This is a genomic window from Nocardioides islandensis (genome assembly GCF_015352455.1).
Classification (GTDB): domain Bacteria; phylum Actinomycetota; class Actinomycetes; order Propionibacteriales; family Nocardioidaceae; genus Nocardioides; species Nocardioides islandensis.
The window spans coordinates 1-57,671 of record NZ_JADKPN010000005.1 but is presented as its reverse complement, the minus strand read 5'-3'; the positions used below and the strand labels follow the sequence as shown (position 1 = coordinate 57,671).

The following is a 57,671-nucleotide window of genomic DNA, read 5'->3' as shown; positions in this document are numbered from 1 at the left end:
AGGTCGAGTACCGGCAGCTGCGCCTCGAGCGCGTCGTGCTCGTCGGCGTCTGGACCGACGGCTCCATCGAGGACGCCGAGAACTCCATGGCCGAGCTGGCCCTGCTGGCCGAGACCGCGGGCTCGGAGGTGCTGGAGGCGATCTACCAGCGACGTAACAAGCCCGACCCCGCGACGTACATCGGCCGCGGCAAGGTCGACGGCCTCAAGGAGATGGTGCAGGCCTCCGGCTGCGACACCGTCATCTGCGACGGCGAGCTCAAGCCCAGCCAGCTGAGGAACCTCGAGGACCGCCTCAAGGTCAAGGTCGTCGACCGGACCGCGCTGATCCTCGACATCTTCGCCCAGCACGCGAAGTCCCGGGAGGGCCAGGCGCAGGTCGAGCTCGCCCAGCTCAACTACATGAAGCAGCGCCTGCGCGGCTGGGGTGGCAACCTCTCCCGCCAGGCCGGCGGTCGCGTCGGCGCGGCCGGCGGCGGCATCGGCGGTCGCGGCCCCGGTGAGACCAAGATCGAGACCGACCGGCGCCGCATCAACACCAAGGTCGCCAAGCTGCGTCGCGAGCTCGCCCACATGAAGGGCACGCGCGACACCAAGCGCCAGGAGCGCAAGCGCCACGAGATCCCGTCGGTCGCGATCGCCGGCTACACCAACGCCGGCAAGTCCTCGCTGCTCAACCGGCTCACCGGTGCGGGGGTGCTGGTCGAGGACTCGCTGTTCGCGACGCTCGACCCGACCACCCGCCGTACGGCGACCGCGGACGGTCGCGTGTACACCATGAGCGACACGGTCGGTTTCGTCCGCCACCTTCCCCACCAGCTGGTCGAGGCGTTCCGCTCGACGCTGGAGGAGGTCGCCGACTCCGACCTCATCCTGCACGTCGTCGACGGCTCGCACCCCGATCCCGAGGGCCAGATCGCCGCGGTCCGCGAGGTGCTCGCGGAGATCGGGGCGGACACGGTGCCGGAGATCATCGTCATCAACAAGGCCGACGTGGCCGACCCGATGGTGATCGCCCGGCTGCGCCAGCGCGAGCCGCACTCGGTGGTCGTGTCCGCCAAGACCGGCGAGGGCATCGAGGACGCGCTCAAGGTCGTCGAGGGCGAGCTGCCGAAGCTGGGCGTCGAGATCGCCGCGCTCGTGCCGTACGCCCGGGGCGACCTGCTCGACCGGCTGCACCGCGAGGGCGAGATCGACACCCTCGAGCACACCGGCGACGGCACGGTCGTCCGCGGTCGCGCCACCGAGGCGCTGGCGGGCGAGCTGGCGGCGTACCCCGTGTAGGACCGCCCGCGGGGGTGGTCGACACCCCCGGGGATCCGGGGTTGGGTGGAGGCATCGTCTCTTCTCGGGAGGACCCTGATGCGTGCACGCCTGATCGCCCCGCTCGCCGTCGCGGCCCTGGTCGCGACCCCGGCCCTGCTGGTGCCCGCCAGCGGAGCCGACTCCGCGCCGCCGTCGCCGTCACCCGCAGCGGCGACGACCGGACGCACCGCGACCGCCATCGGGTACGGCGGCGGCGTCACGTCCGTCGACCCGGCCGCGACGCGGGCCGGCCTGCGGGTGCTGCGGATGGGCGGCAACGCGGTGGACGCGGCGATCGCGACGGCGGCCGTGCTGGGTGTCACCGAGCCGTACAGCTCGGGCATCGGCGGCGGCGGGTACTTCGTGTTCTACAACGCGAAGAAGGGCAAGGTGCAGACGCTCGACGGCCGCGAGACCGCGCCGGCGGGCATGAAGCCGGACGCCTTCATCGACCCGTCGACCGGGAAGCCCTACAACTTCACGCCCGAGCTGGTCACCAGCGGCGTCTCCGTCGGCGTGCCCGGGACGCCCGCGACGTGGGACAAGGCGCTGACGCGCTGGGGCACCTGGCCGCTCGCCGAGGTGCTGAAGCCCGCGATCAAGCTGGCCGACCGGGGCTTCGTCGTCGACCGCACCTTCAACCTCCAGACCAGCGAGAACGCCGCGCGCTTCTCGGCGTTCCCCTCGACCAGCGAGATCTACCTGCCGGGCGGGGCGCCGCCGGCGGTCGGCTCGGTGCTGAAGAACCCCGACCTCGCCGACACCTACCGGCTGCTGTCCGACAAGGGCATGCGGGCGTTCTACGGTGGCAAGCTAGCGGCCAACATCGCGCGCACGGTCCAGCACCCTCCGAAGACCTCGACGACCACGCTGCCCGTACCTCCCGGCTCGATGAAGGTCTCGGACCTCGCGGCGTACCGCACCAGGAACCGCCAGCCCACCAAGGTCGGCTACCGCGGGTACGACGTGTACGGCATGGCACCGTCCTCCAGCGGCGGTTCGACCGTCGGCGAGGCACTGAACATCATGGAGCGCTACGACCTGGCGTCGATGACCCCGGCTGCCGCTCTGCACCACTACCTCGAGGCGTCGGCGCTCGCGTTCGCCGACCGGGGCGCTTACGTCGGCGACCCGAGGTACGTGAAGGTCCCGTTGACCTCGCTCCTCGACGACACCTTCGCCGCCGAGCGGGCCTGCCAGATCAGCGAGACCACCGCGCTGAAGAAGCCGGTCGCGGCGGGCAACCCCGCGTCGTACGACGGGAGCTGCGCCACCCCGGCGTCGACATCCCGGCGCGACGCCCCCGACACCGAGAACATCAACACCACCAACCTCACCACGGCCGACCGGTGGGGCAACGTCGTCGAGTACACGCTGACGATCGAGCAGACCGGCGGCTCCGGCATGGTCGTGCCCGGCCGCGGGTTCATCCTGAACAACGAGCTGACGGACTTCTCCGCGGTCTACTCGCCGACCGACCCCAACCGGATCCAGGCCGGCAAGCGCCCGCGTTCCTCGATCTCGCCGACGATCGTGCTGAAGGACGGCGATCCCTGGCTGGCCCTCGGCTCTCCGGGCGGCTCGACGATCATCACCACGGTCCTGCAGACGCTGTTCAACCGCATCGACCGCGGGATGACCATCGAGCAGGCCGTCGCCGCCCCGCGGGCCTCGCAGCGCAACACCGCCTCGGTGACCGCCGAGCAGTCGTTCATCGACGCGTACGGCGGGCTGCTGACGCCGTACGGCCACAGCTTCACGGCCGCAGGCGCGCCGGGTACGACGGCCGCCGAGATCGGCGCCGCGACCGCGATCGAGCTGGGTCCGGACGGGCTGTTCACCGTCATCGCGGAGCCCACGAGGCGTGGTGGCGGCTCGGCCGGCGTGGTGCTGCCGAAGTAGCCCTACGCTCGGGGCGTGTACACGGAGGCTCGCCTGGCGAGCGGGCTGACGCTGGAGTACCTCGACGTCGGCGATCCCGACGGTGTCCCGGTCGTCTACCAGCCGGGATCGCCCAGCACCGCCGGCTGCGGTGCCCTGCTGGACGAGGCCGCTCGCCGGCACGGCGTGCGCCTCGTCGCCGTGAGCCGGCCGGGGTACGGCGCGTCGACGCTCACGCCGCCGAGCCTGGCGAGCGTGGGCCACCAGGTCGTCGAGCTCGCCGACGAGCTGGGCTGGTCGACGTTCGGGACCTACGGCTCGTCCGGCGGCGGCCCGTACGCCCTGGCGACGGCGGAAGCAGCACCCGACCGCGTGACGCGCGTGGTGGTCGCCGCGGGACCCGGCCCGCGCGACGGCGACCCGCAGGACCTCGAGGTGGTCACCGCCGAGGTACGTGAGTTCGCCGAGCACCTGCTGCCCCTCGACCCCGACGCCTTCCGCGAGGCGATGGCCGCCGACGTACCTCCCAACGAGCGCTACTTCGAGACCCGACCGGCCGAGGCGGCCGTCTTCTTCGCGGACCTTCGCCGCGCGCTGGAGCCGTACGACGGCTTCGCCCGCGACAACGTCGCCTGGTCCGGCCCCTGGGACATCGACGTGGCCACGATCACCACGCCCGTCGACCTGTTCTACGGCGACGCCGACCGGATGGTGCCGCTGGAGAACGGCGAGCGTCTCGCCGCCCTCCTGCCGAACGCGTCGTTCGACGCGCTCCCCGGGTCCGGCCACGGCGACATCACGTTCGGCCTCACCGACCGGATCCTGGCGCTCCTCGCGGACGCCGCGCGCTTGTAACGCGGTGTTAGGGGGACTTCCCACGCGTGAGAACGCGTGGGAAGACGGTCTAACACCGCGTTACATGTCGCTCAGCGCAGCACGTAGGTGACCAGCACGCGGTCGTCGTCGCCGCCCTGGTCGTCGCAGTCCTCGCCCTGGTCGTCGCCGTCGTCGGCGTTGTCGACACCGTCGTCGTCGGTGTCCTCGTCGCCGTCCTCGACGCCGTCACCGTCGGTGTCGTCGTCGGTGGGGTCGGTGGTCGTGGTGCAGTCGTCGACCTCGTCCTCGTCGTCGAGGCCGTCGTCGTCGGAGTCGGTCTCCTGCGGGTCGGTGCCGTGCTTGAACTCACCGAGGTTGCGCAGGCCGTCGTGGTCGGCGTCGCCGCGGGCGTTGGCCTTGTGCGGGTTCAGGCTGTGGCGCAGCTCCCAGCGGTTGGGCATCCCGTCGTGGTCGGCGTCGCCGGACGAGGCGTCGGCCGGGCCGGCGAGCGAGAGCACGCCGCCGGCGGCCAGCGTGGCGATCACGGCGGAGAGACGGCGCGAGGTGGTCAGGAAGGTCATGGATCGCTCCAAGAGGTGGTGGGGGGACTGACACCACGACGGTAGGGCCGGCAGGGTCGGGTGCGCAGTTGTACCAACGGACAGGTGCGGCCCTCCGGGTCAGCGGGCTGCGGCGACGCTCTCGTCCGTGCCCGCCAGCCTCTGCGCGATCCAGATGGGGACGATCGAGGCCACGATGAGGGCCGCGGCCACGACGTTGACGACGGGCGCCTGCTGGGCCCGGAACATGTTGTTCAGGATCCACAGCGGCAGCGTCTCTTCTCGCGGCCCGGCGGTGAACGTGGTCACGATGATCTCGTCGAACGACAGCGCGAACGACAGCAGCCCGCCGGCGAGGAGCGCGGAGCGCAGCATCGGGAACGTGATCCGCCGGAAGGTCGTGAAGGTGCCGGCGCCGAGGTCCATCGACGCCTCCTCGAGGTTGCTGCCCAGTCGGCGCAGCCGTGCCTGGACGTTGTTGAAGACCGTGACGATGCAGAAGGTGGCGTGGGCGACGACCAGCGTGAGGAAGCCGAGGTCGATGCCCAGCAGCGTCTTGAAGGCGTTCTGGAACGCGATGCCCGTGACGATGCCGGGAAGGGCGATCGGTAGGATCACCAGGAGGGACACGAAGTTGCGGCCGAAGAACCGGAACCGCTGCAGCGCCAGCGCGGCCATGGTGCCGAGCACCAGCGAGATGACCGTGGCCAGGGTGGCGACGCGCAGGCTGACCCAGAGTGCGTCGCGGGCGCCGGGCGAGCTGAACGCGCGGTCCCACCAGTCGAGGGTCAGGCCGGTCGGCGGCCACGCGAACGAGCCGCTGGTGTTGAACGAGTTGAGCACGACGATGCCCAGCGGCAGGTAGATCACGACGAGCGCGAGGATCGTGCAGGTCAACAGCGTCAGGCGCAGGCCGCGGGACAGGGTCACAGGCTCTCCAGGGCTCCCGTGCGGCGGACCGCGCTGAGGTAGACGAGCACCAGGACGACCGGGATGGTCGCCACCGCGGCGGCGAAGGGCAGGTTGTTGGCGGCGCCGACGTTGTCGTAGACCACGTTGCCGAGCATCTGGTTGGTCCCTCCGACCAGCTTCACCGCGATGAAGTCGCCCAAGGTGAGCGAGAACGTGAAGATCGAGCCGGCCACGAAGGCCGGGAAGACCATCGGCAGCACGACGGTCCGCAGCGTGCGTACGCCGGTCGCGCCGAGGTCCGCCGACGCCTCGAGGAGGGAGTTCGGGAGCCGTTCCAGGCCGGCGTACACGGGCAGGATCATGTAGGGGAGCCAGAGGTACGACAGCGTGATGATGGTGGCCGCGAGACCGTAGCCGGGGGTGTCCAGGCCGAAGGGCTGCGCGATCCACGCGATCAGCCCGTTGGAGGCGAGCAGTCCGCGCCAGGCGTAGGTCTTGACCAGGTACGACGCCCACAGCGGCATCAGGACCGCGATGACGAGGGCGCGCTGCACCGCGGGTGAGGCGACCTTGGCCATGTAGAGCGCGATCGGGAAGGCCACCGCCGCGTCCACCAGCGTCACCAGCACGGCGATGCCGACCGTGCGGAGGGTGATCGTCTTGTAGACGTCGATGCTGACCAGGTCCCGGAAGTTGTCGAGCGTCCAGACGCGCTCGATCTCTCCGGTGAAGTCGTTCTGTCCCCACAGCGAGGTCACGAACATGGCCGCGAGCGCGGCCAGGTAGGCGACCCCGAGCCAGGCCATCGGCGGGATGAGGAGCAGGCTCAGGCGGAGCCCGGGGTGCCGGTGCAGCACCCCGGGCTCACGGGTGGAGGTGGTGCTCAGCCCTTCACCTCGGTCCAGGCCTGGGTCCAGTCGCCGTAGTCGGTGCACTGGACGTCGGTGCGTCCGTCGAGGCAGTCGGAGATCGGCGTGGTCCAGTACCAGATCTTCTCGACGTACGCGGCGTCGGCGGCGTGGTAGGTGTCGCAGAAGCTCTTGTCCGAGGTGAAGCCGCACGCCTTGGCGTTGGCGGGAGCCTCCCCGTAGTACTCGGTCAGCGCCGCCTGCGTCTTCGGGCTGACGATGTGGTCGAGCCAGGCGTAGGCGCAGTTCGAGTGCGGCGAGTCGGCCGCCACCATCCACGTGTCGATCCAGCCCGTCGAGCCCTCGTCGGGCAGGATCGCCTCGACCGGCACGTCGGCGGCCGTCAGGGCGTTGGCGTTGGACTGCCAGGTCGTCCCGATGACGGAGTCGCCGTTGGTGAACGACTGGATGTGGGCGAGGTAGTCCGACCAGTACTCCCCGACCTCGGCCTTCTGCGTCTTCAGCACCTCGACCGCCTTGGCGAGCTGGTCCGCGTCGAGCGCGTAGGGGTTCTTGATGCCGAGGTCCGGCTGGGTGTTCATCAGGTAGAGCGCAGCATCGGCGATGTAGATCGGCGAGTCGTAGGCCGTGATCTTGCCGGCGTACGGCGAGTCGGGCTCGAACACCGAGGCCCAGCTCGTCGGCGCCGGGTCCACCTTGTCGGTGCGCCACATCAGCAGGTTGGCGCCCCATCCGTGCGGGATGCCGTACATCTGGCCGTCCACGGAGTTCCAGAGGCGGTCCTTGAGGAAGGGCTGCACGTCGGCGTAGTTCGGCACCAGGTCGGTGTTGACCGGCGCGACGTCGCCCGAGGCGATGAGTCGCAACGTCGCGTCCCCCGAGGCCGAGACGACGTCCCAGTCGCCGCTCTTCATCAGGCTGACCGCCTCGTCGGAGGTCTTGAAGTACTTGACGTTGGCCTGGCAGCCGGTGTCCTTCTCGTAGTCGGTGACCCAGTCGGCCGCGGGATCGGCGGTGCCGTCCTCGGCGTAGTAGGGCCACGCGAGGATGTTCACCTCGCCCTCCATGTCGCCGAGCGACTCCTTCATCGGGATGTCGGGCGGGGTGAACCCGCCCTGTTCCTCACCCGCCGACCCGCTGGCGTCGCTGCCGCCGTCGCTGCCGCAGGCAGCCAGGCCGAGGGCCAGGGCCAGACCCAGCGCGGCGGTTCCGGCAAGGGTGCGCTTCCTTCTCATGTTTCCTCCTGGTGGGATCCCGAGCCGGTGGTGCGCTTAGCAGTCGGTGTGAGGTCGATGAGGTGCTCGTCCTCCCAGGTGAGCGACACCTGGTCGCCCTGGTCGATGGCCTGGTCCGAGGCCCCGTGCAGGTTCTGCCGGAGCACCGTGAGGGTGCCGCCGCCGTCGAGGGCGACGACGTAGTGGTTGACCGAGCCGAGGTACACGACGGCCTCGACCGTGCCACGCACGCGGCCGTCGCTGCCGATGTGGATCTTCTCCGGGCGGATGGAGAACATCCCGTCCCGGCCCACGACGGACCGGGCGGCGTCGCCGGTCAGCAGGTTCGACGTCCCGACGAACCCGGCCACGAACGACGAGGCCGGCGACTCGTAGAGCTCCGCCGGTGCCGCGACCTGCTCGACGCGCCCGTTGTTGAAGACCGCAATGCGGTCGCTCATCGTGAGCGCCTCCTCCTGGTCGTGGGTCACGAACACGAACGTGATGCCCACCTCCCGCTGGAGGTCCTTGAGCTCGATCTGCATCTCGCGCCGCAGCTTGAGGTCCAGCGCGCCCAGCGGCTCGTCGAGGAGCAGCACCTTGGGACGGTTCACCAGCGCCCGGGCCAGCGCGACGCGCTGCCGCTGCCCGCCGGACAGCTGACCGGGCTTGCGGGCGCCGTACCCGCCGAGCTGGACGCTCACCAGCGCCGCCTCGGCGCGTTCGCGGCGCTCCTTGCGCGGCACCTTCTTGACGGCCAGGCCGTACTCCACGTTGCCGAGCACGTCGAGGTGCGGGAAGAGCGCGTAGTCCTGGAAGACGGTGTTCACGTTGCGCGCGAACGGCGCCTGGGTGGTGACGTCCTTGCCGTCGAGGTAGACCGTGCCCGAGGTCGGCGCCTCGAAGCCGGCGATCATCCGCAGGACCGTCGTCTTGCCCGATCCGGACGGGCCGAGCATCGAGAAGAACTCCCCGTCGCGGATCTCGAGGTCGAGGTCGTCCACGGCCGTGACCGCGCCGAACCGCTTGGTGACGGATGTCAACCGGACGGCAGCGGTCATGCCGGGAACCTAGGGCGTCGGAATCCGTTGCTACAAGCACGTTCTCGTCACGGATCGGTCGTGTCGGGGCGCCTGTGCAGTCGGCCCGACGGCTGTCCGTCCTCGGACGTAGGGTGGCGCGGTGCCCGACCACGTCCCCGCCTCCACGGTGAGGCCAGTGGTTCGTGAGGTGCTGGCCACGGCCGTCGAGGCCCTCGGCGGCGAGGAGCGGCCGGGCCAGGTGGCGATGGCCGAGGCGGTCACCGAGGCGTTCGAGTCCGGGCAGCACCTGCTCGTCCAGGCCGGCACCGGCACCGGCAAGTCCCTGGGGTACCTCGTCCCCGCCCTGCTCCACGGCCGCCGCGTGGTCGTCGCGACGGCGACCCTCGCGCTCCAGCACCAGCTCGTCGAGCGCGACATCCCCCGGCTGGTCGAGGCGATCGGCGCCGGCGCCCACAAGGACGAGGTCGACACCTCGTACGCCGTCCTCAAGGGCCGCTCGAACTACGTCTGCCTGCACCGCATCCGCGAGGGCGTGCCCGACGACCAGGGCGCCCTGGTCGAGGTGCCGAAGGGCTCGATGGCCAAGAAGGTCCTCGACCTGCGGGCCTGGGCCGAGCAGGAGGCCGAGACCGGGGGCTCGGGCGAGCGCGACCACGCGCCCCGGCACACCGACCGCGAGTGGCGGCAGGTCTCGGTCAACCACCGGGAGTGCCTGGGCGCGGCCCGCTGCCCGTTCGGGCAGGAGTGCTTCGTGGAGACCGCGCGCGAGCTGGCGCACCGCTCCCACCTGATCGTCACCAACCACTCGCTGCTGGCGATCGACGCGGTCGAGGGCGTGCCGATGATCCCCGACTACGACGCCGTGGTCGTCGACGAGGCGCACGAGCTGGTCGCCCGGGTCACCCAGGCGGCCACCGACGAGCTGGCGGTCTCCGACGTCGAGCGGGCGTCCCGGCGGTCGCGGCGCCACGTCGGCGAGTCGACCGCGGCCGACGACCTGGCCGACGCGGGCGACGCGCTGCAGCTGGCGATGGACGAGTCGAGCCCGGGCCGGTTCGACGAGATCCCCGAGCAGGTGAAGGACGCCCTCGTGCTGGTGCGCGACGCGGCGCGGGCCGTCCTCTCGGCGTACCCCCGCGAGCAGGAGGGCCCCTCGGACGGCGAGGTCGACGCCGGCCGCACGCAGGCGCGTGGCATGGTGCAGGAGGTGTTCGTGACCGCCGAGCGGATGGCGGCCGACTCCGACGCCGACGTGCTGTGGCTCAGCGAGGGCGGCGACCGCATCCCGCCCCGGCTGTGCGTGGCGCCGCTGCAGGTGTGGAGCCAGATGCGCGACAAGCTGCTGTCGGAGAAGACGGCGGTGTTCACCTCCGCGACCCTGATGCTGGGCGGCGACTTCTCCTCGATGGCCGTCTCCATCGGCCTCAAGCCGGCCGAGCGGGTCGTCGAGGAGGGCGAGGTGAGTCCCGAGCACCCGCCGGACGCGCTGCCGTGGCGCGGGCTCGACGTCGGGTCGCCGTTCGACTACGGCCGCCAGGCGATCCTCTACGTCGCCCGCCACCTGCCCACGCCCGGTCGCGACGGGCTCGGCAAGGCCCAGCTGGACGAGATCGTCGAGCTGGTCGACGCGGCCCAGGGCCGCACGCTGGGGCTGTTCAGCTCACGCCGGGCCGCCGAGACCGCCGCGGAGGAGGTGCGCACCCGCCTGCCGCACCTGACGACGCTGGCCCAGGGCGACGCCCAGCTGCCCGAGCTCGCGCGTCAGTTCGTCGAGGACCCGCACACCTGCCTGTTCGGCACGCTCAGCCTCTGGCAGGGGCTGGACGTGCCGGGGGAGACCTGCCAGCTCGTGCTCATCGACCGCATCCCGTTCCCGCGGCCCGACGACCCGCTGATGTCGGCGCGCCAGCGGGCGGCCGACCAGGCGGGTGGCAACGGCTTCATGCAGGTGGCCGCCACCCATGCCGCGCTGCTACTCGCGCAGGGGGCCGGTCGGCTGGTCCGGACGACGTCCGACCGTGGCGTGGTCGCCGTCCTCGACCCACGGCTCGTCACCGCGAGGTACGGCGGCTTCCTCAAGGCCAGCCTGCCGCCGATGTGGACGACGACCGATCCCGACGTGGTGCGCCAGGCGCTGAAGCGACTGGCGGGAGCGGTCGGATGAGGTGATCTTGAAGCCGGCCCAGATGACCAGCCAGCCGATCAGCACGTCGGCGACCCAGTGGTTGCCGGTGCCGATGACGACGAGCCCGGTGATGAACGCGTGCGCCCAGCCGCCCAGGCGCATCCAGCGGCCCTTGCGGTTGTCCGGCGCGTGCCGCTGGAGCACCAGCGCCACCCAGAGCGCCCACCCGGCGTGCAGGGACGGGAACGCGGCCAGCTGGTTGGTCAGCCCGCCGAGGCCCTTGGGCGCCGAGGCGTCACCGCCCCACCAGCCGTCGCCCGAGGTGAGGGCCAGCACGTCGGCGTACCCGCCGAACAGCCGCGGCGGCGCGGTCGGCAGCAGGAGGTAGGCGACCAGGGCGATGATCGTGCTGATCACCAGCGCCAGGCGGGCGGGACCGTAGATGGCCGGGCCGCGGCGGTAGAGCCACAGCAGGACGATCGCGGTGACGAGGTAGTGGGCGGTGGCGTACCAGAACGACCCGAACAGGCTCAGCCCGCGGGACACGGTGAAGAGCTGGTTGATCGCGCCCTCCCACGACAGGTGGAGGGTGCTCTCGATGTCGAGGAGCTCGGCCGCGCGCTTCTGTGCCGGCCGGAGCGCGTCGCTGGCGAACATCCGAGAGCCGCTGTAGACGACGTACAGGCTGAGGATCAGGACCATCTCGACCAGGGCCGCGCGCCAGCCCCGGGTGGCCGCTGGCGCGGCTACCTCCTGGACCTTGCTACCCCTGCTCCCCATGGCTATGAGCCTGCCCCGTTCATCCAACTTCTGCACATCAGTTGTTTCCCTGGCCCCTCCCTGAGGGTCCAGCCCTGAGGAGACCTGGCGTGGCCGTGGGATACCCGGTGGACCTCGTTTCGGCACGAGACTCATCGGGCAAGGGGAACCACATGCCCTCCACGCCCCTCATGACCGCAACGCTGGCGATCCTCCTGGTTGTTCCGCAACCCTTCGATCCGACCTTTGCCGAATCCTCACAGGTGCCACCGACATGCCGGGGACTGGTCGTGACCATCGCGGGGACGAGCGGCGCCGACACCCTCGTCGGCACGGCCGGGGACGACGTGATCGCGGCCGGACGGGGTGACGACCGGGTCCGTGGGCTCGGAGGGAACGACGTGGTGTGCGGTGGCCCCGGTACGGACCACCTCGTCGGTGGGCCGGGCGACGACCGGCTCGACGGCGGACTCAACGGGCTCCAGCAGCCGTACCCCGACAACCCGCCGGACAACGTCGGCGACACCCTCGTCGGCGGTCCCGGCGACGACGTGCTCGACCCCGGGTACGACGACGTGACCGACGCCGACGGCGGCTTCCTCCCCGACACCGTCTCCTACGCCCACGCGCCCGCCGGCGTTCGAGTGGACCTGACGGCGGGGACGGCCACCGGTGGCGGCGGCGACGACACGCTCGTCCTCGAGGGGAGCGTGGACCTCGAGGGGTCGGCGTACGACGACGTGCTCGTCAGCGGGGACTTCGCCGACGACCTCTACGGAGGTGCGGGCGACGACGTGCTGCGTGGGGGCCGGGGCCGCGACTACCTCCAGGCCGACCCGAGCGACCTCTCGACGCCGGACGAGACGCCGTACGACGACCGGGTCTACGGCGGGCCGGGCGGCGACGGCATCTACCTGGGCAACGGAGCCGACCTCGGTCGTGGCGGCAGCGGTGACGACAACCTCGTCCACGGCTCCGGGCGCGCCGACCTGCTGGCCGGGTCGGGCGAGGACTACGTGGAGACCCTGCTGGAGTTCACCGACGGCAGCCGCGTGGACGGCGGTCCGGGTGTGGACCTGGCCTACGCCTGGGCCGTGGCGGCCGGCGGACGGCGGCTCCTCGACGTCGCGGGACGCATCGCGCTGGGGTCGGGAGAGCTGACGATGACCAGTCGCGGTACGACGCACACGGCCGTGCTCGCAGGCCTGGAGCGGCTGCGCATCCCCGACGGGCGCTGGACCGTGCTGGGCACGGCCGCCGACGAGATCTTCTACGGAGGGGACCTGCGCCGTGACGCGGTCGTCGTCCGCGCACGCGGGGGAGACGACAAGGTCAGCGGCAGCGAGGGCGACGACGTGCTCGACGGCGGATCCGGACGTGACCTGCTCTACGACAGTGGAGGCGACGACGCGGAGACCGACTTCGAGGTCGTTCGCTAGACCTTGCGCAGCACGGCGGTGACGATGCCCAGGATGCTGGCGTGAGTGCCGTCGATGGGGTCGTACGCCGGGTTGTGGGGGAGCAGCCAGACCTGGCCGTTCTTGCGCTGGAAGGTCTTGACCGTGGCCTCGCCGTCGATGAGCGCGGCCACGATGTCGCCGTTCTCGGCGGTCTGCTCCTGGCGGATCACGACGTAGTCGCCGTCGCAGATGGCGGCCTCGACCATCGAGTCGCCGGCCACCTCGAGCATGAAGAGGGTGCCCTCGCCGACCAGCTGCTTGGGCAGCGGGAAGACGTCCTCGATGCGCTCCTCGGCCAGGATCGGCCCGCCGGCGGCGATCCGGCCGAGCACCGGGACGTAGGTCGCGGGGGTCACCGTGTCGCCGATGTCGGTCTCGTCGTACTGGGTCTCGTCGGCCGCCCCGATCGAGCGCCGCGCCGCCATCACCTCGGGCAGGAACACCTCGAGGGCGCGCGGACGGTTGGGGTCGCGCTTGAGGAAGCCCTTCTCCTCGAGGACCCGCAGCTGGTGCGCGACGCTGGAGGAGCTGGTCAGCCCGACCGCCTCGCCGATCTCCCGCATGCTCGGCGGGTAGCCGCGCTTCTCGATGGCCTCCTTGATGTGCGCCAGCACCTTCTGCTGACGCGGCGTCAGGCCGGTCGCGTCCGGCGGTCCGTCGGGGAGCTCACGGACCTTGCCGGGCTGCGAGCCGGAGCGGGACGAGTCGGTGGCCATGGCGGTCACGGTAGTGCCGCCAGCGGCTCTCGTTCAAACATTTGTTCGAACGGCGTGTCGGTCACGACGGGCAGACGGCCCGCTGCGGGATGGCGCCGAACGCCTCCTGCCACTCGTCCCGGGTGAGGTCGCGGCCGGCGATGTGGCACGCCAGCTGCTCCGCGCGGGCCAGCGACGGGTCGAAGCGGTAGATCTGCCCGAACTCCGATCCGATCAGGAGCGTGCCGTCGGACAGGTACGCCGGGTACATCGCGCCGCCGGTGGTGGAGACCTTCACCCGCGCGAGCAGATGTCCGTCCCGGCCGCTCCAGAACACCACAGCGGAGTCGTACGCACCGCTCAGCAACGTGTGCCCGTCCGGGGACCAGGACAGGGCAGCGACGAGGTCGTCGTGCTCCGTGCGAGCCGGCCCCACCGGCCGCCCGGTCGTGGCGTCGAGGACCTGCACCCACCTACCTCCCGCGATGGCGATCCTGCTGCCGTCGGGGGACCACGAGGCGAGCGTGACCGGTGCGCCGGCTCCGCCCGTGCGGATGGTGGTGCCCCGACCGAGGTCGACGAACGCCCACCCGGTGCGGGTGTTGTTCTCTCCCGGGCGTAGGTCGTTCGTCCGGGTCAGGACGAACGCCTGCTTCCCGTCCGGTGACATCGTCAGGCAGCAGGACCGCTGCGCGAGCGTGAGCTGGTCACCGCGAGGTCGCAGGGTGACCGGGTCCAGCACGACGAGGCGGTCGTCTCCGAACGTGACCGCCAGCGTCGAGCCGTCGGCCGACAACGCGGACCCGGAGAGGCCCGGCTCCGGGGGCGCCCACGTGGCGATCACGCGACCCGTCGGGTCCAGCGCGCGGACGACGTCGTCGGCGCCGGCGTAGTAGTAGCGGCCGCCGTCGGCGCTCCACTGGCCGTTCCGGAAGTCGTCGCCCGCACCGAAGGTCAACGTCGTGCCGTCCGACGCGACCCCGGTCCTGCGGTCGAAGAGCTGCAGGGAGGAGTACTGGGCGTCGAGCGCGACGTACCGGCCGTCGGGGCTGAACCGCACCTCCGCGCCGGAGCTCGCAGGAGCCTGCCGCTCCCGCTCGACGAGGGTGTGTCTGCCGGTGAGGTCCCAGGTCCTGATCACCGGACCGTCGGCTAGCAGCAGGCTGGCACCGTCCGCGCCGAGCGCGACGTCGGTCAGGTCGCCCGTGGTCGCCCGCCGGACCACGACGCCCGAGGGCACGTCGACGAGGAAGACGTCCGGCATCCTTGTCGCCAGCAGTCGCCGGCCGTCGTCGGAGAACTGGACGAACCGCTTGCGCAGGGTGAGGAGGGTGCGTCCGGTCGCGGCGTCCACGAGGTACCCGCCGATCGGGGCCTTGTGCCCGCCGTTGACGGTCGCGTCGAAGCCGAGGGTCCGACCGTCGGGCGTCACGCCGAGGCCGTGGAAGCTGACCAGGTCGTCGCGGCGCCAGAGGCGCTCACCGCTGGCGACGGCGTACGCCGTGAGCGGACTGCTCGCGTAGACCGTCCGGCCGTCGGGACTGAGGGCGATGTCGTCCCACAGCCCGTCGAGGGCGATCACGACCGGCTTGCGGGCGGGGTGCGCGAGGTCCCAGACCCGCGCGTCCGCCGACGTGGAGTCGTCGGTGCCGTGGTAGCCCGGCCTCGGCGTGCCCCCGCTGTACTCCGACGACACGGCGAGGTAGCGCCCGCTCGCCGAGTACGCGATGGCGACGATCTTGGCCGCGGCGCCGGTCTGGTGCCCGAGCTGGACGTCCGACGGCGCCAGGGTCCGAGGATCAAGCAGGCGAAGGGAGCCGCGGACGTAGGCGCCCGAACCCACGGCCAGCGTCGCGCCGTCGGGGCTGAACGCCATCGGGGTCATGAACCAGTGCTGGACGTTCGCGGGCGAGTCGCCGTCCGTGTCGTAGGTGGCCAGGACGTGCCCGTCGCGCGCGTCGTAGGTCGTGACCACGTTCGTCATGCTGTAGCCCGCGACCACGTCGCCGGCCGGACTGGCGAGGGCGCGCATCAGGTCGCCGTCGACGGGTTGGGTGGTCGCCACCAGACCCGGGGTGCGGCCCAGCGACGCGTAGAGGTCGCTGCGCGTGGCGGGCGAGTCGTCGAGACCGACGGCGGCGAGCGCGAGCAGCACCGACCGGCTCACGTTGCCGTCCGTGAGCGCGGCGGCGGCCACGCCGCGGGCCGTGGCCTTGATCTCCGACGCAGTGGCGGCGTCGGCCGACCGGTCGGCCCGGGTCGCCTGTCGTTGCGCCACCGAGCTCGCGCCGAGCGCGACCAGGAGCAGCACGGTCGCGACAGCGAGGGCGGCCCGCAGCCGCCGGATCATGCGTGTCTGCTGCCTGGCCCGCTGGGCTGCCGCTGCGGACGTGGCCCGCTCGGCGGCCAGACCGGCGCCGAGGAAGTCCCGCTCGACCGTGGTCAGCTCGGGTCTGCTCGTGACCCGCCACTGCTCCGCCTGGGCGAGCCGGACGCCGCGGTAGAGCTCGCTGTCGGGCCGGCCGAGCTCGTCCCAGGCCTCGGCGGCGGCGGCCAGGTGGTGCAGCGTACGTCGGCCCTCGACGTCGTCGTCCAGCCAGCCACGCAGCCGGGGCCAGGCCCGGGCCAGCGACTCGTGGGCGATCTCGACGGAGGTGTCGTCGCTGGTGAGCAGGCGGGCGGCGACGAGCTCGTCCACGACGCGCACCAGCGTCGGGTCGGCGGCCACGGACCTGCGGGGCATCCGGGTGCGGACGGGCTCACCCACCGGTCCGGCCGCGACGAGCCGGAGCATCAGGTCCTTGACGCGCGGCTGGTCTCCGGGCGGCACCCGGTGCCACAGCTCCTCGGCCGACTGCGCCACCGCCCCGCGGACGCCGCCGGAGGCCTGGTACCCGGCCACGGTGAGCGTGCGGCCCTCGCGTCGTAGCCACGTCTCGCGCAGGGTGTGGCTGAGCAGCGGGAGGGCACCCGGCTCGCCCTCGACCTCGCGCACCAGCAGGTCGACGAGGCCGGGCTCGACGAGGAGGCCGGCCTGGCGAGCGGGGCTCTCGATGGCGGCGCGCAGGGCTTCCTCGGTCATCGGGCCGAGCAGGAAGAGCCCCCGCTCGACCATCCTCGCGAGGTCGGGGTGTTCCGAGAGCTCGCCGGTCCGGTCGGCGCGGAGCACGATCACGACGGCTGCGTGCTCGGCGTACTCCGTGACCTCGGCGATGAACCGTTGGCGTTGCTCGGGGTGGTCGCACACCGTGAACAGGTCCTCGGCCTGGTCGACCACGAGCACGGGACGCCCGACGGCCAGGAGCACGCCGGCCAGCGCGTCCATCGGCCGACGACCGGGGACCACGACCTGGACGTCACGGCCCTGCCGGCGGAGGGCGGCGACGACACCGGCCCGGACCAGCGAGGACTTGCCGGAACCGGAGGGTCCGATCACGGCCAGCACGCCCTGGGACCCGAGGCGGCCCAAGCTGCGGGCGACCTCGCGCTCGCGGCCGAAGAACACCTCCGCGTCGGCCTCGCCGTAGGGCTGCAGGCCGACGTACGGGCACTCCTGCGACGTCGTGCCGAGGGCCGCGTCGACGGCCAGCGACGGTTCCTGGCGCAGGATCGCCGCCTCCAGGTCGCTCACCTCCGGCGAGGGATCGAGGCCGAGGTCGGCGGCCAGCACGCGCTTGAGCCGGCCCAGCGTCGCCAACGCCTCCGCCTGGCGACCGCTGCGGTACTGCGCCAGCGCGAGCAGCATCCACCGGCGCTCCCGCAGGGGAGCCGCGTCCACCATGGCTCGCGCCTGGGCCAGCACGTCCCGATGTCGCCCGGCCTGCAGCGCCGCCTCGACGGCGACCTCCTCCGCGCCCAGGCGCAGCTCGGTCAGGCGACCGGCCTCCTGTGCCGCCGGACCCCAGTCCTCGAGCTCGGCCAGCGGGCGGCCCCGCCAGAGCCGCAGCGCCTGTCCCGCGGTGTAGGCCGCGCGGTCCGGCTCGCCGAGGGCCAGCAGCTCGCCCGAACGCCGCACCAGCTGCTCGAACTCCTGGGCGTCGACGTCGCGGCCCCCGAGCTCGAGGCGGTAGCCGTGGGGGAGGGTCTGGATGACCTCGTGGCCCAGCAGGCGCCGCAGCCTGCTGACGCACCCCTGCAGGGCCTTGGCCCACGTGGGCGGCACCCGCTCGCCCCAGACGGCGTCGCCCAGCTCCTCGGGGGAGACCGTGGTGCCCGCGCGCATGGCGAGAGCGGCGAGCACGATCCGGTCACGCTGCCCGAGCCGGGCAGCGGTGTCGTCGACCTGGAGGGGGCCCAGCACCCCGATCCGCATGAGCCGAAGGTCCACCCGACCCCGGCGGCGGTCAAGGGGGCGGTTACCCGGGAGTTACCGGGCGAGGGGCGATCGGTGACCGGTGGCGTGCACAACGGACGAACCCGGAGGTCACCGACCTCCACCGCACGACAGGAGCTCGCCATGAGCCTCGCCACCTCCGCCTCACGCACTGCGGCCGCGGCCGCCTTCGCTGCCGCCCTCGCCATCGTCTCCGCGGCGTCGCCCGCCTCCGCCGAGCACGACGTCGACCACATTTGTCGCGTCTCCGCCTCGTGGGACTTCGCCCGTCCCCTCCCTGCCCTGAGCGGCCGCTCCCTGGCGACGTACCTCCAGCGCCACAACGACGGCAACCGGCACGTGCCGGTCGTGATCTGACGGCGGAGCCACGTCGTGTGCGTCGTCCAGCTGGTCGACACGGTCGAACAACTGTGCGATTCGGGCTTGCCATCGTTCGAACAGGTGCTCTACTCTCGATCACATGTTCGATCGAACGTCTGATCGAGCGGTTGCCGAGGAGCACTGTCGGTGGTCGCTGTCAGAGTCTCGATCGACACAGGAACCGACAGCCGGCCAGGGTGGCCGGTCCTTCCCCAGGAGGTCCCGATGAGCACCATGACGATCCACGAGGTCCGCCTCGCTCCGCGTCCGGTCATGCCGCGCGTCGCCGTGCGGCGCCCGGCGGTCCGTCCGTCGGCCGTCCGGCTCACCCGCCGCGGCCGCGCCGTGGTGCTGCTGCTCGGCCTCGTGGTCGCGCTGGTGGTCGGCGTCGTGCTGGGCGCGGGTTCGGTGGCCACCGAGCACCCCGGCACCCCGGAGCCCACGCGCATCGTGATGGTCGGCTCGGGCGAGACCCTCTGGGACATCGCCGCCGACGCGGCCTCGGCCACCGGAAGCGACGACGTCCGGGCGATGGTCCGGCGCATCGAGCGGATGAACGCCCTCGACACCGGCATGGTCCTCGCCGGTCAGCGGATCAAGATCCCCACGCAGTAGCCACCACACAGACTTCGTCAGCCGACTCGACCCCGGCTGGCGGGCCGGGGAAGACATGGGAGAGGGAGAGCGGGATGGTCCCGCCCCCATGCAGCAGGCACACAGACTTCGTCAGCCGACTCGACCCCGGCTGGCGGGCCGGGGAAGACGAGGGGCGGGACCACGAGGTCCCGCCCTTCGCGGCGTTCAGCGGTCCCGCAGCCGCCTGACGAACTTCTGCCCGGACCAGGTGGCGTCGATCGCGGCGACCTTGACGTCCACGAAGCCGGCATCGAGGCCGATCCGGCGCACCACGTTGTCGTCGAGGTCGCTCGGGACCTTGCTGGCCTTCTTGGGCCAGCACACCCAGACCATGCCGGCGGTGGAGGTGCGCTCGAACAGCACGGGCAGCCGCTTCTCGAGGCTGGCCGCCGACAGGTGCCAGGTGATGGTGACGTCCGCCTGCTGGGGGAGGCGGCGGACGACGGTGCCGGCCGGCAGGTCGCCGAGCTCGACGTCGGCGGGCTGGCCGTCGAGGAAGAGCACGTGGGCGGGCTTGATGCCGAGCTTCTGGGGGAGCGGCGTGCCGGAGTAGCCGGCCGGGTTCGGCTGTTCGCGGGGACTCATCGCGCGGCTCGCTTGCCGCCGATCGGCCGCGGCGGCGGCGGCGCCTCCTCGGACGCCTTGGTCATCCCGAGCATCCTGAGCAGCCGGGCGATGAGCATCAGGCCGATGAACAGGCAGGCCACGGCGCCGAGGGAGGCCAGGCCCAGGAACAGCCAGGCCTGGCTGTCGCCGCCCCGGGCGGACGCCCCGAAGTCGATGGCGGCGTACACGAGGTAGCCCCAGGCCACCACGCAGATGGTGACCCCGAGGGCGTGCAACAGCAGGGAGGTACGGGATCGGCCGGTCGGCCGGTCCGGGGCGGGTGTGGAGGTTCGCGGCGGGGGCTCGGCCCGGCGCTTGCCGGCGTGCTTTCCCGATTGATGGCCCGACGACTCCATCGCCTCATTCTCTCCCATGGTGTGAAGCGCGACACGCCGGTGCCGAACGGTCTGGACCAGCGCCTGACCTGCGGTGATGCGCCGCCGCGGAGAACCCGACTATCTGGGGTCTTGTCATGACCGGGACCCCAACATATAGTGAGTTACACGGCTGTAGTTCCTCCACAGGCTATCCCCAGGCGGGGACCTGCGAACTCACATCCACAGGCGGATTACTCACCGTTCCGAGGGCGTTATCCACAGGCTAGCCCCGGTCGCTTCGACGCGCCCGGACACACGCGAAAGGGGGCTTCGATGCACTGTCCGTACTGCCGGGACACCGACACCCGCGTCATCGACTCCCGCGTGGCCGAGGACGGCTCCTCGATCCGCCGCCGGCGTTCCTGCTCCGCATGCCAGAAGCGGTTCACGACCGTGGAGCAGATGCAGCTGACCGTGCTCAAGCGCTCCGGTGCGACGGAGCCTTTCACCCGTGAGAAGGCGATCGCCGGCGTCCGGAAGGCCTGCAAGGGCCGGCCGGTCTCCGAGGACCAGCTCGCCTGCCTCGGCCAAGCGGTCGAGGACACGCTGCGGCTCGAGGGCCTGGCCGAGATCCCGGCCCACGAGGTCGGGATGGCCATCCTCGGCCCGCTGCGCGAGCTCGACGAGGTCGCCTACCTGCGGTTCGCCTCGGTCTACCGGGCCTTCGAGTCCGCCGACGACTTCGAGGACGAGATCGCCCTTTTGCGTGCCGAGCGCCTCTCGGTGGTCGAGCCGGGCGAGCGCCAGCGAGCCCGTGTCGAGACCCCTCAGCCCGTCCCGACGGGCTGACCTCAGACCGCCCGGGCTGGATTGTGGGGAAGCAGTCCGGCCCGGGCGCACCACCCCGACGGCGCTCAACCGATGAGCAGGAGCCGTCACAGCACCACCCAGCAAGTGCCCGACCCACGAGGGATCCACGGAGGAGAGTCCATGACCGAGACGGTGAACCCGAAGACCGGCAGCAAGACGGCCGGTCTTTCGATCGCGCGCGTCTTCAGCACCGAGGGGGTGCACCCGTACGACGAGCTCACGTGGGAGCGCCGCGACGTGGTGCAGACCAACTGGAAGACCGGCGAGACCGTCTTCGAGCAGCGCGGCGTGGAGTTCCCGTCCACTTGGTCGGTGAACGCCTCGACCATCGTCACCACCAAGTACTTCCGCGGCGCCGTGGGCACCGACGTCCGGGAGTGGAGCCTCAAGCAGCTCATCGACCGGGTGGTCTCGACGTACGTCAAGGCGGGCCTGGACTTCGGCTACTTCTCCTCCCCGGCCGACGCCGAGGTCTTCGAGCACGAGCTGACCTGGCTGCTGGTCAACCAGTACTTCTCCTTCAACTCACCCGTCTGGTTCAACGTCGGCACCCCGTCGCCGCAGCAGGTCTCGGCCTGCTTCATCCTCTCGGTCGACGACTCGATGGACTCGATCCTCAACTGGTACAAGGAGGAGGGCTTCATCTTCAAGGGCGGCTCCGGTGCCGGCCTGAACCTCTCCCGCATCCGCTCCTCCAAGGAGCTGCTCTCCTCCGGCGGCACGGCCTCCGGCCCGGTCTCCTTCATGCGCGGCGCCGACGCGTCCGCGGGCACCATCAAGTCCGGCGGTGCCACCCGCCGCGCGGCGAAGATGGTCGTGCTCGACGTCGACCACCCCGACATCGAGGAGTTCGTGATGACGAAGGCGCGCGAGGAGGACAAGATCCGCGCGCTGCGCGACGCCGGCTTCGACATGGACCTCGGCGGCCACGACATTACGTCGGTGCAGTACCAGAACGCCAACAACTCGGTCCGGGTCACCGACGAGTTCATGCGCGCGGTCGAGGAGGGCACCGAGTTCGGGCTGCGCTCGCGCAAGACCCACGAGGTGATCGAGACCGTCGACGCCCGTGAGCTGTTCCGCAAGATCAGCCAGGCGGCGTGGGAGTGCGCCGACCCGGGCCTGCAGTACGACGACACGATCAACGACTGGCACACCAACCCCGAGACCGGGCGGATCACGGCGTCGAACCCGTGCTCGGAGTACATGTCGCTCGACAACTCCTCGTGCAACCTCGCCTCGCTGAACCTCCTGAAGTTCCTCAAGGACGACGGCACGTTCGACGGCGAGCTGTTCGCGAAGGCCGTCGAGGTGATCATCACCGCGATGGACATCTCCATCTGCTTCGCCGACTTCCCGACCGAGGCGATCGGCGTCACCACCCGTGACTACCGCCAGCTCGGCATCGGCTACGCCAACCTCGGCGCGCTCCTGATGGCGATGGGTCTCGGCTACGACTCCGACGGCGGTCGCGCGATGGCCGCGACCATCACCTCGCTGATGACCGGTGTCTCCTACCGCCGCTCGGCCGAGCTCGCGGCCGTCGTCGGCCCGTACGCCGGGTACGCCCGCAACGCCGACGCCCACAAGCGCGTGATGCGCAAGCACCAGGCCGCCAACGACGCGGTCCGCACGCTGGCCATCGCCGACGCGCAGGTGCACAAGCTGGCCACGGCCGCGTGGGCCGACGTCCAGAAGCTCGGCGAGGCCAACGGGTTCCGCAACGCGCAGGCCTCGGTGCTCGCGCCCACCGGGACCATCGGCTTCATGATGGACTGCGACACCACCGGCATCGAGCCCGACTTCTCGCTGGTGAAGTTCAAGAAGCTCGTCGGCGGTGGCTCGATGCAGATCGTCAACCAGACGATCCCGCGGGCGCTGGTCAAGATGGGGTACGCCGAGGAGCAGGTCGAGGCGATCGTCGCCTACATCGCCGAGCACGGCCACGTGGTCGACGCCCCCGGTCTCAAGCTGGAGCACTACGAGGTGTTCGACACCGCGATGGGCACCCGTTCGCTCAAGCCGATGGGCCACGTCCGGATGATGGCGGCCACCCAGCCGTTCCTGTCCGGCGCCATCTCCAAGACCGTCAACCTCCCCGAGAGCGCCACGGTCGAGGAGATCGAGGACATCTACCTCCAGTCCTGGAAGCTCGGCCTCAAGGCGACCGCGGTCTACCGCGACAACTGCAAGGTCGGCCAGCCGCTCTCCGACGGCAAGTCCTCCGACAACCCGGAGAAGGCGACCGCCGAGGTCGTCGCGACGCCGGCCGTCAAGGAAGTGGTCGTCCACAAGCCGTTCCGCAAGCGCCTCCCCAAGTCCCGCACCTCCCGCACCACGTCCTTCACGGTCGGCGGCGCGGAGGGGTACATGACCTCGGGCGCCCACGACGACGGCGAGCTCGGCGAGGTCTTCCTCAAGCTCGGCAAGCAGGGCTCCACCCTGGCCGGCGTGATGGACGCGTTCTCGATCGCCGTGTCGATCGGCCTCCAGTACGGCGTCCCGCTGGAGACCTACGTCTCGAAGTTCACCAACCTGGCCTTCGAGCCCGCCGGCCTCACCGACGACCCCGACGTCCGGATGTCGAAGTCGATCATGGACTACATCTTCCGGCGTCTCGCGCTCGACTACCTGTCCTTCGAGGACCGCTCCATGCTCGGCATCTACTCCGCCGACGAGCGCCAGCGGTACCTCGAGACCGGCTCCTACGAGCTGCCCGCCGTCGGCTCCGCGTCCGAGGTCATCGCCGACGCACCCGTCGAGGCGACCATCGTCGAGGACCTCCCCACCGAGCAGCCGGTCGAGGCCCCCGTCGAGGCCAAGGCGGAGAAGGAGGCCCACACCTCCGCTGAGCTCCTGGAGAAGATCACCGGCACCGCCGTCGACTCCCCGCTCTGCATGACCTGCGGCACCAAGATGCGCCCCGCCGGCAGCTGCTACGTCTGCGAGGGTTGCGGAAGTACGTCCGGCTGCAGCTGATTTGAACAGCATGCGAAGGCTGGGCGTCATCCAATGACGCTCAGCCTTCGCGCATGTGCACTCTCGCCGCCACCGATCCTGAGTCGGCGGGCGGCGCTAGTGAAGGTCGTGTGCCTGAGACCGCGCCATAGCGCGCCCTGAGGCACACGAGTCCATGGCCGACAGCGCCGCTACTGAGCGACGGCACTCGCCACGGCGAAGAAGTCCGTCGGAAGCGCGTGGTCCAGGCGCCAAGTGATCGCGATGGGCCGGTCCCCGGTGTGCTCCACATAGTGGGCTGGGCCGAGAAAGAGGTACGGCGAAGTGCCGAACTCGTCCTTCTGCTCGTGGCGCGCGAAGATCAACACGCTGCTTGAGCCGCTGAGGTAGCGCTGGCCGGTCTTGGAGGCGACCGACGTGGTGGACTGCGATTCCCAATGGAACATCGTGGGCGAGACCGGATAGTCGCGGTACATGGTGGTCGGTGAGTAGTCCGACTCGGACTTCTTCAGGGTGACAAAGAAGGCATCAACGTTGTGCTCCTCGGAGTACCACACACCCTCCCGGAAGCTGTTCGGGTTCCTAGGGAAGTTGAGTGCACCCAAGATCTCCTCTCGCTGGTAGCGCGCATGCACCTTGAGAGGAAGATGGCGGAGCGTTCCCGTCAGGTCGATCGTGACGTGTCGCGCCGCCTCGAACGACAGGTCGACGACCGCGGCGATCTCGCGCCGCGTGGCCGCCTCCCGCTGCAACGCGGCGAAGCCCTCCGTCACGCTGCTGAAGCCCCCACCGTCAGACCACAACGAGTTGAACAGCATCCGGGCAAGACGTTGTTCGGTGTCCGAGAGCTCGTCGTAGGCCGGTGCGTCCTCGTCGAGCAGCCGGGCGTAGGCCTGAGCTCGATCGCGGTCGTCGACGTGCGCGAACGCGCGCACTCGCTTGAGGAGCGCTGACTCCAAGTCGGATCCGGGCTCGGTGGGCAATCCCGCGTCTCTCCGCAGCCGAGTCCACGAGTGACTCCCTCGCCTGAGGATGTCGCTCAACTCGATTCCCGAGTCCTCCAGGAACTGGGCGAGTTCGGCTTCGTCGTACCGGCGAAGCTCGGCCACGATCTGTTGCCAACGGTTGGCGATCTGGGACCGAATGTTGTCCAGGACCAGGGCTTGGGCTTGACGATCCATCTCGATCGAGCAGCCCGAGGGGAGGAACGGAAAGCCTTCCTTGACCTGTCGCTCGATGCCGGCACGAGAATCCCCGGTGAGGGCTCGCAGCTTGAGGTCGAAACGAAACTCCTTGCGGTGATAGCCCACGAAGTCGAGCACGGTCAGCACTGCCTTGTCGCGGGTGCGACGCAGTCCCCGACCCAGCTGCTGCAGGAAGATGGTGGCGCTCTCCGTGGGACGCAAAAGCAAGATGGTGTCGGTCTCGGGGATGTCGAGACCTTCATTGAAGAGGTCGGCCGCGAACAGGATGTTGACCGCCCGCGAGCGGAGATTCTTCAGCGCTTGGTCGCGTTCGGCGCGTGCCGTGGTGCCGCTCACGGCGAGGGCAGGTACGCCGGCTTCGTTGAAGACCCGGGCCATGTACTCGGCATGCGCGACGCTGACGCAGAAGCCAAGAGCGCGCATGGCACCGATGCTGGACACCTTGTCACGCAGTTGTTGCAGGACGATGCGCGCACGTGCGTCGTTGCCGGTAAACAGGTTGTCCAGCTCGGTCTCGTCATAGCCACCTTTAGACCAGGTCAGACTTCGCAGGTCCGTTTGATCGGCGGCAACGAAATAGTGAAACGGGCACAAGAGGTCAGCACCCAAGGCGTCCCAGAGTCGAAGTTCCGCCGCAGTGCGCCCGTCGAAGAAGGACCGCACGTCGACACCGTCCGCGCGTTCGGGAGTAGCCGTGAGGCCTAGGAGCTCGCGCGGCTGCAGGTGGTCAAGTATCCGGCGGTAGGTGCGGGCCTCCGCGTGGTGAAACTCGTCGATGACGACGATGTCGAATGCATCCTCGGGGATGGTGGACACGCCGTAAGAGGTCAATGACTGCACGCTCGCGAAGACGTGCTCCCACCGTTCCGGGCGGGCGCCCGCGACGTAGAGCTCGCCGAAGGAGCCGTCGCCGAGGACTTCGCGGTAGGTGCGCAGCGACTGCTCCAGAATCTCGCGTCGATGAGCGACGAAGAGGAGACGCGGTCGGTGGCTTCCGTCGCACAGACGTCGGTAGTCAAGGGCGGCGATCACCGTCTTGCCCGTGCCCGTCGCCGCCACGACGAGATTGCGGTGCCGATCATGGACGCGTCGCTCCACGTCGATGGCGTCCAACATCTCCTGCTGGTAGGGAAACGGCCGGACCTCGATCCCAGATATCGACAGCGTGACTCGGTCACCGGACCGATGACCTCGTGCCGCGGCCAACGCGTCGTCCAGGCGGTCGCGATCGCGGTCCGGGTCATACGGCTCAAACTCCGCGGCGTTCCAATAGGAGTCGAAGGTTGCCTCGAACTTGTGGAGCAAGGCGCCGGTCGCCTGCTGCGACAAGCGAACGTTCCATTCGACGCCCTCCAGGAGCGCACTGGTCGACAGGTTTGACGAGCCGACGTACGCCGTGTCGAACCCGGTGTGACGACGGAACAGCCACGCCTTGGCGTGCAATCGGGTGCGGGCCGCGTCGTATTGAATGCGGATCTCGGCCCCGAAGTCCTTCACCAAACGATCAAGAGCTTCTCTCTCGGTGCCGCCGATGTAGGTCGTGGTGATCACGCGCAATGGAACCCCGGCATCGCGGGCTCGCCTCAGCGGTGACTCCAGCAGACGCAAGCCTCGCCACATCACGAAGGCGCAAAGCAGGTCCACCTTGTCGGCGGACTCGATCTCGGCACGAAGTTCGGCCGCCAGCGATGGTTCATCCGGAGCATTGGTGAGCAGCGCCGCGTCGTTCAACGGCGTCTTCGGTCGCTGGGCATACCGCGCGAGCTGTCCCGGACCTACGGGAGGATGAATACCACGTAACTCGCGGAGGGGTTCGAGCACAGTGGGCTCGGTCGCCTCAATCGCGGCGATTAGGTCATTGGCGACGGCAAGCCGCCGCACCGGGTCCCGCTCGCCGGAAAGTCTGCGGCTAATGGCGGCGCCGATGTGTCGCGCGAGAACGTGCACCTGATCGGCAGGGTCGACTCCTGCGGTGTCGACGTCGAAACCGATAGCTGCTTCGAGCCGTCGCTGCAACTCGGTCGTGACGACGCTTTCGTAGAGCCCGATCTCCATACGACCCCCTCATGAGGGCGTCAGCTTGCCACGGCCTCACATCAATTCATGAGCATTCTCCGACTGTTGAGTGGACTGGCCCCGTGAGGTGCTGGGTCCATCGGGGATCAAGACGGCGAGCTTCTCGCGAGCCGAACGGATGGCGACCGTCGCCTGAGCGGACGTCTCAGCCCGCGCCCGGCCCCACTTGGCGCCGAGGACGGCGAGGGGGCGGAGGAAGACCATGCCGCTCAGCAGCTGGACGGCGACCGATGCGGCGTTGGCGACGCCGATGGTGGAAAGCTCGTCGACCAGCCACTGCTTGACGTCGGCGACGGACTCGCCGTTGCGGATGCGCATGCCGGCGGAGGCGGCGAGGGAGACGACGGCCATCTCGGGGACCATCTGGTTGAGGCCGGGGACGGGGACAAGCGAGCCGGCGATGGAACGGGCCTGCTGGGTGACGCCGAGCGGGTCGATGCCGACGCCGGAGGCGAGGCCGGCGAGGCCGGAGCGGGCGACGCCCTGGATGTGGGTGGTGGCGTCGAGGACGAGCTGGCGCTCGAGGCTGTTGCCGGCTTCGTCCTCGGGTGACTCGGGTGACTCGGGCTCACCGGCTTCCGCCAGGGCCTCGGCGTGGAGCTCGTCGGCGGTGTCCTGGATGGTGTCGGTGAGGCCTTGGAGCTGCTCGTCGGTGAGGTGCTCGAAGTGGGCGACCAGGTCGGCGGCGACCCCGACGGCCGCCTCGGCACCGTGCTGGGCTTCGGCGCTCAGCCGGTCCCATAGGCCGAAGATGTCCTCGGCGACCTCGGCGACCTCTTCGTGCACGAGGGCCAGGGTGTCGGCGGCGGTGGCGCGGGCGACGAGATCGGACCACGCCAGCGACGCGTCGGTGCCGAGCCGGCCGGCCAGCTCGGTCAGAGCCGTGGGGCGCACCCAGCTATCCATCGGACCGGCCGGCCTCGAGCGCATCGACGCGCACGACCAGGCCCTCGATGAGCTGCTGCTGTGCGAGCGTCACCTGCACGAGCTCCTCGATGGCCGTCGTCACCTCGGCCCAGGACTCCTCCTGGGTGACCTTGCGGCGCGTCTGGTCCAAGTGGTGCGTCGCCACCTGCGCGCCGGCGGTTGCCTTGGCGATCGCCTGCTGGGTGCGTTCGTCACCGGTCAGGTCCTTGGCCCGCTGCTTGGCCGCGCCGATCACGTCGCGCCACGAACCTCCGCCACCCTCTGCCATCGTTCCTCCCCCATGCCCTGCTCACAGACCGTGTTCACTTGAAGAGTGATCGACCCGGCCGACGCCCGCAAGGTCGATATCGCGCTGCCGACGATCGTCGCGTCGACGGGGTCGTGGGGGGTGTGCGCGTGCCACTGGCTCCCTGACGTGGACGGCCGTCCCGTGGTGTGGCTCACGGTCGTCAGCGAGCACGAACGCGAGATGCTCGAGCGCGAGGCCTGGCTGCCCAGCCAGGTGACGATGATGCTGATGCGGCAGAACGTCCCGTACGCCGTCACGCGGCACCTGCGGGTGTTCGTGGACTCGCTCGAGGACCAGCGCCGGTTGCTCGCCGACGCGACGGACCCTGACGAGACGCACCGGGGCTAGACGAACCCTTCCTCGACGAGCACCGCGCCCTCGTGGGTGATCACGTGTGCCTGGCCGGAGCCGCCGACGATGCGGATCCAGGACTCGACGTACAGGTACCCGCGCATCAGCCGCACCGAGAACCCTCCGTACATCTCCGGCACCGGGAACCACATCCCTTCCCCCGGAGCCTCGTGGAGCACCTCGACCGGCGGGTACCGCAGGCACTCGCGCAGCGGCTTCCCGTACGAGTCCGCGATCCCGCCCGGCAACCTCAGCCGGCCGTCGATGACCGAGGCCAACCCGGCATCCAGCGCCGCGATCCGTTCCGGTGCCAAGGGCGAGGGCGGCGGTGACAGGGCGGCGAGCAGGTGGTCGTGGCCGCGATCGGCGGCGACGTCGTACGGCGTCCGCCCGTCGTGAGCACGTAACGACCGCAGCGCTCCCCGCTCGACGAGCGACGATGCCACCGGGAGAGGTGCGCCGTGCCAGGCCGCCTGGTGCAGCGGCGTGAACCACGAGTCGCCGCCGAACCGCCACTGGACCGGGGAGACCAGCGGCTCCCCGAGCACGGCCATCACCTCGTCCCAGCGGCCCGCTTTCGCGGCATCGGCCAGCCGGGTCCCGCGCTCCACGACGGCGGGCTTGAGCAGCGACGGCTCGAGGAAGCCCGTCCAGATGAGACCCACGGGGCGACGTTAGTCCGTGCTGTGCGTGGAGATGCCGGGCTCGATGCCGAGGGACCGCAGCCAGGTCGACTCACCGCGGTGCACGATCTCCTCGGCGTGGACGGCGAGCAGGTCGAGGACGTCGTCGCCTGGAGATCCGCCCAAGGCCGACACGACTCGCGGCACCAGGGCGGCGGGGGCAGTCACCCAGTACTCGTACTCGGCGTACCCCAGCCAGCCGTTGAGGTCCTGCCCCTCGAAGACCAGGTCCCCGTCGTCGGTGATGACCGCCTGGACGAAGAGCCGGTCGCGCCTCCAAATGGTGCGCCGGGTCTCCACGAGGTCAGGCTAGGCCGGGGTCGAGGCGGTACACGACATCGTCGTTGAACGCCGAGGTCCACACCGCGTCGTCGGTGACGAGCACGCTGCCGCCGCTGGGCACCGGGTCGGCGACGTACTGCGTCGTCGCGCCGGTGGCCAGGTCGAGACGGAACAGGAATCCGGCCGCCTGACGGACCCACACGGCGTCGGTCGTGGCGACGACGTCACCTTCCGCGCCGGCCACCAGGTCCTCGTACGTCGCCAACGGTTCGAGGTCGGCTGAGAACTGGTGCAGGCCCGTGCCGGTGCTGACCCAGACCTGGTCGCCGATCGCACTGATGTTGGTCGGATGTGGCACGTCGGCCCGCGCGACGACCTCGCCGGTCGTGGCGTCCAGCGCCAGCACCAGGTCGGCCAGCAGGCAGGTCGCGTACACGCGACCGGCCGTCGCCGCCAGCTGGAAGCAGCGCTGGTCCAGAGGCCAGGTGCGCCTCCTCCGGGTGTCGGTGTCCAGATAGGTCAGATGGTCGCCCGTGCCCGACAACACCCACACGCGGCCGTCCACCACCGGCAGGGTCAGCTGGTCGAAGACCTTGTCGATCCTGACCCGGTCCAGGACCTCGAGCGTGTCCGGGTCGAGCCGCACCACGTCGGTCCCGTCGCGACCGGCCGAGCAGGCCCACAGGCTGGTGCCGTCCGTACCGATGCCGGTGCAGTAATGACCGGCGTCGTTGTAGGTGTCGATCGTCGCGCTGCCGACCACTGTCGCATCCGCCGCGTCGACCCGGACGACCGTCCCCGTGTCGGTCTTGACGTACACCGAGTCCCCGAACGCCGCGAGCCCGTCCGGCTGCGCGACCTCGACCTGGGCCGTCAGCCAAGCCGACTGGTCGACCGAGGCGGGTGGCGTCAACGGTGTCGGCTGCGGCGCCGGCGTCGACGACTCGGAACCGGAGCAGCCCGCCACCAGCACGCAGGCCAGCACACCCACGACTGCCCTCGCCCCGGCCATGGCGTGATGGTGGGCTCCGACGCGGAGGGCGGTCAACGCCCTACCCTCACGGCCATGAGGGCGGTGCCACTGCCAAGTCCACCGGAGTGGGTGCGCGCGTACGACCGCACCTGGCTGCGCGGCGACCTGCTCGCCGGCGTGACGGTGACGGCGTACCTCATCCCGCAGGTGATGGCATACGCCGAGGTCGCCGGCGTCCCGTCCGAAGCCGCGCTCTGGGCGGTGGTCGGCGGGCTGACCGTGTACGTCGTGATCGGCTCGTCGCGTCAGCTCAGCGTGGGCCCGGAGTCGACGACGGCGCTGATGACCGCGACCGCGCTGGGCCCGCTGGTGGCCGTGGGCGACAGCCGGGTACCGCTGGCGGCCGCCCTGGCGCTGATGGTCGGGGCCTGCTGCCTCGCGGGCTGGGCGCTCCGGCTCGGCGCGCTGGCCGACCTGCTGTCGCGGCCGGTGCTGGTCGGGTACCTGGCCGGCATCGCCTTCACGATGGCCGCCTCGCAGCTGGGCAAGCTGCTCGGCATCGAGGAGGACGCCTCGTCGTTCGTCGACGAGGTGCGCCAGGTGTTCTCCCACCTCGACCGGATGCACGCGCCGACCGCGACCCTCGGCCTGGTCACGCTCGCCGCCCTGCTCACGATCGCGCACTTCTTCCCGCGAGCACCGACGGCCCTGATCGGCATGCTCGGCGCGACGGCGGCGGTGTGGCTGCTCGGCCTGAAGGACCACGGCATCGCGACCGTCGGCGAGATCCCGGGCGGTCTCGCCGTACCCGGCCTCCCGGACGTCGCGTCCCAGGACCTGACCGCGCTCATCGGCCCGGCGGTCGGCATCGCGTTCGTCGCCTACACCGACAACATCCTCACCGGCCGGGCGTTCGCCTCGCGTCATGGCGAGACGGTCGACGCCCAGCGCGAGCTCTTCGCCCTGGGCGGCGCCAACCTCGGCGCCGGCCTGGTCGGCGGACTCCCGGTCAGCAGCAGCGGCAGCCGCACGGCGATCGGCGACGCCGTCGGTCAACGCACCCAGCTGGGGGGCGCCGTCACCGTGCTGTGCACGATCCTCGCCATCCTGGTCCTGCGTCCGGTGCTGGCGGCGTTCCCGGTCGCGGGACTCGCGGCGGTCGTCGTGTACGCCGCCACCCGGCTCGTCGACGTCCGCGAGCTCGTCCGGTTCGGCCGGTTCCGCCTCAGCGAGCTGGTCCTCGCGCTCGCCACGACCGTCTCCGTGCTGGCGCTCGACGTGCTCCTCGGCATCGTGGCGGCCATCGCGCTCTCGGTCCTCGACCTGCTGCGCCGGGTCGCCCGACCGCACGATGCTGTCCTGGGCATCGTGCCCGGGATGGCCGGCATGCACGACGTGGACGACTACCCGTCGGCCACCGTCGTCCCCGGCCTGATGATCTACCGCTACGACTCGCCGCTCTTCTTCGCCAACGCCGAGGACTTCCGGCTGCGTGCGCTCAGGTCCGTCGACGAGGCGGAGACGCCGGTGCGCTGGTTCGTGCTCAACGCCGAGGCCGTCTCCGAGGTCGACATCACGGCGGCCGACGCGCTGGAACAGCTGAGGGCCGAGCTCGAACGCCGCGGCATCAGCGTCGGGCTCTCCCGGATGAAGCAGGAGCTGCGTGAGGACCTCGCGACGACGCCGTTCCTGCGACACATCTCGCCCGATCGGATCTTCGCCACGCTGCCGACGACGGTCGAGGCCTACCAGGCATGGGTGCAAGGTCAGCTGAACCCGTGACGCGCGAGGGGCGCGATCAGCTCGCGCTCCTCGTAGGCCAGGTGGGACAGGAGCGTGTCGGTCAGCAGGTCCAGGGCGCGCTGCAGCTCGTCGAGGGCGGCGGTCGCGTCGGCGCCGTACGACGGGGCGCCGACGAGGCCCACGAGGGCGTCGTCGACCTGCTCCAGGACGTCGTGGATGACGACGTGCTCCTCGGAGAGCCGGTCCAGGACCGCGCCGAGGTCGGGTTCGCTGCGCCGCAGGTGCGTGAACACCGAGTGGTCCTCGAGCGTGTGGTGGCCGGTGACGATGCGGCAGTAGGACTCGCAGTACGCCCCGAGCGTCCAGTTGTTCTGCCGCATCGTCATGGTGTTGATGACCGACCGGGCGGCGCCGACACCCATCTGCCCGCGGCGTACCTGGTCGACGATGTCGCGCACCTGCTCCAGCTCGGCGCGCAGGTGGTCGTGGATGTCGACGAGGTGCTGGGGGATGGTGGGTTGGAGGTACGGCGCCTCGCTCGCGGGCGCGCTCGGGCGGGCCGACTCGTCCCAGGGGAGTGCGGCGGACAGGCGGGTCCCGTCGTCCGGCGTGGGGGTGGGGAGGTCGGGGTCGTGCGGCGCCGGGGTCTCGACACGGGCTCGCTGACGCTCGCCCGGCCCGACCACCATGGTGTGTCCGGAGCGTCCCGCGGCGACGAGGTCGCGGACGGCGGGAGCGACCTCGGTCGCGAAGCGGCGCAGCTCGTCCGGGTCGTCGGAGCCGAGGATGAAGGTGCTGGTGCCGTGCTCGAGCGTCAGGGAGGCGAGGCGCTCGGCCATCACGGCGGGCGTGCCGCGGAGGTACTCGTGGCCGCCGAAGATGTTGAGCATCCGCCGGACGGCCTGGGGCGCGCGGCCGGCCGCCACGGCGGCCTCGTCGATGGCGGCGTTCATGCGGGGCAGGGCGTCGGGCGTGACGTACCCGAGGCTGGGGAGCCAGCCGTCCGCGAGCCGGCCGGTCAGCCGCAGCATCCGCGGCTTCAGCGCGCCGAGCCAGATCTGCACGTCGTGCACCGGCGCCGGACCGGCGTGCATGCCCTTGATGGAGTAGTAGGTGCCGTCGACGTCGGCAGCACGCCCGCCGCCGGCCGCCCACACGGCGCGGATGACCGCGATCGCCTCCTCGAGGGCGTCGACGGCCTCGCGGGGCGACCGGCGGGGTCCGCCGACGGCGACGATGGCGTCCCAGAACGCCCCGGCCCCGAGGCCGAGCTCGGCGCGACCGTCGCTGAGGACGTCGAGCGAGGCGACGGACTGGGCCAGCACGGCCGGCGGGCGCAGCGGGAGGTTGGCGACGTTGAGGGCCACCCGCACCGCCGACGTGCGCGCGGCGATCGCCGACAGGAGGGTCCAGGCGTCCAGGTGCCTGGCCTGGTACGGGTGGTCCTGCACGGTGACCAGGTCGTACGCGAGCACGTCGGCCAGCTGCGCCAGCTCGAGCGTCCGGGCCGCGGCCAGCGCGTCCGGGGACAGGAAGACGCCGAACTCCAGGTCATGGCCGTAGTCCACGGGGGCGAACCTATCCGAGACGCCCCAGAAGCGGACCGCCGTCCGGTTCGGGCCGATGTGGGGGCGACGGCATAACACCCCTCGCCCGGCCGCGACGCGGGAACGCCCGAGATTTAACCCAAAGTCGGTCTGGACCTCTTGCCGCGGCGCTATCCCGACCCCAGGCCCGCTCCTAGACTCGATGGCACGTCGTCTGGGGCCAAGGGGAGGGCACACGATGGAGTCGTCGCAGGTCATCAATCATCTCGTGCGGACGTCAGGGGTGGCGGTCCACGAGGCCACCGCGTTCGTGGAGGCCGTGCACGAGATCGTCGAGGAGATGGTCACCGACGACGTCTCGGTCATCGCGCCGCCGCTGATCATCGGCCGCTTCGGCTGCCCGGTCCTGGACCGTATGTTCATGCGCCTGGAGGACCCGCGCTGGGTCCTCCCGGAGAGCCTGGACGTCTCCCCGCAGGAGCTCGCCGGCATCCTCCGGCTGCCCGTCGACGTCCTCGAGGCCTACCCGGTCGTCGGCCGGTTCGGGCTGCTCGCCAAGGTCCTGGACCGTCTCTCGGTCTCCGACGAGGACGCCGAGAAGTACCTCCAGCTCCTCGACACCTGGCTCGGCACGTACGCCGAGGGCTCGGGCCGCGACTTCGAGGTGCTGCCCACCGGCAGCCGCGAGGCGTTCCGCGGCTGGCTGCTGGACCGGTTCGACCTGCTCGGCCGGTTCGGGTACCCGGCCCGGCTCGCCGACCTGGACACCGACCGGCTCGACGGCCGCGCGCACAGCTTCGAGGACGGCCGCCGTCCCGACCTGGTCGCGCGCATCACCGACGACGGCGACGTCGTCAAGCGCGGCGACTGGCTGGTCGTCTCGTACAAAGCGACCGCCGTCGGCCACAACGCCCACGACGAGCTCGCGGGGCACGTCGACTGGCTGCGCGCGGAGCTCGGCCCGCGGCTCAACAACGCCGAGGTGCACGGCCTGCTGATCGCCGACGGCGCCAGCCTGCTGCTCGAGCGGGCGCTGCGCGAGCGCGGCTTCGGCTACCTCTCCCTGTCCGCGCTGGGCTACCGCCACTGGGTCCGCAGCCACACCCGCGTCGCCGTCATCGGGGACCCGGACGCGACCGCGATCGCCTACCCCGCCACCATCCGGCTGGGGTCGCTCTCGCCGGTCGCCGGCTAGGCCCACGAAGTACGGGGCGGGAACGTTCCGGACCACTAGCCTGAGCCCGTGCCAGATGCGGTGTTCGACGGTGACCCCCAGGCGCGGGTGAAGGACCGCGACCGGGACCGCGCGATCTACGTGATCGACGCGGCGCTGCGCAACCACCAGATCAGCCAGCAGGACCGGGACCTGCGCCTCGAGCGCGTGCGCTCGGCCTCGACGGTCGGCGAGCTCGACCTGCTGGTCCGCGACATCGCCGCGACACCCGCGCCGCCACCCGCGACCGCCATCGTCCCGCCCCCTTCGGCACCGGCGGCCGACCCCTACGCGACGGGCACGCCACGACCCACGGCTCCCGTGCCGTCCGACCTCTACGGACCACCACACACCACGAGCACGACGAGCACGAAGACCCGGACGCTGACCACCTCGGGCAAGACCGGCCGCAAGGTGGCGTTCGGCTGTCTCGGGGTCGCCCTGCTCTTCTTCATCGGCCCGGTGATCGCCGGGGTCGCCCTCTTCAGCACCCGCGTGGGCAGCTCCGAGGACCCGACGACGACGACCGACCCGATCCCGGTCGGTCCGGCGTTCGAGCTGACCCGCGAGGGCATCCGCGACTACGTCACGACGTTCGAGGACAGCTTCGACGACAGCCAGGTCGTGCGGTCGGTCTTCTACGACGGGTACGTCGTGTCCTGGGTGCCGGCGGGCGACGGCAACGTGGCCATCTGGAACTACCTCAACGGCGCGTTCGAGCAGCTCGGAGACCCGATGGACGGGAGCCAGGACACCGGACCGGTCGACCTCGCCGACCTCCGCCCGGGCAAGGTGATGTCGCTGGTCGACACCGCCCGCACCACGCTCGGCGTCACCGATCCGACCACGACGTACGTGATCTACGACCGCAACATCATCGACAACGACCCGCAGGTCGCGGTGTACGTCACCAACGACGCCGGCGACAGCGGGTACCTCCTCGGCGACGTCAACGGGAAGGTCATCTCGACCCAGGCCGACGGCGGCTAGCGAGCCGTGGCGTCGCGGTAGATCGCCAGCGTCTGCTCGGCGATCGCGCCCCAGCTGAACGCGTCGATCGCGCGCTGCCGGCCCGCCCTGCCCATCTCCCGCGCGCGGTCCGGGTCGCCGACCACCTCGTTGAGGGCAGCGGCGAAGTCGGCGACGTACTTCTCGGGGTCGAGCGGGGTGCCCGTGCCGTCGGTGGCCTGGTCGATCGGGACGAGGCGTCCGGTGGTGCCGTCGACGACGACCTCCGGGATGCCGCCGGTCGCGGTCGCGACGACGGCCGTCTCGCACGCCATCGCCTCGAGGTTGACGATGCCGAGCGGCTCGTAGATCGACGGGCACGCGAACACCGTCGCGGCCGACAGCAGCGCGACCACGTCGGGGCGCGGGAGCATCTCGCGGATCCACACCACGCCGCTGCGGGTCTGCTGCAGCTCCTCGACCAGGCCCAGCACCTCGGCCTCGATCTCGGGGGTGTCGGGAGCGCCGGCACAGAGCACCAGCTGGACGTCCGGTGGCAGCTGGGCAGCGGCGCGCAGGAACAGCGGCAACCCCTTCTGGCGGGTGATCCGGCCGACGAAGATCACCGACGGGCGGTCGGGGTCGACGCCGAGCTCACGCACGCGGTCGGGCGCGTCCACGCGGGCCCAGTCGTCGGTGTCGATGCCGTTGTGCACGACCTTCACGCGGTCGGGGTCGATGTCGGGGTACGACGCCAGCACGTCGTCGCGCATCGCCGCCGACACGGCGATGACCCGCGCCGCGGCGAGGTAGGACGTCTTCTCGACCCAGGACGAGACGGCGTACCCGCCGCCGAGCTGCTCGGCCTTCCACGGGCGCAGCGGCTCCAGCGAGTGGGCCGTGATCACGTGCGGCACGCCGTACAGCAGGGAGGAGACGTGACCGGCGAAGTTGGCGTACCAGGTGTGGGAGTGCACGAGGTCGGCACCCTCGCAGCCCGGGACGATCGCCAGGTCGACGCCCATCGTCTTGATCGCGCCGTTCGCGGTCGCGAGCTCGTCGAGATCGGCGTACGCCGTGGTGCCGGCCTCGTCGCGCGGCTTGCCGAAAGCGTGCACCCGCGTCTCGAGCCCGTCGATCTGTCGGAGCGCCCTCACGAGCTCCGCGACGTGGACTCCGGCACCCCCGTAGACCTCGGGCGGGTACTCCTTGCTGACCACGTCGACGCGCACCCTGCTGAAACTACCCCTCCCGGCGGGGCACGGGCACCGGCTACGTTGGCGAGCATGGCCGCCGGACAGAGAAGGAACGTGCTCGCCATCGTGCTCGCCGGTGGGGAGGGGAAGCGGCTGATGCCGCTGACGGCCGACCGAGCCAAGCCGGCCGTGCCGTTCGCGGGGATCTACCGCCTGATCGACTTCGCGTTGTCGAACGTCGTGAACTCCGGGTACCTGAAGATCGTGGTGCTGACGCAGTACAAGTCGCACAGCCTCGACCGTCACGTGACCCAGACCTGGCGGATGTCGACGATGCTGGGCAACTACGTCACGCCGGTGCCGGCGCAGCAGCGCGTGGGCAAGCACTGGTACCTCGGCAGCGCCGACGCGATCTTCCAGTCGCTGAACCTGATGAACGACGAGAAGCCGGACATCGTGGTGGTCGTCGGCGCCGACCACGTCTACCGCATGGACTTCTCGCAGATGGTCGACCAGCACGTCGACTCCGGCGCGTCGTGCACCGTCGCGGCCATCCGGCAGCCGATCTCGCTGGCCGACCAGTTCGGCGTCATCGACGTGCAGCCCAACGACACCAACTCCATCCGCGAGTTCCTCGAGAAGCCGAAGGACCCGGTCGGGCTTCCGGACAGCCCCCACGAGGTCCTCGCGTCCATGGGCAACTACGTCTTCGACGCCGACGCGCTGGTGGAGGCGGTGACGCTCGACGCGACGATGCACGGCTCGAAGCACGACATGGGCGGCGACATCGTGCCCGCGTTCGTACGCCGCGGGGCGGCAGGCGTCTACGACTTCAAGGACAACCTGGTGCCGGGCTCGACCGACCGGGACCGCGGGTACTGGCGAGACGTCGGCACCATGGCCTCGTACTACGCCGCCCACATGGACGTCGTCTCGCCGCTGCCGGTGTTCAACCTCTACAACTTCGACTGGCCGATCTACACCTCGTACGGCCCGCAGCCGCCGGTGAAGGTGGGGCAGGGCGCCGACGGCCAGCCGTCGCGCACCGACGAGTCGCTGCTCTCACCCGGGGTCGTCATCACGGGAGGTACGGTCAACCGCTCGGTGCTGTCGCCGGCCGTGCGCGTCGACAACGGCGCGATCGTGTCGGACTCGGTGGTCATGCACGACGTGCACGTCGGCTCCGGTGCCGTCGTGCGCAACGCGATCATCGACAAGTCCGTGGAGATCCCCGCAGGAGCCCGCATCGGGCTCGACCAGGAGGCCGACCTCGCTCGCGGCTTCATGGTCGAGGACGGGCTGACCGTCGTCGGCAAGGGACAGAAGGTGACACTCTGACGGAACGCCGCCCGTGGGTGGCCCGTCGTACTGCCATGAAGCGACTTCTCGGACCGGTTCTCCTCGTTGCCCTGGTGCTGGCGGGGTGCGGCGACGCGGCCTCGGACACGGCCAGCGATCCTGCCCCCTCGACCGGCACGCCGACCGACTCGGCTTCGACCTCGCCCCCGACCGTTGACCCCAGCAGCGGCGTCGAGGCCCAGACCGTCGCGATCCTGTCCCAGACGGCGGCCGGCGGCCGGGTCGACCTGAACGCCGTCCCGCTGGCCGACGAAGGCGCGCGTCACGAGTTCGCGGCCCAGTTCAACCGGCCGAACATGGAGAACAAGATCGCCAGGGCCGTCGCGTCCGCGACGATCCCGGAGGGCTTCACGCTGATGGGTGCGGTGGTCTCCATCGGCTGCGACGTACCTCCCGGCGTCACCGTGACCCAGAGTCCCGACGGCTGGGTGGTGCAGCCGGATCCGGTGGCGAGCCCGCTGAAGGAGTGCTTCGCGGCGGTGACCACCGTCGCCCTGGTCGCGGTGCCGGCCTGAGCCGGACCTACGGTCGGTAGGTGATCTCCAGGCCGTTGGCGACGCGGCGCTCGAAGCCGTCGGAGGGTGAGTTGCGTACGCCGACGACGCCGTCGGGCCCGTAGCTGAGCAGGGTCGACGAGCCGCCGCCGTCGAGGTTGAGCGCGTCGTCCGCGCCGAGCGACTGCATGAGGTTGGCCAGCTCGACCATCGTGTAGCCGCGGCTGAAGCTCTGCCGCCCGTCCACGACGAGCATGAGCACGCGTCCGCTCTCGTGGTCGATGCCGATCGCGGTGCGCGGGTGCAGCTCGCGGTCGTCGACCACGCGGCGCACGCCGCGCAGTAGGAGCACCTTGTTGCCGCTGATGGCGACGTCGGGGCGGTGCCGGACCTGCCAGGTGATGCGGGCGCGGTCGCCCGGCTTCAGCACGCCGAGCGCGTGCGCGCCGGCGCCGCGGCCGACGAGGACGGTGCCGCGGATCTTCTCGCCCGCGCTCAACGTGCGCTCGTTCGAGACCACGACGTTCTTGCGGATCACGACCTCGCGGACGTCCTCGTGCTGGCCGTCGACGACCCGGTAGCCGGCGGTCGGGCCCCACCGGTAGTCGTAGGCGCCGATCTCGCCGTCGAAGACGGTCGGCGAGTTGAGGTGCTTGATCCTCATCCAGGGCTCCTGGACGAGCTTGGCCCTCACGGCCAGGGTGCCGATCTCCGGCACGCCCTTCCTCAGGTAGAACGCGCGGTTCCAGCCGAACTTGCGGCCGTGCACCAACCCGCGCTGGAGGTCGACACCGAGCCCGAGTGCCGCCCCGGTGTCGCCGATGTCGTAGAAGTCGCCGTTGATCCCCGCGATCGCACGGTCGCGGGCGATCATGTCGCGCACGGTCTCGGTGGTGCTGACGCGCTTGCTGGAGGCGTAGTCGGTGGTCAGGCCGGGCGTGCCCGGGTCGATGGTCAGCAGGTACGCGCGGATGGGGCCGCGCGCGTCGAGCTGGTCCCACTGGCGGTACGTCACGCCCGGCACCACCTGCCAGGTGACCTCGTTGCTGATGACCGGGTCGGTCCGCAGGGCGCGGGGGACGTACGGCGCGATGGTGCCGGGCACGCGGTCGGAGGTCTGCGGCCCACGCTGGTGCGGGCGCTTGTCGGGTGTCGTCGTGCCGGGGTCGGCGCCGGCCGTCGACGGGGCCGTCGGGACGGCGAGGGCGAGCGCCGTCAGGGCGGCGAGGACCGGTCCGGCGGCGCGCATGCCGGGCAGGCTAGCCAGGCGGTCCTAGTCAGGGGGTCTCGAGGCTCGTCGCCGGAGCTCCTCGCACCTCGACCACCGATAGGTCAGGGCACGACGTGCAGGTGCGCGACGGTGTCCTGGAGCACGACCGCTCCCGGGGTCCGGCTGCCCATGCCGATGAACGTCTCGCTCACGGGCGAGGCGACGACGTACAACGTCTGGCCGGCGGGCACGTCGACCGCGACGGCCGGGAGCTCGATGCGGCGCGGGGCACCGTTGACCGGGGCCAGCACGTTGAGCGGCATGACGTTGTTCTGGACCAGCGTCGCGTCGAGTGGAGTGGTGCCGACCGCCAGGCCGTAGAACGCGCGGTTGTTGACGCCGAGCGCGGTGAGGTTGCCGGTGAGGTACGCGGACCCGGCGACCCGGATCGGGCCCTTCGCGACGGGGTACGCGATGGCGGCGCCACCCGTCTCGGTCGTGGCGACCGTGCCGACGTCGTACGTCGTGCTCGCGGTGACGCGCCCGACCGTGGTGCACGTCGACGCCGGGGTCGCCAGGTGCAGCTTGCGGTAGCCGGTGAGGCCGGTGTCCTTGCCGCGCAGCTGCTCGTCCATGAAGCGCTTCGCGAGCGTCGAGAAGTCGCCACCGGCCAGCTTCTTGCTGCAGGGGTCGGAGGCGACGTCCACGCCGCGCGGGTAGACGGCCGGGAGCGTGTGGCCGCCGTTGTAGGCCACGAAGATGCTGTGCCGGCGGGCGTGGCGGGTGATGGCCGTGCGCCAGTTGTCGAGTCCCTGCTGGAGGTTGAACAGCGTGTCCGTCGTGCCCTGGCCGAACAGCACGGGGATGTCGAGCTTGCGACCCTGGGACACCTGCCAGCGCGGACCGTTCTTCTCGAAGAACTGCTCCATGTTCGGAGTGCCCGGCACCGGCAGCGAGCCGTCGGGCCAGAAGCCGGTGGCCGCGCCCTGCACCAGGGCCTGGTAGACGGCCGGCGACAACGCCTGGGTCGGCAGCGCGGCGGCGCTGAGGGCGAGCGCCCACTCGGTGCGCACCACCCCCTGCGGCGCCAGGCTGGTGTTGAGGTCGTTCCAGGTGATCTCGGGGGCGAGCGCGTCGAAGACCGGCCGGCCGGTGGCGCGCAGCTCCTCGAAGGCGCCGAGGAACTGGTAACCGCCGCCGTAGCTGCCGCCGATCGCGCCGAGGCGCGGGTCGCCGGGACCGTCCTGCTGGATCCAGCGCTTGTGGGCGAGCAGATCGACGAGCGCGCGCACGTCGTGCCCCTCGACGTCCGGGTTCTCGACCTGGGCCGTGCCACCGCTCTCGCCGAACCCGCGCTGGTCGAAGGACAGCACGGCGTACCCGCCGTCGAGCCACCGCCGGAACGACGCCGGGTCAGTCGTGCGCGAGCCGCCCCAGCCGTGGCTGTGCATGATCACCGGCACGGGGTGACTGCGGGTCGCGTACGCCGGCCGGAACAGCGAGTAGCAGATCTGCACCGGGTCGGTGCTGCCCGGGTCCGGGACGCTGCTGAGGCAGCCGTTGATCACCTTGGGCGCAGCTGCGGCGACCGCCGGAGTGGTGGCGGTCGCGGTCAGCCCAGTGATGAGCACGGCGGCCGAGGCCGTGAGGGCTGCGGCGATGGTCGAGGTCAGCAGTCGGCTTCGGCTCACACCTCTCCAACGCCACGCTGCGGCTCAGGTCACGGGACGTGACCCGCGTCACGCGTGTTCGCGGGCCAGGAACAAGAAGACGAGGTAGACGACGTACGCGAGCACGGGGAGCAGGACGAGGACGCCGAGCACCCACGCGACGCCGATCCAGGCCTGGGTGGTCGTCGACCGCGGGACGCGGAGGGGGTCCGGCACGTTCAGCCGCGCGGCGGGAAAGGGCTCGACCGGCGGCACGAACCGCCCACCGTCGTGCGCCGTGTCATCCGGGTCCACGAGACTCTCCCTCCGCCGGGTCCAGGGTAGGCGGCCCGCGAGCCCTACGCTCGCGTTGTGGGCGTCTGGAACACCTTCGTCGAGGGGGACAACCTCGACGTCCTGCGTTCCATGGCGGGCCGCGAGCGGGTCGACCTGATGTACCTCGACCCGCCGTACAACACCGGCGGTCACTCCTTCGCATACCGCGACGACTACTCGGCCGTGAACGGCGCCGACTGGGTGGCGATGATGCGGCCACGCCTGGAGGCCGCGCGTGAGGTGCTCGCCGAGACCGGCGCCGTCTTCGTCAGCATCGACGACAACGAGCAGGCGCGGCTGCGGCTGCTGATGGACGAGGTGTTCGGGCCGGCGCAGTTCCTCGCGCAGGTCGTGGTGAACCTCAACGCCAAGGGACGCCAGCTGGGCAAGGGCTTCGCGACGTCGCACGAGTACCTGCTGGCGTACGCCCGCGACGTACGCCGCTGCGTGCTGGACGCGAGCACCCCGGAGACCGTCGACCCGGCGGACTTCCCGCTCGAGGCGCCGGACGGGCGGAGGTACCGGCACCTGCCGCTGCGCAACACGAACAAGAAGTTCAACCCGGTGACGGCCCGGACGCTGCACTTCCCGGTGTACGGCGACCCCGTCAGCGGGCGGGTGAGCGCGGCGCCGTTCGCGGGCGCGGTGGAGATCGAGCCGGTCTTCGGCGACGGCCGGCCGGCGGTGTGGCGCTGGTCGGCGCCGCTCATCGAGCAGCGGCACGACGACCTGGTGTGCCGGGTCATCAGGGGCCGGCGCGGCGAGCGCGTCGACGTGTTCCAGAAGGACTGGCTCCACGAGGACCGCCGCAAGAAGCTGCGGACGATCTGGCTGGCCGAGGAGATCGGGTCGACCGACACCGCGGTCGCCGAGCTCAAGGCGATCCTGGGGCACGTCTTCGAGTCACCGAAGCCGACCGGCCTGGTGCGCCGGATCCTCCAGACGATGCCCGCCGACGCGGTGGTGATGGACTTCTTCGCCGGCAGCGGCACGACCGGCCATGCCGTGGCGTTGCAGAACGTGGCGGACGGCGGGACGCGGCGCTGCATCAGCGTGAACTCCGCCGAACCCGTGCGTCCCGGGTCGAACGCCGACCTGGCCGGGTACGCCACGGTCGCCGACATCACCCGAGCGCGGCTCCGGGCCGTCTCTGACACCGTCGGGGGTGGTTTCGAGGCGCATGCCTCGACAGCCTTCGCACCTCAACCACCGGAGGATGGGACATGAGCAAGGTTGCGCTGGTGACCGGCGCGTCGAGCGGGATCGGCGAGGAGACGGCCCGGATGCTGCAGGAGGCCGGCTTCGCGACGTACGCCGTGGCCCGCCGGGTCGACCGGATGGCGGCGCTGGCCGAGAAGGGCGTGACCACGTTCGCGATGGACGTCACCGACGACGCGTCGATGGTCGCCGGAGTCGATCGGGTCATCGCCGAGCAGGGACGCATCGACGTGCTGGTCAACAACGCCGGCTACGGGTCGTACGGCGCGGTCGAGGACGTGCCGATCGACGAGGCGCGCCGGCAGTTCGAGGTCAACGTGTTCGGGCTGGCCAGGTTGGTGCAGCTCGTCGTCCCGCACATGCGCGAGCAGAAGTCCGGCCGGATCATCAACATCTCCTCGATCGGCGGGAAGTTCTACGAGCCGCTGGGCGCCTGGTACCACGCGACCAAGTTCGCGGTGGAGGGGCTGAGCGACAGCCTGCGCCTGGAGCTCGCGCCGTTCGGGATCGACGTGGTGATCGTCGAACCCGGTCCGATCATCACCGAGTGGAACACCATCGCCCGCGACGGCCTGCTCGAGCAGAGCAAGGGCGGTGCCTACGAGGAGCGCTCGGTGCGCGTGCACGCCACCATGGAGCGCGGCGACACCGGCTGGGCCGGCACGACGCCCGACGTCGTGGCCAAGAAGATCGTCAAGGCCGCGACGACGCGCCGGCCGGCCACCCGCTACCCGGTCGGCAAGGGAGCGGGCTCGCTGGTGCTCGCCCGCCGGCTGCTGCCGGACCGCGCCTTCGACGTGCTGATCAACACGCAGTACCGGTAGCGGTCACTCCGCGGCCGCGAGCACCTGGACGACGGTCTCACCCGGGCAGGTCGCCGACTCGCGGATCGCCCAGCGGCCACGGTAGCCGTTGCCGGACCAGTTGGCCTCGGCGTCGTGCTCCTCGGTCTCGCCGCTCGTCACCGTGAAGCCGGCGTCCTGGGCCGGACCGTTGAGGGCGTCCAGCACGTCCGTGAACGGCAGGTCGGTGACGCCCGTGACGACCACGCCCTCCTCGCCGCGGTCCTCCGCGCCGTACACGATGGTCTGCGGTGGCATCGGGAAGTCGGCCGGGTAGCCGTCGGGCAGCGAGTCGACCGGCGACGCGTCGGCCAGGCAGGTCGACCGGTCCGCGGCCGCGGAGAACTCCTCCTCGTCGGGGTCGCCCGCCGTGGAGGAGTCGCTCCCGCCGCAGCCCGTCAGCGTCGCGGCCACGAGCAGCGCCGCGACCGAGATGGCCACCCTCATCTGACCGGCCTCACTTGACCACCGTGGACCGCTTGTTGTCGGTCTCGTCCGACTCCGCCACCGCGTTCGTCGGGTCGACCGTGGTGACCACCGTGTGCGACCCGCTGGTCGGCTTCCAGGTCGCGGTCAGCGTGACCGACGCGCCCTTCGCCAGCGGACCGGCGGAGAGCAGGGCGACCTGCTTGCCGTTGTCGGTCACCTGGACCTGGAACCCCGCGACCGACGCGCCGCCGGTGTTGGTGACCACGATCTTGTCGGACAGCTGGGCCTTGGCCTTGGTGACCGTGGCCGAGGTCAGGGTCAGGTTCGGCTGCGGGTCGAACGCCGAGAACATCGTGCGTCCGGTGCTCTGGCGGGCGATCGTCGCGTACGCCGCCTGGGCGTCGGCGGGGCCGGCACCACTGGTGTGCGTCGGGTCGGTCACGCAGGCGCCGATGCAGCCGTCGGCGAAGCCGACCTCCACGCGCCCGTGGTCGTCGATCGTGGCGTCGATGAAGTCCAGCAGGTTGCGGTCGTTGCCGCACGTGGTGCCGCCGGTGCAGATCGAGCCGCGCTGGACCGGGTCGTTCGGCGTGGCGTCGCTGGTCTGCCAGGTGTGGCCACCGTCGTAGGTCGTCGAGACGTACAGGTGCCACTCGCCCTTGAAGTTCGCGGTGTCCTGGTAGTTGCCGCCGGTCGGCGTGCCGATGAAGGCGACCGCGGCGCGGTCGTCGTCACCCGCGACCGCGGCCGGGAACACGGCGTTCTGGATGCCGAACTCCGAGCCCAGCACCTGGTTGTCGGTCCACGTCGCGCCCTTGTCGCGGCTCACCGCCACGCCGGGCCGGCCGTCCGCGCCGACGTACCCGACGTACACCGTGCCGTTGGCGCCGACGCCGACGGACGGGTCGGCGTCGCTGGCCGAGCTGCCGGGGATCTTGTGGACCGTCCAGCTGCCGCCGTTGTCGGTCGAGGTGACCACGGCGGCGTTCTCGCCGCAGCCCTTGTTCGGCAGGTACGCCGTGCCGTCAGGAGCGACCTTCACGTGCCCGTGCAGGCCGCCGCAGTCGAGCAGGCTGTAGGTCGGCACGCCGTTGCCGAAGGTCGTGCCACCGTCGTGCGAGGCGGCGCAGAAGGCCGTCGCGATGTCCTGGCTGCAGTAGTAGACGGCGTGCGGGTAGGTCGAGCCCGGCAGCGGGCCGATGCCCGACGACGCGTAGCTGCCACCGCCGATCGTCTGGTGGTCGACGCCGCTGGGGATGCCGCCGCCGGTGCTGGGGTGCCAGGTCGCGCCGTCGTCGTCGGTGTAGCACGTGAGCGAGTTGACGCCCGAGAGCTGCGACTCGAACGTGCGGCCGGTCTGGTGGTCGGTGAACAGGATCGGGTCGAGCGAACGGGTGCTCCCGACGAGACAGCCGTTGGCCGCCTTGGCCGAGACGTCGGACCAGGTCGCCCTGGCCGGCGTGACCGAGTCGTCGAAGGTGACCTTGTAGGTCGAGAGGTACGCCTGGTACAGCGTCGCGTGGCTGCCGAAGTTCGTGCCGATCGACGGCTCACCCGCGTTGTTGGCGTCGGTGAACGACGAGGGGGCGGTGTACGTCGCGAAGCCCGGCCGCGGCTCGGTGCCCGGCGGCGGGGCGGCCGGCTTGGTCACCAGCGAGGCGGTGGCGGAGTACGACTGGCCGACCGGCGCGAACGGCACGACGCGCACGGTGTAGGTGCCGCTGGTCGGCGCGGTGAGCACGACCTCGGGGTCGGAGCTGGACGCGGCGGAGGCGACCTCGTTGCCCGCGGTGTCGAGCAGGTAGACGTCGAAGTCGGCGGCGGTGTTGGGCCAGCCGACCTGGATGCGCAGCTGGTGGGTGTCGCCGTACCCCGCCGGGGTCGAGACGTGCAGCGTGAAGTCGTCGCAGGACTGGGGCGCGGTGCAGTCGGGCAGGCCGGTGGCCTGCGCGGTCACGTTCGGCACCAGGAACGGGCCCCCCGTCCACGACGTCGAGGTGGCCGTCGAGGAGACGGTTCCCTCGGTCGGAGTGGACGCCTCGGTGATGGCGACGCCACCGGTGACCAGGACAGCGGTCAACGCGGCGGCCGTGAGCAGCCGGGCGCTCCTCGAGCGCGCAACACGGCGTACGAACATTCGAGCTCCCTCGGGTCGGCAGATCGGTTCCCCCGCGAGCCCAACGACCGTAAGGAGGGAAGGTCACGGGTGACCAGGGGTACCCCAGGTCCCCCTGGGGTAGCCGTCGAGGGCGATCAGGCGACGCCCGCCACCTTCTCCAGCGCGGTGATCTCGTCGTCCAGGTAGGTCAGGATCCGCTGGAGGTGCGGCACCGTGCGCCGGCAGCCGGTGAGCCCGAACGCCATCTGGTCGGCGTAGGAGTTGCAGGTGATGTTCAGGGCGTTGCCGTCGATCGGCACCGAGAGCGGGTAGGTGCCGAGCAGCTCGGCACCGTTGAAGTACTGCGTCGTGCGCGGCCCGGGGACGTTGGAGATCACCAGGTTGTACGCCGGCTTGGTGAGGTTGGTCAGGCCGAGCAGCGTGGGCAGGATCGCAGGCACCTGTCCCACGGCACTCATCGCCTGGATCTGCAGGGGCGTCATCGTCGAAAGGGCGTGCTTGCCGTCGAGCATCGAGGTGTGGATGAGGAGGAGCCGGTCCAGCGGGTCGTCGAGGTCGGTGCCCAGCTTGACCATGATCGAGCCGACGGCGTTGCCGCCCGACGAGGTGTTCCGTGACTTGGCGTGCAGGCCGACGGGCACCATCGCGATCAGGCTGGTGTCGGGCAGCGCGTCGAGCTCGGCCAGGTAGGTGCGCATGGCGCCGGAGCACATGGCCAGCACCACGTCGTTCATCGTCGTCCCGGTGGCCTTGCCGATCGCCCGGATGCGCTCGAGGGGCCAGTCCTGGGCCGCGAACCGGCGGGAGGCGGTGATCTCGGTGTTCAGGATCGTCCGCGGCGCGTAGAGGGCCAGCGTCGAGGTCTCGTTGCGCAGGCTCCGGTTGAGCGTCTTGACCAGGGCCTTGGGGATGCCGGCGGCGTCGGCGCTGATGCCCAGCGCGGTCCGCAGCGCGCTCATCGTCTCCCCCGAGGACGGGTGCTCGGCGGCCTCCTGGGCCTTGCCGACCCGGGTGCTGCGCGGCCGGTTGGCCCACGGCGCCGGCATGCCCCGGTCGTCGGGGTCGCTCGACAGGATGCTCTGCAGGAGTCGCATGGCGGAGATGCCGTCGACCAGCGAGTGGTGCAGCTTGGTGTACATCGCGACCCGGCCGTCGCGCAGCCCCTCGATCAGGTGCCACTCCCACAGCGGGCGCTCGGTGGCCAGGCGGGTGCTGTGCAGGCGTGAGACGAGCTCGAACAGCTCGCGGACCCGGCCCGGCTTGGGCAGCGCGCTGTGGCGGACGTGGTGCTCGATGTCGAACTGGTCGTCCTCGACCCACACCCACTGTCCCGCCGTCTTCACCGAGCGGTACGGGTGCTTGAGGAACAAGGGCGCGATGTCCGTGGCGTCGCGGGCCTCCTCGAACAGGTCGCGCACGTAGTTGCGCCCCGCCCCCTCCGGCTTCTTGTACAGCTGGAGCCCCCCGACGTGCATCGGCATGCGGCGGTTCTCGGCCATCAGGAAGCCGAGAGCGGTCGGGTCGAGAGGGGTCGCCACCCGGCGATCCTCGCCGGTCTTGCCGGGGTCCACAAGGAAGGCCGCTGCCGGTGGGCTCTGGCACGATCGGGAGCATGGAGGCGCACGTGCTCGACCGGCTCTGGAGCCGCGGGCAGACCTCCCTCGGAGCCCGGGCCGAGCGGTGGCGCTCGAAGAGCTGGCAGGTCGGGCAGTGCGCGGTCGCGGCGGGGGTCGCGTGGTTCGTCGCCCACGACCTGGTCGGCCACGCGACGCCGTTCTTCGCGCCCGTGGCGGCCGTGGTGAGCCTCAGCACGTCGTACGGCCAGCGCCTGCGCCGCGTCGCGGAGGTGACGGTCGGCGTCGCCGTCGGGGTGTTCCTCGCCGACCTGATCGTCGCGGGTATCGGCTCCGGCTGGTGGCAGCTCACGATCATCGTCGCCCTCGCGATGTCGACGGCCGTGCTGCTGGACGGCGGGCAGACGTTCATGATGCAGGCTGCGGTGCAGTCGATCGTGGTGTCGTCGCTGGTCCCGGACCCGGGGGCGGCCCTGACGCGCTGGACGGACGCGGTCATCGGCGGCGGCGTCGCCCTCGTGGCGGCCACAGTCGTCCCGGCCGCGCCGCTGAGACGCCCGCGTGAGCAGGCCGCTCGTGTCGTGCGCAAGGTGGCCGCGCTCCTCCGCGCCGCCGGCGACGTGATGGTCGACGGCGAGGTCGACCCGGCCCTCGACCTGCTCGCGGACGCCCGCTCGACCGACCACCTGATCAGCGAGCTGCGTGCGGCGGCCGACGAGGGGCTGGCGGTGGTCGCGTCGTCGCCGTTCCGCGTGCGCCACAAGGGGAACCTCCGGCGCATGGTCGAGCTGGTCGACCCGATCGACCGCGCGCTGCGCAGCACGCGGGTGCTCGTGCGCCGCACGGCGGTCACGGCGTACCGCCACCGTCCGGTGCCCGCGTCGTACGCCGTCCTGTGCCGTGAGCTCGCCGACGCGGCCGAACGGGTCGCCGACGAGCTCGACGCCGACCGGATGGCCACCGAGGCGCGGCCGGTGCTGCTGGCCGTCGGGCTCGGCACCGCGCAGGTCGAGCGCACCGACGACCTCAACACCGACGTCCTGCTCGCGCAGATCCGTTCGGTGGTCGCCGACCTGCTGCTGCTGACGGGTCTGGACGAGCTGGAGGCGACCGACGCGCTGCCGCCTCCTCCGGAGCGGATCACGTGACGGCCGTCGGCCAGCGCTGGGTCCTCCATGTGGACCTCGACATGTTCCTGGCGGCGGTGGAGATCCTGCGCAGGCCCGAGCTCGCCGGGAAGCCGGTGGTCGTCGGCGGGCGCGGGATCGTCAACGAGCGCGCGGTGGTCTCGACGGCGTCCTACGAGGCGCGGGCGTTCGGCATCCGTTCGGGCATGCCGCTGCGGACGGCGTACAAGAAGTGTCCCGACGCGGTCTTCCTGCCCGTCGACGCGCCGCACTACCTCGAGGCCTCGGCTCGCGTGATGGCCGCGATCCGTGCGCTGGAGTGGGGCGGCGCCCCCGTCGTGCTCGAGGTCCTCGGCTGGGACGAGGCGTTCCTGGGTGCGGGCGATGGGCACGGGGACCTCGGCGACCCGCGGGAGATGGCGGCGCGGGTGCGGGCGGCGGTGCTCGACGCGACGCGGCTGCACTGCTCGGTGGGCATCGGCAACAACAAGCTCCAGGCCAAGATCGCCACCGACTTCGGCAAGCCGCAGGGGACCTACGCGATCACCGACGAGACCTGGTACGACGAGATGGGCGACCGCCCGACGAGGGCGTTGTGGGGGATCGGGTCGAAGATCGCCGCACGGTTGTCGTCGCTGGGGATCGAGACGGTGACGCAGCTGGCGACGTCGGACGTCCAGCTGCTGGTGGGGGAGTTCGGGCCGACGATGGGGCCGTGGTTCCACCGGATGGGTCGCGGGGTTGACTCCTCGCCCGTCGACGCGACGCCCTGGGTGGCGCGGGCGCACGGGCGCGAGGAGACCTACCAGCGGGACCTCCAGTGGTCGGAGGTGCCCGATGCGGTGCGCACGCTCGCCGCGCGCGTCGTGGAGGACATCGACGCCGAGGGCCGGCCGGCGATGCGGGTGCACCTGAAGATCCGCTACCGCAACTTCTTCACCCTCACCCGCTCTCGCAAGCTCCCGTCGCCGTCCAACGACCCGGCCGTGCTGGGCGAGGTGGCCGTCGCGCTGCTGGAGAAGGTCGAGCCGGACAAGCCCGTCCGCCTGCTGGGGGTGAGGTACGAGATGGTGCCGCCGGAGGGCGGGTACTGATCACCGCTGGTCGAGGAGGGCCGTCAGGCCCGTCACGAGACCCGGTGACGGGACCGCGGACCTGTGCGGGGGTCTCGTGACAGGCGCTAGCGCGCCTTCCTCGACCAGCGGGCGAGCAGCTCGAACCAGGGGAGCTTCGTGGCGTCGTCGTACGGCGGGTGGCCGGCGCCGATGAGCGCCACCAGGCGGTCGCAGGAGGCGCGGGCGGCCGCGATGACCTCGGCCGGGTAGTCCAGCTCGACCTGGTGGAGCGCGAACTCGTCCTCGTCGTCGACCCAGACCCGGCCGTCGAGCTCGCGGACCACGTCGAGGTCGAGGTCGATCGCCGTCACCGCCGGCCCGGACCAGGTGGGCGGTGCGACCACGTCGACGTACACGGACAGGAGCCCACCGTGACCGTGGAACGTCACCAGCCAGCCGCGCTCGGCGTCCGGGGCGGACACGGGCGGGACGAGGCCGAGCTGGTCGGTCGGTGACACGTACTCGGCCCCGGGTCGAACCATGTGGGTCCCGCGCGGGAAGCCCAGCCAGGTCCCGTGGTCGTCGTCGCCGAGGTAGACCGCGTCGAACTCCCAGTGCGGGAGGTCGGCCCACTTGCGCATCCGGACCCGGACCGTGTCCCCGAGACGAAGCGTCACGGGCGCATCCGCTGGGCGCGCCGGGCGACGACGTCCTGGTAGCGCGCCCCCACCACCCGGGCGAGCTGGTGCAGCAGGTGGGCGTCGATCCCGACCAGCACGCGCGGCTTCCCGCGCAGCACCCCGCGCAGGATGATCTCGGCCGCGCGCTCGGGCGACATCCGGGCCAGGCGCTCGTCGAAGAGGCGAGCCGTGGCCGCGTGGTCCTCACCGGCCGACGACCGTCCGGCGCGCACGATGGCGGTCCGCACGCCGCCGGGGTGGACGACCGTGACGCCGACCGGATGGCCGGCGACCAGCATCTCCTCGCGCAGCGCCTCGGAGAAGCCGCGCACGGCGTACTTCGTGGCGTTGTACATCGACTGGCCGGGGACGGACACCAGCCCGAACAGCGACGACATCGTGACGACGTGCCCGTCGCCGGAGGCGATGAGGTGCGGCAGGAACGCGTGCGTGCCGCGCACCACGCCCCAGAAGTTGATGTCGACGACCCACTGCATGTCGGCGGGGTCGAGGTCGACGACGTCCCCGGTGAGCGAGACCCCGGCGTTGTTGACGAGCACGTTGACGCGACCGAACTGGCCCACGACGTCGGCGGCCCACTGCGTCAGAGCCTGGGCCGACGCGACGTCGACGATGTCGCTGCGTACCTCCCGAGCGCCGGCGGCCTTGACCAGGTCGACCGTCCCGGCCAGCCCGTCGGCCGAGACGTCCGACAGCGCCAGCAGCGCGCCACGACCCGCCAGCGAGACCGCCAGCGCGCGGCCGATGCCCGACCCCGCACCGGTGATGGCGACCACGCGCCCGTCGAACGACCTCACGCTGTACCGATCTCTGGGCGCGCCCGCACGTCGTACGCGTCCACGTCGAACTCCTTGACCGCCCGCTTGAACGCCTGGGTGCCGCCGGGCCAGGAGACGGGGTTGCGGCCGTGGGCGTCGAGGTACCAGGAGGTGCAGCCGCCGCGGACCCAGACCGTACGGCGCATCTTGCGCTGGATGGCGGCGTTCCAGCGGGCCTGGGCGTCGGCACGCGGCTCGAGCGCGCCGTACCTCCCGCGGCGCAGCGCTCGCACCGCGCCACGCACGTAGTCGGTCAGCGCCTCGATGTAGACGATCACCGACGTGTGCCCCTGGCCCGTGTTGGCGCCGATGACCGTGAAGAGGTTGGGGAAGCCGGCGACGGCGGTGCCCTTGTACATCGCCATGCCGGACGACGCCCACGTCTCGGCGAGCGACCGTCCGTCCCGGCCGCGCACCAACCGGGCGAACGGCGGGTCGGTCGCGTGGAAGCCGGTCGCCACGACGAGCACGTCGACCGGGCGCTCGACACCGTCAGCCGTGACGACGCCGGTCGGCGTGACGCGCGCGATCGGGTCCGTGACCACGTCGACGTTCGGCGCCGACATCGCCGGGTAATACTCGTTGGAGATGAGGATCCGCTTGCAGAAGACGCCGAACGTGGGCGTCAGCTTCTTGCGGAGCACCGGGTCCTCGACCCCCTTGGCGAGGTTCTGGCGGCCCTGGAGCTCGACGGGGAAGTTGAGTCGCTGCCAGCGGGTGATGCCGGGGACCAGAGCCTCGTGCGACCAGTAGATCTTGGCCCGGACCGCGCGCAGGAGGAACGGGAACCGGCGCCAGCGCCGCCGCTGCTCCTCGCTGAAAGAGTGCTGGCCGCGCGGGATCACCCACGGCGCCGAGCGCTGGTACACGTCGAGGTGACCGACCTCCGGCTGGATCGCCGGGATCACCTGGATGGCCGAGGCGCCGGTGCCGATGATCGCGACCCGCCGGCCGGCCAGGTCGACGTCGTGGTCCCACTGGGCGGTGTGGAACAGGTGCCCGCCGAACGTCTCGATGCCCTCGATGTCGGGCAGCTTCGGCGCCGACAGTCCCCCGGTGGCGTTCACCAGGGTCGTGCTCGTCAGCGAGCCGGCCGACGTACGGATCCGCCACAGCAGCGCGTCGTCGTCCCAGTCCGCGCCCAGCAGCTCGACGCCGAAGTGGAACCGGTCGAGCACGCCCGCCTCGGCGGCGACCTTCTCGAGGTACGCCAGGATCTCCGGCTGCGGCGAGTAGGCGTGCGACCAGTCGGGGTTGGGCGCCCACGAGTAGCTGTAGAGGTGGCTCGGGATGTCACAGGTCGCGCCGGGGTAGGTGTTGGCCCACCAGGTACCGCCCAGCGACGCGTCCTTCTCGATGACGAGGAACTCCTCGCCGTCGTCCTGGAGCCCGATCGCCAGCGCGAGCCCCGCGAACCCGGCACCGACGACCAGGTGCTCGACGTGCTGGGGGAGCGTCACACGGGAGACGGTACCGAGCGGCTCCGAGGCCTCGAGAAGATCCACACCCGCATCGCCACGAACCGCATCACCGTCACGAACAGGTTGGCGGCCGTGAGCACCCCGACCTCGAGCCAGCGTGAGGTGCCAGGAGCCCCAGGCGACCGGCGTCGCGGCGTACCTCCATCGGTCGCAGCTGCTCGCGCACCCGGTCAACGGGCACGCGACCGGTGAGCAGGCCCCAGCCCAGGCGGCGGATGCCACGCAGGTCGTCGAGGGCGGTCCGGACGACGTCGACGCGCGAGTCCGGGTCGTCGACCCAGTCGACGGGCACCTCGTGGATGCGCAGGCCGCTCCGCTCGGCGAGCACCAGCAGCTCGGTGTCGAAGAACCAGGTGTCGTCCTCGACCATCGGCAGCAGCACCCGTGCGACCTCGCGGTCGATCGCCTTGAAGCCGCACTGCGCGTCGCTGAACCTAGCGCCGAGGGTCGAGCGCAGGATCGTGTTGTAGGTGCGGGAGATCAGCTCCCGCCGGGGCCCGCGCACGACCCGCGACCCGCGCGAGAGCCGGGTGCCGATCGCCAGGTCGGAGTGACCGCTCACGATCGGGGCGACGAGCGGCATGAGGGCGTTGAGGTCGGTGGAGAGGTCGACGTCCATGTACAGCAGCACGTCCGCGTCGCTGGACTCCCACACCCGCTTGAGCGCGCGGCCGCGGCCCTTCTCCTCCAGCCTGAGCACCCGCACGCGCCCGTCCTCGTGCGCCAGCCGCCGGGCGACCAGCGGGGTGCCGTCCGTCGAGGCGTTGTCGGCGATGGTGATGCGCCAGGTCCAGGGGAGCGTGTCCAGGTACGCCGTCACGGCGGCCACCGCCGTCGGCAGCGCGACCTCCTCGTCGTGGACGGGGATGACGACCTCGAGCACCGGCGCCGCCTCGACCACCTCCAGCGCACTCACGACGCACCCTCGCTCAGGTCGTAGACGGTGACCCCGTCGACCGACTGCGCGGTGAAGCTCTGCTCGACCCAGGTGGCGATCTCGGACGAACCCGTGCCACCTGCACCGGGACCGCCGCCGAAGCCGCCCCCGGAGGCGATGAAGTAGTGGATCTCGCCGTCCGCGACGTACTGCTGGAACTGCTCCAGCGTCGGGCTCGGGTCGCTGCCGTTGAACCCGCCGATCGCCATCACCGGCTCCTCGGTGGCCAGCTGGTACCCGGCCGCGGAGTTCGAGCCGACCGCCGCAGCGACCCAGGTGTAGGACGACGCGTCCTCGGTCAGCAACGCGTTGAGCGTGGCGCTCGAGGTGCTGCCGTCGAGCAGCCCACCCGGGGTGGCGCCGCCCGTCCGGTTGGTCGGAGCGCCTTGCGGCGGCGTGCCCATGGTGCGACCGCCGAACCCGCCGAACGACCCCGCCGAGGCCGGCCCGGCGCTCGGGATCGAGCCGGAGTGCGGGGTGGCGGCCGTCGCCAGGGAGTACGCCGTGGGGCCGGCCAGTCCCGCGATCAGCGCGGCGACGGCGACGGCCAGGCCGAGTTTGCGCGGCACGTGCCGGACGCCGAACATCGCGACCGCGGCGGCCAGCCCGACGACCAGCACGACGTACCGGAGCCACGGCTGCCAGTCGGTCCGCCCGAGCAGCGAGAAGGTCCAGGTCGCGGTGAACGCGGTGGCGGCGGCCATCAGCCCGGTGGCGACGTAGCTCTCGCGGTGCCTCCACAGCACGTGCGCGCCGATGGCGACGCACGCGGCGATGGCAGGGGCGAGGGCCACCGTGTAGTACGGGTGGAAGATGCCGGCCATCAGGCTGAAGGTCAGACCGGTGACCACGCCCCAGCCGAGCCAGAGGGTGAGTCCGGCCAGGGCCGAGCGGTCGCGGCGGGACCGCGCCAGGAGGAGGCCGAGTGCTCCGCCGCCGAGGATCAGCGCGGCCGGGACCAGCCAGGCGACCTGGCTGCCGATCTCGCTGTTGAACATCCGCAGCAGACCGGTCGTGCCCCAGGTGGGTGATTGGCCGCCGCCCCCGCCGACCGAGCCCGTCTCGTCGCCGGTGAGCCGGCCGAAGCCGTTGTAGCCGAGCGTCAGCTCCAGGATCGAGTTGTCCTGCGACCCGCCGATGTACGGGCGGTCGCTCGCCGGCCAGAGCGACACGATGGCCACCCACCAGCCGCCGGCCAGCACCATCGCCCCGAACGCGACCAGCAGGTGCAGGATCCGCTTGGCCAGCGGGACGGACGCGGCGAAGAGCAAGTAGGTGAGGGCGAGCGCGGGGAGGACGAGGAACGCCTGCAGCATCTTGGCCAGGAACGCCAGACCCACCAGCGCCCCGCCCAGCGCGATCCAGCGCACCGCGTGCTTTCCTTCGGTCGCCCGCAGGGTGGCGTACGCCGACCCGATCAGCAGCAGCACGAGCAGCGCGTCCGGGTTGTTGAAGCGGAACATCAGCACCGCCACGGGTGTGAGCGCCAGGACGGCGCCCGCCAGCAGACCGGCGGCCGCGCTGCCCGTCGTACGGCGGACCGTGGCGTGCAGCAGCCACACGGCCGCCACACCCTCCAGCGCCTGCGGCACGAGGATGCTCCAGCTCGACAGCCCGAACACCTTCACCGACAGGGCCATCGGCCACAGTGCGAGCGGCGTCTTGTCGACGGTGATCGAGCCGGCGGCGTCGGAGGCGCCGAAGAACAGCGCCTTCCACGACTCCGAGCCGGCCTGCGCCGCGGCCGAGTAGAAGGAGTTGGCCCAGCCGGACCCGCCGAGGCCCCAGAGGTACAGGCAGGCCGTGCCGACGAGGAGGACAGCGAGCGCTGCCCGATCGAGCGGCACCGGGAACCGCGATCGGGCAGCGCTCGCCGGCTGGTTCCCCGGCAGCTCCGCGGTCTGCCGGGGACGATCGATGAGGGACGAAGTCATGACCTCACCGTCGAGGGCCCGTCTGTCCTCGCCCTCCCGTCACGCTGTGGGTGGACTGTGACCGTCGTCAGCCGATCGATCGTGGCCAGCGGTGCGCGCGCCACTCGTCCCAGGAGGCGAACCCGGCGGGCGGTTCGTCGATCGGCTCGCTGCCGTCGAGCTCCTGGGGTGTGGGGAACTGGATGGTGTCGGCCCAGGCACTGAGCTCCTCGTCGGACATGGGCCAGGTGGCGTGCGGCTCGTCGGCCAGTCGGCGGTCGAGTCGCCTCCGCTGCTCGCCCGCGGTGGCCTCGAAGAAGTACATCGTCACCGCCGCTCCGCGGTCGGCGGCCGCCTGCCGCAGAGCGGAGCGCTCATCACGGCCCCAGAGACCGAAGTCGATCACCACGTTGGTGCCCAGCTCCAGCGCCCGCAGTCCGATCTCGACGAGTCGTCCTTCGATCACGTCGGAGGCGAACGGTGGGTTCAGCTGTCCGTACAGGGCCTTCATCCACTCGTCCTTCGTGAGACGGAGGGCGTGGTGCTCGACCTCGAGGCGTCGGGCAGCCGTCGTCTTCCCCGTGGCGGGAAGCCCCACCATCAGGAACAGGCTCGGTTGCCCCACGGTCACGCGCTGCCCCAAGGTCCGTGCCACTGGTAGGCGCCGTCGGGCGTGCGGGTGTAGCGCCAGAGTCCGAGGGTCTTGGCGCGGTGGTGTCGGCGGCACAGGGCGGCGAGGTTGTCGGGGTGGGTTTGGCCGGGTGGGCCGTCGGGCTGGTAGGGGACGATGTGGTCGAGGTCGCAGGAGCGGGCGTCGCGGGTGCAGCCGGGGAACACGCAGTGCTGGTCGCGGAGGGTGACCTGCTCCCGCATCCAGACCGGCGGGTCGTGGACGTCGACGGCGTCGCCGCGGGCCATGTTCAGGACCGGGACGAAGGTGACCTGGTGGTGGGCGACCCATTGGCGGAGCTTGGCCATGGAGGCCGCACCGAGCTTCTCCACGCGAGCGACGGCGTAGGGGTCCTCACCGGCCGGGAGGGGTGGGAGGGGTTCGAGGTCGTCGGCGGACACGTGGGCGTAGAGGCGGACCTTGTTCACGTGGTCGGTCCGCTCGAGCCCTACCTCACCCCGGGCGGTGCGGGCGGCGCGGGTGATCAGGCGCAGGGCCGTGATCTTGCGGACCCCGAGCGGGGAGTGGTCGCCGTCGACCCGGAGCTGGTGGGCGACCTGGTCGACGAGGTCGGTGAGCTCGTGCAGG

At 71.2% G+C, this 57,671-nt stretch carries 49 protein-coding genes and 1 pseudogene (1 of these 50 running past the window's edge); 19 read left to right on the top strand and 31 right to left on the bottom strand.

Translation table 11 applies throughout. The features are described 5' to 3' along the window. The 3 genes from hflX to ISU07_RS10350 form a co-directional block, all read left to right on the top strand. Positions 1–1,283, top strand: the 3' portion of a protein-coding gene (gene hflX, locus ISU07_RS10360) for a GTPase HflX (RefSeq protein ID WP_228521694.1). 73 nt of this gene lie to the left of the window's left edge; 1,283 of the gene's 1,356 nt are visible here — the last part of the coding sequence; the start codon falls outside the window, past its left edge; it ends in the stop codon at positions 1,281–1,283. A gap of 78 nt (positions 1,284–1,361) precedes the next feature. Beyond that, the gene (gene ggt, locus ISU07_RS10355) at positions 1,362–3,206 is read left to right on the top strand and encodes a gamma-glutamyltransferase (RefSeq protein WP_194706720.1); all 1,845 of its coding nucleotides are present in this window, start codon (positions 1,362–1,364) and stop codon (positions 3,204–3,206) included. Between the two features lie 15 nt (positions 3,207–3,221). Then, positions 3,222–4,040, top strand: coding sequence for an alpha/beta fold hydrolase (locus tag ISU07_RS10350; protein ID WP_194706719.1), 819 nt, complete (start codon positions 3,222–3,224; stop codon positions 4,038–4,040). A 71-nt stretch (positions 4,041–4,111) separates the two neighbouring features. On the opposite strand, the gene ISU07_RS10345 is transcribed toward ISU07_RS10350, so the two are convergent. The 5 genes from ISU07_RS10345 to ISU07_RS10325 form a co-directional block, all read right to left on the bottom strand. Beyond that, positions 4,112–4,582: a hypothetical protein gene (locus tag ISU07_RS10345; RefSeq protein ID WP_194706718.1), complete on the bottom strand. Its 471-nt coding sequence runs from the start codon at positions 4,580–4,582 to the stop codon at positions 4,112–4,114. A 99-nt stretch (positions 4,583–4,681) separates the two neighbouring features. Beyond that, positions 4,682–5,491 (bottom strand): ABC transporter permease, encoded by an 810-nt coding sequence (locus ISU07_RS10340; RefSeq protein WP_194706717.1) that lies wholly within the window; start codon positions 5,489–5,491, stop codon positions 4,682–4,684. Next, positions 5,488–6,330 (bottom strand): ABC transporter permease, encoded by an 843-nt coding sequence (locus ISU07_RS10335; RefSeq protein WP_323742538.1) that lies wholly within the window; start codon positions 6,328–6,330, stop codon positions 5,488–5,490. The genes ISU07_RS10340 and ISU07_RS10335 overlap by 4 nt, the downstream gene beginning before the upstream one ends. A gap of 26 nt (positions 6,331–6,356) precedes the next feature. Continuing rightward, entirely contained in the window at positions 6,357–7,577 is a 1,221-nt protein-coding gene (locus ISU07_RS10330) for an ABC transporter substrate-binding protein (RefSeq protein WP_194706716.1), read from the bottom strand. After that, a complete protein-coding gene (locus tag ISU07_RS10325) occupies positions 7,574–8,617 on the bottom strand; it encodes an ABC transporter ATP-binding protein (protein ID WP_194706715.1) in 1,044 nt (347 codons plus the stop codon). The genes ISU07_RS10330 and ISU07_RS10325 overlap by 4 nt, the downstream gene beginning before the upstream one ends. Positions 8,618–8,738: 121 nt before the next feature. Here ISU07_RS10325 and ISU07_RS10320 point away from each other — a divergent pair, with 121 nt between their 5' ends. Then, on the top strand, positions 8,739–10,763 hold the full coding sequence (locus ISU07_RS10320; RefSeq protein ID WP_323742537.1) for an ATP-dependent DNA helicase: 2,025 nt from the start codon (positions 8,739–8,741) through the stop codon (positions 10,761–10,763). An 18-nt stretch (positions 10,764–10,781) separates the two neighbouring features. Here the strand turns inward: ISU07_RS10320 and ISU07_RS23960 are convergent. Beyond that, a pseudogene (locus ISU07_RS23960) lies at positions 10,782–11,381 on the bottom strand (phosphatase PAP2 family protein); the annotation flags it as partial. A gap of 392 nt (positions 11,382–11,773) precedes the next feature. Between ISU07_RS23960 and ISU07_RS23950 the strand changes: the two are divergent. Continuing rightward, positions 11,774–12,922: a calcium-binding protein gene (locus tag ISU07_RS23950; RefSeq protein WP_323742536.1), complete on the top strand. Its 1,149-nt coding sequence runs from the start codon at positions 11,774–11,776 to the stop codon at positions 12,920–12,922. On the opposite strand, the gene lexA is transcribed toward ISU07_RS23950, so the two are convergent. After that, the gene (gene lexA / locus ISU07_RS10310; protein WP_194706713.1) at positions 12,919–13,659 is read right to left on the bottom strand and encodes a transcriptional repressor LexA; all 741 of its coding nucleotides are present in this window, start codon (positions 13,657–13,659) and stop codon (positions 12,919–12,921) included. The genes ISU07_RS23950 and lexA overlap by 4 nt on opposite strands. A 61-nt stretch (positions 13,660–13,720) precedes the next feature. Next, a complete protein-coding gene (locus ISU07_RS10305) occupies positions 13,721–17,950 on the bottom strand; it encodes an nSTAND1 domain-containing NTPase (RefSeq protein ID WP_194706712.1) in 4,230 nt (1,409 codons plus the stop codon). 144 nt (positions 17,951–18,094) lie between these two features. On the opposite strand from ISU07_RS10305, the gene ISU07_RS10300 reads away from it, so the two are divergent. After that, on the top strand, positions 18,095–18,328 hold the full coding sequence (locus ISU07_RS10300; RefSeq protein WP_194706711.1) for a hypothetical protein: 234 nt from the start codon (positions 18,095–18,097) through the stop codon (positions 18,326–18,328). Positions 18,329–18,556: 228 nt separating this feature from the next. Continuing rightward, positions 18,557–18,946, top strand: coding sequence for a LysM peptidoglycan-binding domain-containing protein (locus tag ISU07_RS10295; RefSeq protein WP_194706710.1), 390 nt, complete (start codon positions 18,557–18,559; stop codon positions 18,944–18,946). Between the two features lie 186 nt (positions 18,947–19,132). Here ISU07_RS10295 and ISU07_RS10290 read toward each other — a convergent pair whose 3' ends face one another. Then, entirely contained in the window at positions 19,133–19,552 is a 420-nt protein-coding gene (locus ISU07_RS10290; protein WP_194706709.1) for a DUF3052 domain-containing protein, read from the bottom strand. After that, on the bottom strand, positions 19,549–19,929 hold the full coding sequence (locus tag ISU07_RS10285) for a hypothetical protein (protein ID WP_194706708.1): 381 nt from the start codon (positions 19,927–19,929) through the stop codon (positions 19,549–19,551). The genes ISU07_RS10290 and ISU07_RS10285 overlap by 4 nt, the downstream gene beginning before the upstream one ends. 294 nt (positions 19,930–20,223) lie before the next feature. Between ISU07_RS10285 and nrdR the strand changes: the two genes are divergently transcribed. After that, positions 20,224–20,739 (top strand): transcriptional regulator NrdR, encoded by a 516-nt coding sequence (gene nrdR, locus ISU07_RS10280; protein WP_194706707.1) that lies wholly within the window; start codon positions 20,224–20,226, stop codon positions 20,737–20,739. Between the two features lie 141 nt (positions 20,740–20,880). After that, positions 20,881–23,739, top strand: a complete 2,859-nt coding sequence (locus tag ISU07_RS10275; protein WP_194706706.1) for a vitamin B12-dependent ribonucleotide reductase — start codon at positions 20,881–20,883, stop codon at positions 23,737–23,739. Positions 23,740–23,909: 170 nt separating this feature from the next. On the opposite strand, the gene ISU07_RS10270 is transcribed toward ISU07_RS10275, so the two are convergent. Genes ISU07_RS10270 through ISU07_RS10260 form a run of 3 tightly spaced genes read right to left on the bottom strand, consistent with a single transcriptional unit; the run spans position 23,910 to position 28,194 of the window. Further along, positions 23,910–26,978 carry a DUF3427 domain-containing protein gene (locus ISU07_RS10270; protein ID WP_194706705.1) on the bottom strand — a complete coding sequence of 1,023 codons (3,069 nt, stop codon included), beginning with the start codon at positions 26,976–26,978 and terminating at the stop codon, positions 23,910–23,912. A 36-nt stretch (positions 26,979–27,014) separates the two neighbouring features. Beyond that, positions 27,015–27,893, bottom strand: coding sequence for a hypothetical protein (locus tag ISU07_RS10265; RefSeq protein ID WP_194706704.1), 879 nt, complete (start codon positions 27,891–27,893; stop codon positions 27,015–27,017). A gap of 4 nt (positions 27,894–27,897) precedes the next feature. Next, positions 27,898–28,194, bottom strand: coding sequence for a hypothetical protein (locus ISU07_RS10260; RefSeq protein WP_194706703.1), 297 nt, complete (start codon positions 28,192–28,194; stop codon positions 27,898–27,900). 45 nt (positions 28,195–28,239) lie between these two features. Between ISU07_RS10260 and ISU07_RS10255 the strand changes: the two genes are divergently transcribed. Next, entirely contained in the window at positions 28,240–28,563 is a 324-nt protein-coding gene (locus tag ISU07_RS10255) for a hypothetical protein (RefSeq protein ID WP_194706702.1), read from the top strand. Here the strand turns inward: ISU07_RS10255 and ISU07_RS10250 are convergent. Genes ISU07_RS10250 through ISU07_RS10240 form a run of 3 tightly spaced genes read right to left on the bottom strand, consistent with a single transcriptional unit; the run spans position 28,560 to position 30,543 of the window. Next, complete coding sequence (locus tag ISU07_RS10250; RefSeq protein WP_228521668.1) at positions 28,560–29,231, bottom strand: ankyrin repeat domain-containing protein; 672 nt, start codon at positions 29,229–29,231, stop codon at positions 28,560–28,562. The genes ISU07_RS10255 and ISU07_RS10250 overlap by 4 nt on opposite strands. A gap of 9 nt (positions 29,232–29,240) precedes the next feature. Next, positions 29,241–29,549, bottom strand: a complete 309-nt coding sequence (locus ISU07_RS10245; protein ID WP_194706701.1) for a hypothetical protein — start codon at positions 29,547–29,549, stop codon at positions 29,241–29,243. A gap of 4 nt (positions 29,550–29,553) precedes the next feature. Next, the gene (locus tag ISU07_RS10240; protein WP_194706700.1) at positions 29,554–30,543 is read right to left on the bottom strand and encodes a PQQ-binding-like beta-propeller repeat protein; all 990 of its coding nucleotides are present in this window, start codon (positions 30,541–30,543) and stop codon (positions 29,554–29,556) included. A 54-nt stretch (positions 30,544–30,597) separates the two neighbouring features. Between ISU07_RS10240 and ISU07_RS10235 the strand changes: the two genes are divergently transcribed. Then, on the top strand, positions 30,598–32,286 hold the full coding sequence (locus tag ISU07_RS10235) for a SulP family inorganic anion transporter (protein WP_194706699.1): 1,689 nt from the start codon (positions 30,598–30,600) through the stop codon (positions 32,284–32,286). Here ISU07_RS10235 and ISU07_RS10230 read toward each other — a convergent pair. Continuing rightward, positions 32,271–33,815: an LLM class flavin-dependent oxidoreductase gene (locus tag ISU07_RS10230; protein ID WP_323742535.1), complete on the bottom strand. Its 1,545-nt coding sequence runs from the start codon at positions 33,813–33,815 to the stop codon at positions 32,271–32,273. The genes ISU07_RS10235 and ISU07_RS10230 overlap by 16 nt on opposite strands. Positions 33,816–34,032: 217 nt before the next feature. On the opposite strand from ISU07_RS10230, the gene ISU07_RS10225 reads away from it, so the two are divergent. Continuing rightward, positions 34,033–34,989, top strand: a complete 957-nt coding sequence (locus ISU07_RS10225; RefSeq protein WP_194706697.1) for a hypothetical protein — start codon at positions 34,033–34,035, stop codon at positions 34,987–34,989. Between the two features lie 48 nt (positions 34,990–35,037). Continuing rightward, on the top strand, positions 35,038–35,997 hold the full coding sequence (locus ISU07_RS10220) for a DUF1707 SHOCT-like domain-containing protein (protein WP_194706696.1): 960 nt from the start codon (positions 35,038–35,040) through the stop codon (positions 35,995–35,997). Here the strand turns inward: ISU07_RS10220 and glgA are convergent. Continuing rightward, the gene (gene glgA / locus ISU07_RS10215; RefSeq protein ID WP_194706695.1) at positions 35,994–37,187 is read right to left on the bottom strand and encodes a glycogen synthase; all 1,194 of its coding nucleotides are present in this window, start codon (positions 37,185–37,187) and stop codon (positions 35,994–35,996) included. The two genes, ISU07_RS10220 and glgA, sit on opposite strands and share 4 nt — an antisense overlap. Before the next feature lie 54 nt (positions 37,188–37,241). On the opposite strand from glgA, the gene glgC reads away from it, so the two are divergent. After that, a complete protein-coding gene (glgC, locus tag ISU07_RS10210) occupies positions 37,242–38,489 on the top strand; it encodes a glucose-1-phosphate adenylyltransferase (protein WP_194706694.1) in 1,248 nt (415 codons plus the stop codon). A 35-nt stretch (positions 38,490–38,524) separates the two neighbouring features. Further along, positions 38,525–39,025: a hypothetical protein gene (locus ISU07_RS10205; protein ID WP_194706693.1), complete on the top strand. Its 501-nt coding sequence runs from the start codon at positions 38,525–38,527 to the stop codon at positions 39,023–39,025. Positions 39,026–39,032: 7 nt separating this feature from the next. Here ISU07_RS10205 and ISU07_RS10200 read toward each other — a convergent pair whose 3' ends face one another. From ISU07_RS10200 to ISU07_RS10190, 3 genes are all read right to left on the bottom strand, one after another. Next, on the bottom strand, positions 39,033–40,253 hold the full coding sequence (locus ISU07_RS10200; protein WP_194706692.1) for a phosphodiester glycosidase family protein: 1,221 nt from the start codon (positions 40,251–40,253) through the stop codon (positions 39,033–39,035). 83 nt (positions 40,254–40,336) lie between these two features. Next, positions 40,337–41,905, bottom strand: a complete 1,569-nt coding sequence (locus ISU07_RS10195; protein WP_194706691.1) for a CocE/NonD family hydrolase — start codon at positions 41,903–41,905, stop codon at positions 40,337–40,339. Positions 41,906–41,953: 48 nt separating this feature from the next. After that, positions 41,954–42,178 (bottom strand): hypothetical protein, encoded by a 225-nt coding sequence (locus ISU07_RS10190; RefSeq protein WP_194706690.1) that lies wholly within the window; start codon positions 42,176–42,178, stop codon positions 41,954–41,956. A gap of 57 nt (positions 42,179–42,235) precedes the next feature. Between ISU07_RS10190 and ISU07_RS10185 the strand changes: the two genes are divergently transcribed. Then, positions 42,236–43,426 (top strand): site-specific DNA-methyltransferase, encoded by a 1,191-nt coding sequence (locus tag ISU07_RS10185; protein ID WP_323742534.1) that lies wholly within the window; start codon positions 42,236–42,238, stop codon positions 43,424–43,426. Then, positions 43,423–44,241: an oxidoreductase gene (locus ISU07_RS10180; RefSeq protein WP_194706689.1), complete on the top strand. Its 819-nt coding sequence runs from the start codon at positions 43,423–43,425 to the stop codon at positions 44,239–44,241. Before ISU07_RS10185 ends, ISU07_RS10180 begins: the two co-directional genes overlap by 4 nt. A gap of 3 nt (positions 44,242–44,244) precedes the next feature. Here ISU07_RS10180 and ISU07_RS10175 read toward each other — a convergent pair whose 3' ends face one another. From ISU07_RS10175 to ISU07_RS10165, 3 genes are all read right to left on the bottom strand, one after another. Then, a complete protein-coding gene (locus ISU07_RS10175) occupies positions 44,245–44,706 on the bottom strand; it encodes a hypothetical protein (RefSeq protein WP_194706688.1) in 462 nt (153 codons plus the stop codon). 10 nt (positions 44,707–44,716) lie between these two features. Then, positions 44,717–46,825, bottom strand: a complete 2,109-nt coding sequence (locus tag ISU07_RS10170) for a CARDB domain-containing protein (RefSeq protein ID WP_194706687.1) — start codon at positions 46,823–46,825, stop codon at positions 44,717–44,719. Positions 46,826–46,941: 116 nt separating this feature from the next. Beyond that, complete coding sequence (locus ISU07_RS10165; RefSeq protein ID WP_194706686.1) at positions 46,942–48,345, bottom strand: WS/DGAT/MGAT family O-acyltransferase; 1,404 nt, start codon at positions 48,343–48,345, stop codon at positions 46,942–46,944. Positions 48,346–48,419: 74 nt separating this feature from the next. Here ISU07_RS10165 and ISU07_RS10160 point away from each other — a divergent pair, with 74 nt between their 5' ends. Both ISU07_RS10160 and ISU07_RS10155 read left to right on the top strand, forming a co-directional pair. Further along, positions 48,420–49,529, top strand: a complete 1,110-nt coding sequence (locus tag ISU07_RS10160) for an FUSC family protein (RefSeq protein WP_194706685.1) — start codon at positions 48,420–48,422, stop codon at positions 49,527–49,529. Further along, positions 49,526–50,602, top strand: coding sequence for a DNA polymerase IV (locus ISU07_RS10155; protein ID WP_323742533.1), 1,077 nt, complete (start codon positions 49,526–49,528; stop codon positions 50,600–50,602). Before ISU07_RS10160 ends, ISU07_RS10155 begins: the two co-directional genes overlap by 4 nt. 86 nt (positions 50,603–50,688) lie before the next feature. On the opposite strand, the gene ISU07_RS10150 is transcribed toward ISU07_RS10155, so the two are convergent. From ISU07_RS10150 to ISU07_RS10120, 7 genes are all read right to left on the bottom strand, one after another. Continuing rightward, entirely contained in the window at positions 50,689–51,240 is a 552-nt protein-coding gene (locus ISU07_RS10150; RefSeq protein WP_194706684.1) for a DUF402 domain-containing protein, read from the bottom strand. Further along, complete coding sequence (locus tag ISU07_RS10145) at positions 51,237–52,061, bottom strand: SDR family NAD(P)-dependent oxidoreductase (RefSeq protein ID WP_194706683.1); 825 nt, start codon at positions 52,059–52,061, stop codon at positions 51,237–51,239. Before ISU07_RS10145 ends, ISU07_RS10150 begins: the two co-directional genes overlap by 4 nt. Then, entirely contained in the window at positions 52,058–53,542 is a 1,485-nt protein-coding gene (locus ISU07_RS10140; protein ID WP_194706682.1) for a flavin-containing monooxygenase, read from the bottom strand. The genes ISU07_RS10145 and ISU07_RS10140 overlap by 4 nt, the downstream gene beginning before the upstream one ends. 73 nt (positions 53,543–53,615) lie before the next feature. Then, complete coding sequence (locus ISU07_RS10135; protein ID WP_194706681.1) at positions 53,616–54,479, bottom strand: dolichyl-phosphate beta-glucosyltransferase; 864 nt, start codon at positions 54,477–54,479, stop codon at positions 53,616–53,618. Next, entirely contained in the window at positions 54,476–56,434 is a 1,959-nt protein-coding gene (locus ISU07_RS10130) for an ArnT family glycosyltransferase (RefSeq protein WP_194706680.1), read from the bottom strand. The genes ISU07_RS10135 and ISU07_RS10130 overlap by 4 nt, the downstream gene beginning before the upstream one ends. 67 nt (positions 56,435–56,501) lie before the next feature. Further along, positions 56,502–57,044 (bottom strand): AAA family ATPase, encoded by a 543-nt coding sequence (locus ISU07_RS10125; RefSeq protein ID WP_323742532.1) that lies wholly within the window; start codon positions 57,042–57,044, stop codon positions 56,502–56,504. Then, positions 57,041–57,671, bottom strand: a 631-nt coding sequence (locus ISU07_RS10120; protein ID WP_194706679.1) for an HNH endonuclease signature motif containing protein, incomplete at its 5' end; no start/stop codon positions are given. The genes ISU07_RS10120 and ISU07_RS10125, both read right to left, overlap by 4 nt.

Bases quoted from the DNA above. Each gene is read 5' to 3' on its own strand.
- ISU07_RS10330 (WP_194706716.1), bottom strand. From the start codon at position 7,577: ATGAGAAGGAAGCGCACCCTTGCCGGAACCGCCGCGCTGGGTCTGGCC.
- ISU07_RS10300 (WP_194706711.1), top strand. From the start codon at position 18,095: ATGAGCCTCGCCACCTCCGCCTCACGCACTGCGGCCGCGGCCGCCTTC.
- ISU07_RS10170 (WP_194706687.1), bottom strand. From the start codon at position 46,825: ATGTTCGTACGCCGTGTTGCGCGCTCGAGGAGCGCCCGGCTGCTCACG.
- ISU07_RS10285 (WP_194706708.1), bottom strand. From the start codon at position 19,929: ATGGAGTCGTCGGGCCATCAATCGGGAAAGCACGCCGGCAAGCGCCGG.
- ISU07_RS10235 (WP_194706699.1), top strand. From the start codon at position 30,598: ATGAGGGCGGTGCCACTGCCAAGTCCACCGGAGTGGGTGCGCGCGTAC.
- ISU07_RS10160 (WP_194706685.1), top strand. From the start codon at position 48,420: ATGGAGGCGCACGTGCTCGACCGGCTCTGGAGCCGCGGGCAGACCTCC.
- ISU07_RS10225 (WP_194706697.1), top strand. From the start codon at position 34,033: ATGGAGTCGTCGCAGGTCATCAATCATCTCGTGCGGACGTCAGGGGTG.
- nrdR (WP_194706707.1), top strand. From the start codon at position 20,224: ATGCACTGTCCGTACTGCCGGGACACCGACACCCGCGTCATCGACTCC.
- ISU07_RS10180 (WP_194706689.1), top strand. From the start codon at position 43,423: ATGAGCAAGGTTGCGCTGGTGACCGGCGCGTCGAGCGGGATCGGCGAG.
- ISU07_RS10270 (WP_194706705.1), bottom strand. From the start codon at position 26,978: ATGGAGATCGGGCTCTACGAAAGCGTCGTCACGACCGAGTTGCAGCGA.
- ggt (WP_194706720.1), top strand. From the start codon at position 1,362: ATGCGTGCACGCCTGATCGCCCCGCTCGCCGTCGCGGCCCTGGTCGCG.
- ISU07_RS10275 (WP_194706706.1), top strand. From the start codon at position 20,881: ATGACCGAGACGGTGAACCCGAAGACCGGCAGCAAGACGGCCGGTCTT.
- ISU07_RS10305 (WP_194706712.1), bottom strand. From the start codon at position 17,950: ATGCGGATCGGGGTGCTGGGCCCCCTCCAGGTCGACGACACCGCTGCC.
- ISU07_RS10345 (WP_194706718.1), bottom strand. From the start codon at position 4,582: ATGACCTTCCTGACCACCTCGCGCCGTCTCTCCGCCGTGATCGCCACG.
- ISU07_RS10260 (WP_194706703.1), bottom strand. From the start codon at position 28,194: ATGGCAGAGGGTGGCGGAGGTTCGTGGCGCGACGTGATCGGCGCGGCC.
- ISU07_RS10205 (WP_194706693.1), top strand. From the start codon at position 38,525: ATGAAGCGACTTCTCGGACCGGTTCTCCTCGTTGCCCTGGTGCTGGCG.
- ISU07_RS10290 (WP_194706709.1), bottom strand. From the start codon at position 19,552: ATGAGTCCCCGCGAACAGCCGAACCCGGCCGGCTACTCCGGCACGCCG.
- ISU07_RS10240 (WP_194706700.1), bottom strand. From the start codon at position 30,543: ATGGCCGGGGCGAGGGCAGTCGTGGGTGTGCTGGCCTGCGTGCTGGTG.
- lexA (WP_194706713.1), bottom strand. From the start codon at position 13,659: ATGGCCACCGACTCGTCCCGCTCCGGCTCGCAGCCCGGCAAGGTCCGT.
- ISU07_RS10175 (WP_194706688.1), bottom strand. From the start codon at position 44,706: ATGAGGGTGGCCATCTCGGTCGCGGCGCTGCTCGTGGCCGCGACGCTG.
- glgC (WP_194706694.1), top strand. From the start codon at position 37,242: ATGGCCGCCGGACAGAGAAGGAACGTGCTCGCCATCGTGCTCGCCGGT.
- ISU07_RS10130 (WP_194706680.1), bottom strand. From the start codon at position 56,434: ATGACTTCGTCCCTCATCGATCGTCCCCGGCAGACCGCGGAGCTGCCG.
- ISU07_RS10325 (WP_194706715.1), bottom strand. From the start codon at position 8,617: ATGACCGCTGCCGTCCGGTTGACATCCGTCACCAAGCGGTTCGGCGCG.
- ISU07_RS10200 (WP_194706692.1), bottom strand. From the start codon at position 40,253: ATGCGCGCCGCCGGACCGGTCCTCGCCGCCCTGACGGCGCTCGCCCTC.
- ISU07_RS10295 (WP_194706710.1), top strand. From the start codon at position 18,557: ATGAGCACCATGACGATCCACGAGGTCCGCCTCGCTCCGCGTCCGGTC.